Source organism: Ruegeria sp. CF5 (assembly GCF_056537325.1).
This window is the reverse complement of the sequence record NZ_JBQFRI010000001.1, coordinates 226936-284606: the sequence shown is the minus strand read 5'-3', so window position 1 is coordinate 284606 and position 57671 is coordinate 226936. Positions and strand designations below refer to the sequence as shown.

Below are 57671 nucleotides of genomic sequence, written 5' to 3'. Positions count from 1 at the left end.
GAGCCACAAGAAGGTCTGGCAGCAGGCAGTTGAGCAGGGTTTGCCCTCCATCGCGGTATTTGAGGACGACGTAGAATTTTCGCAACATTCTGCTGAGTGCATCCGGAATATTCTGGCCATGCCTCATGAATATGATCTGGTAAAATTTGACTATTCGCCGCGCGCACTTCGGTTTGGTCCTGAGCGCGATGTTAACGGTGTCAATGTTCGGCCTTTGCTTGAAATGGCACCTAGTGCGGCGGCCTATGCACTGTCTCTGGAAGGGTGCAGAAAGTTGCTTGCGTGGTCGGACAGGTATTCGGATCATCTTGACGATTTTGTACTCATGCCGCGATCCGGATGGAAAATGTATCAGTGTTTTCCAGCCGTCGGGGTTCAGGTGATCTGGTCCAAGTCGCAAGAGAATTCCGGGGCGTCTGTGAAAACAAGCGAACGGACGCAGGACAAAACGATCAATAGCGGCCTTGATAAAGGTCCGCTTTGGTTTCGCGCACGCCGCGAATTGATTGCAGCCGGGCGGAAACTGCGTTGGCGATCTGGTGGTGAGGCTGGCTTGATCAGGCAGGGTGGATTCAGTGGGTTTGTTCCGGTCGCTTCGGACCTGAACGTCTGAAAATTGCGCTAGAAAACACATCGAAAAATACTGAAGAGTTCTTACGGCCCCAGAGCCACTGCTGTTGATTTGTTCAAAAAAGTTAACAAACCGGGCATTATGATCTAACCTTTGACTATGATTGGCTAATGCAAAGGTAGTTTGTGGGTTATGAGCCAGACGATTTATGAAAAGTATGGCGGGTTTAAAACGATAAGTCGGATCGTCATGGCATTTTACGAAATGGCATTGGATTCTGATCAGATCGGCGAGTATTTCACGGACATCGACCTGCCGCGCCTGATCGACCACCAGACAAAATTTGTGTCATCATTGGTTGGCGGACCGGCCTCGTTCAGTGACGAGAGGATCGAAGCCGTCCACCGTCATCTGAATATCTCGCATGCCGATTTTGACGAAATGGCGGAACTGTTCGCAGAGGTTCTGTCAGGTCACGGTATGTCAGATGCAGATGTGAAGGTGGCGATGGCAGCGATCGAGGAAAAACGCTCGATCATCGTCGCCAGAGATGCGGCATGAGCATTTCTGCAATCAACGAGCACCTTTTGCGGGCCATTGGCGTCGGCGTTGCGGTGGTACGGGCGTCGGACTTCAGCTTTGTCTTTCACAACGAGCCATTTGGAGAGTGGTTTGGCGTGCCTGAAAGTGGTCAGACACTGAAAGACATATTGCCTGATCTGGACCCGGAAGAGTTGGACAAGGTTCGCGATGCGGGTCTGCGATACTCGGCTGAGCTGCATATCAAGCCAAAGCGGCGAACGTTGATCTTTGCCACGACAATTTCAATGGCGAACTCACTGGATGAGAAAATTCTGGTGGTTGAATGCCAGAACATCACGCGCATCCGCGAACTGGAAAGCATGATTGACAGCTATTCGACCATGGTCGAACGCAACACGCGGGAGTTGGAGCGTGAAAAGGAGAGGGTGGAGCGGCTGTTACTGAACCTGATGCCGCGGTCGGTATACGAGGAATTCAAGACATTCGGTGTCGTTACCCCCCAGTTGTATGAGCAGGTTTCGGTGGTCATGCTGGATTTCGTGAACTTCACCGACTTTGCCGCCCGGACGGACCCAACCATCACGCTGAGCGAGTTGAACGACATATTCACGGCCTTCGACCGCATCGTCGAGCAATTCGGTTGTGAACGGATCAAAACGATCGGTGACGCTTATCTGGCGGTATCGGGAATGCCCGATGCCACGCCTGATCACGCAACCGCTGTGGCGCATTGTGCTGTACGGTTCCTGCGATACCTTGAAAGACGCAACGAAAGCCATCCGAACAAATGGCAGGCCCGGATCGGGTTGGGGACGGGTGCGGCGGTCGGGTCGGTCGTTGGTATTCAGAAATACGTTTATGACGTTTTCGGACCAGCGGTAAATATGGCCTCACGTCTACAGGTCTTTGCCAACCCGATGAAAATCGTGGCTCCGGAAGAAATGAAGTTCGCCTTGATCGACGAATTTCAGGTGGCTGATCTGGGCGCGGTGGACATAAAGGGTATGGGTGAGATGGACCTGATCAGTGTCACGTCCAGTCTGCGATCCCCGCAGCCCAGCGGATGGATCTGATCGCTTAAATTTACTGTTTCATTCGTCGTGGGGTATTAGACCCAGACCGCGAAGATATATGCCGATGCCGGTCTCAAGCAGGTCTTCCGGAGGGAACGGGGAGCTGGCACCTGTATTGCGGGCATAAAGTTCCACAACACCGTGGCTCATCGCCCAGATATGTGCGCTGAACATTGAGGCCGGGGGGCGTTGTTCCGGTGGGATATGTTCAGAAAGATCAGCTGCCGCTTTCTCCAGAACACTCTTTGCCCTGTTGGCCGCCGCCGCCAGTTCGGGCGTTCGGTTGACCGATATGCCGCTTTCGAACATCGCGATATAGTGGCCCGGATGCTTGCGAGCAAAAGCCAGGTAGGCGCGGCCCGTCGCCTCGAATGCGGCCAGGGCTGACGGCTGGCCCTTGTCATAGGCGAACTGCATCAGATCAGCGAACATTTCGAACCCCTGTCGCGCCGCTTCGGCAATCAGGTCTTCGCGTCCGTGAAAATGCCGATAGACGGCTGCCGGTGTAACGCCGGCAGTTTTGGCCGCTTCGGACAGGGTGAAACCGGTTGGACCCTTTTCCTCGATCAGCCGTAACGCGGCGTCGATCAGGGCCTGTTTGAGGTTTCCGTGATGATAGCCGCGTTTAGGCATCCCAGATATCAGGGCCTCCGCAGATTTTGGTATCTGTCTTGCCCACGGCGTTTTCGTCTTTTTCGTCGTAGTCCAATGCGTTCAGTACGGTGCGGATCGCGGCCAGTCTGGCGCGTTTCTTGTCATCTGACCGAATGACCGTCCATGGGCAAACGTCGGAATGGGTTCTGGTCAGCGTCTCGGAAATCGACTGAGTGTATTCGTCCCACTTGCCCAATCCGGCAATGTCGATGGGGCTGAGTTTCCATTGTTTCAACGGGTCGGTTTCCCGTTTGAGAAAACGATTCAGCTGTTCGGCGCGACCCACGTTCAGCCAGAATTTGAACAGCTGGACGCCATCGTTTACCAATCCGGTCTCCAGGGGCATGACCTGCCGGAAAAAGCGTTCACGTTCCTCGGCTTCGCAAAAGCCAAAAACGTTTTCAACGACGCCGCGATTGTACCAACTGCGGTCAAAGAACACGAGCTCACCACCCGAGGGCAGGTGAGAGACATAGCGCTGAAAATACCATTGGCTCCGCTCGGCATCCGAGGGCTTGGCCAGTGCAACCACACGTGCGCCACGTGGATTCAGGTTTTCGCGGAACCTTTTGATTGTACCGCCTTTTCCGGCGGCGTCCCGGCCTTCAAAGACGATTGCGATGCGCTGGCCGGTCTCCTTCACCCATGATTGCAGTTTGACCAGTTCAATCTGCAGCGATTCCATCTGGTCGTCATACTCTTTGCCTTTCATCCGTTCGTCATACGGATAGGTGGGGTTGAGGATGTCGCCCTTATCCGAACCTTCAATGGCCGTGCGAATCTCTTTCGGTGCGTCTTTGGAGAAGTACTCCTGAATCGAACCTTTTTTTGATCGCGCCATATGATGCCTCGTAATGAATCCGGTACGTTACTATGGAATGTGAATCCCGTTAACGCAAACCCGCACGTTCTGCAGCGCGTTCGATTGCTGCGGCAACTTCGTCCGCCGCGACGACCTGAGGCATGTGGCCGATTCTGTCCAGCTGTATCAGTTCCGCGCCGGGAATTTCCTGGGCAAGCCGTTCCGAATGCCTTGCAACGCCGACGGTTTCGTCGGCCGTGCCGTGAACGATTTCCGTCGGCACGTTGATCTGGCCATAGAGCGGTTGCAACTCTTCAATTTCCTGTGCCAGATTCGCCCGTTGCAGAGCGTTGGAATGCATCGAGCCCCGGCGAAGCGTCAGACCTGGCCCGAAGTGATCGATATATCCTTCGGGCGTCTTCTGTGGGGCGAAAACTTCGTCCAGTGCGCTTTCGACAAACCAGTCGGGGACGAAGGCAGTAATCAGGGGAAGCGCGACGGCGCTGCCGACCGGATTTGACGCCATGCGATTGAAGTAATCCAGCGGTTCATCCCAAGGGTGTGAGGCTGGAGCGATGGGGACTAGCGCCGAAATGTGATCCGGCTGGCCGACAGCCCAAGCAAGCGCGACCGAACCACCATAGCTTTGCCCTGCAACGATCGGTTTGTCGGCACCGAGTTGCGCCGCTGCGCGTTGCAGGATTGCGGCCTGTTCCAATATGGATTCGCCGTTCGGGTCGAAACTTCCGGAATAGCCAAGCCCGGGGCGGTCGAAAACGATGACGCGGAAGTTCTCGGCCAGAATCGGCGCCAGGGCAAAGGTCATATCGCGCGTGTTGCCGCTGGAACCGTGGATCAGAACAACATCCGGACCTTCGCCCATCACCACCGCATGGACCGGTACGCCATCTACGTCCAGAATTTGCCCTTCCGGAGGAAACTGTGACTCTGCCGATGCCTCGTGCCGCGCCGCCTTCCAGGCGGTGAGCATTGCCAGGCCTACGATCAGCAGACCCAGAGTTATGAGAACTTTAGTGGCCAATTTTGCTCATATCGAATGGGGTGGTCTGATAGATTTCGTTGATCCAGTTTCCATATAGAAGGTGCGCGTGGCTGCGCCAGCGATTTTGCGGCGTGTTGCCGGGGTTGTCATCCGGATAATAGTTGATTGGCACGTTGATTGGCGTCCCATTGGCCACGTCGCGGTCATATTCCTGCTTCAGCGTATCACTGTCGTATTCGAAGTGGTTGAATATATAGAGCGCGCGATGGGTCTTGTCCTGCACAAGACACGGACCAACCTCTTCACTGCCAAGGAGTGTTTTGAGACCCGGCGCGACGTCAATCTCGGCCTGCTTCATCTCGGTCCAGCGGCTGACGGGAATAACACAGTCGTCAGAAAATCCACGCAGGAAAGGGGATGAGGGGGCAAGGTTCAAGTGCCGGAAGCAGCCAAAGGCCTTTGCATCCAGCATGTGTTTACGCACGCCGTGAAAGTGATTGATCATCGCCATTCCACCCCAGCACACACCGAATGTGGAATGGACGTTGGTTTGCGTCCAGTCAAATACCTGGCTGATTTCATCCCAATAGGTGACATCACCAAATTCAAGGTGCTCGATCGGGGCGCCGGTAATAATGAGACCGTCGAACTTTTCTTGCTTCACCTCCTGAAACGGGCGATAGAACTCTTCCATGTGTTCGGCGGCGGTATTTCTGGTCTGATGCTCGGTCATCCGGATCAGCGACAATTCGATCTGCAGAGGTGTCGCACCAATCAGACGGGCGAACTGGTTCTCCGTCTGAATTTTCTTGGGCATCAGATTCAAAAGGCCAATTCGCAGTGGCCGGATATCCTGCCGGGCGGCCTGATCGTCGGACATGACCATGACGCCTTCCTTTGTCAGGACGTCATAAGCGGGCAGGTCGGATGGGATTTTGATCGGCATTGGCTCGGGCTTTTGATGTAACGAATGAAATCGGGAACTTAGGGGCGGTCGGCTTGGGTCTCAAGTGTGCGTTCGATCAACTCATCGAAATCACCGGCATCGCGCACGTTGGAGATGTCATCGGCAGTCACCGTCACACCCCAGTTTTGCGCCATCGCCTCGTATCGTGGCTGACGGTGGGCCAGGGCGCGTGCATAGGTCCAGCGGATAAAGGCATCAGGGTCGACGTCTGCCTCGGCACAGCCCTGTTGATCCAGATAGTCGTTCCAGACCCGGCCCAAAAATTCGGATTGGTAGGACATAGGCTTGGGCGCCTTGTCGAACCGGCGGACAAGCTCTTCGGTATGGGCGTCGTCGCCCTTGATCCAGATCATCAGAGTCTGCCGTGAAAGTTCGGAAAGAACCTTGTCGTTGGGGTCATCGGGGTTGACCCATTCGCAGATCGAACCGCCGGTGTCACAGATGAAATGGGGATAGCCGTACAGACGTTCCGCGCGATCGACGAAGTACTCTGTGTCCAGCAGCGCGTGAATTTCGGCCAGTCGGAACTGTTCCTGCCTGCGGCTGTACTCGGTCATCTCAAGCCCGCCGAGGGCCGGGTTTCCCGGCTTTCCGAGATATGTGGAAACCGGCGTCAGGTTCTCAAACGATATGTTCGAGCCGATATAGATCGAGTCCGACAAAAGCAGATCGCGCAGAAACGGCACTTTCATGGCTTCGGCTTTGGCGTTGTCGGTGATGTATTCACCCATATAGCGCGTGCCGATCCGGTAATCGATCGAGTAGTGGAACCACTGGCCAGAGTCGCGCAGGATGTTCGAGACATAGGTTTTTCCCAGCCCGGACATGCCGAAGAAAAGCACTTTCTTCCGCGCCGCATTGCGCCATTCACCAGCCGAGCCGTAGATCATGTCCCGATGTCCCTTTTTCGCCCTTGCTAGAACGGGGACAAGGCGGCGTCAATTGCGCTGGCCCGATCTGTTCAGGATTACAAGGCCAACCGCAAGCAGCGCAAATCCTGCATAGGCCTGCGGCTGCAACGCTTCGTTCAGCATTACGGAACCAAGCAGAATTGCGACCGGCGGGATAATGAGCGTTACCAGCATCAGATTACCGCTGCCCGCCATCGCCAGAACCCGATAGTACAGCAGATAGGCACCTGCGGTTGCGAACAGCGAATAATAGGCAATCGCCCCCCATGTTTCGATGGGCAGGGCCAGTGTGGGCACGCCGTCAAAATAAATCGTGATTGGCAACAGACACAGCGTTGACGTCGTCAGCATCCCGGCAGCAGCAACTTGCGGAGAGAGGGAAGACAAGGTTTCGCGCGCCCAGGCCGCTGCAAGCGCGTAGGACACGGTGCCCGCGATCACCGCCATTTGGGCCGCGCTGCGCAGATCAAATTGAATCAAATTCCCAAGGCCGATGGCGGTTGCAACACCGAGAAAGCCCAGCCCGACACCCAGAACCCGCCCTTTGGTCAGTTTTTCATCGGGAAACCAGATGGCAGCGACGACGATTCCGAAGATTGCCGTCATGGCATTCAGAATCGAGGTAAGGCCGCTTTCGATATACAACTGACCCCATGCCATTAACGAAAACGGAATGACGTTGTTCAACAGCCCCATCACCAGAAACGCGCCCCAGATGCGGGGCGACAGGGGGACCTTCAACCGCATTACCCAGACTATCAGCCAAAGCGCCAGCATGGCCCAGAACGTTCGGTGCAAAACCGAGGTCATGACGGGAATGGTATCGAGTGCAATCCGGATTGCGACGAAAGATGCGCCCCAGATCACGCCTAACAGGATCAGTTCAAGCCATGCCTGCGATGAAAGTGTTTTTTGAGTAGTCATGATTACTTTTGTGCATTTTTCGTTTCAGGCATCGACCCGAAACATGCGCAAATCTCTGGCAGCGATGGAATTTCGGTTCAGGCGTCCTTTTGAGCCTGAACACGGCTTTCGGATCTCAGGTTCAATGTGATCCCTGCAAAAATAACGGCTGCTCCAAATATGGTCCAATAGTCTAGGGATTCGCCATAAAGCAGCATTCCGATGATCGCGATGGTCGGCAGGCGGGCAAAGTCAAAAGGTATGACAACCGTGGCCGGGGCAATCGCAAGGGCGTTGGTTATGCAATAATGGGCCAGCAATCCTGCACATCCGACAAGAGTGAGGAAAGGCAGGGTTGTCATCGTGGGCAAGGTGATCTCACCGTCCAGTCCCGACGCCGCAAGCCCAAGTATGGCCTGCATTCCGGTCAGCCAGAACATGATGCACCCGATCGAAGCGAACCGCGTCAGCTTTTTTGTCGAAATAGTCGTGAGGGCGAAAAATACTGCGGACAGCCCGGCAGCGATGACTCCCGGGTTCAATGTCGTTGCACCGGGGCGTGCAACGATCAGAATTCCGATGAAACCGATAACGGCGGCAGTGATGCGCACGGCTGTCAGGCGCTCTCCCAGCAAAAGCGGCGACAGAACGATCACCCAGAGCGGTTGGGTGAATTCCAAGGCAAAGACCTGAGCCAGAGGGACGGTTACGACGGCAAAGAACCAAAGGTTCTGACCAACGAAGTGCAGGCTGTTCCGGATCGCGTGCAAACCCAGATGGCGGGTAGAGACCTGATGCCATTGACCGCTGAACGACAGGACGATCCATACGATGACCGCACCGATTACACTGCGATACATCATGATTTCGAAGGTATCGTGCGTGACGCTCAGTTCCCGCCCGGCGATGGCCATGGCCGAGAACGAAGCGATGGCTCCGGTCATCCACAGTGCGGCCTTGCCGATTTGAGCCTTGCCCTGATCCATCCTTTCCCTCCTGCGGACACGAGGAACCGGAAAGGGCAGGGTGGTCAAGTGTAATCACAAAAAGATGGGAATTCTGCGACTGGAAATGGAAAGGCCGGGCAATTGCCCGGCCTTCTTTCAACTCATTCCCACTCGATCGTTCCGGGTGGTTTCGACGTGATGTCATAGGTGCAGCGATTGATGCCCTTGACCTCGTTGATGATGCGCGTTGCGGTCTCGCCGAGAAAATCGTGGCTGAATGGATAATAGTCAGCCGTCATCCCATCGACGGATGTCACCGCTCGCAAGGCACAGGCGTAGTCGTAGGTGCGCCCGTCGCCCATGACGCCCACTGTGCGGACGGGCAGAATGGCGACGAAAGCCTGCCAAATTTCATCGTAGAGGCCATGTTTGCGAATCTGGTCGATATAGATTGCATCGGCTTCACGCAGGATTTCCAGCTTTTCGCGTGTGATCTCTCCGGGGCAGCGGATGGCCAGGCCCGGGCCAGGGAAGGGGTGGCGACCAATAAAACTTTGCGGCAGGCCAAGTTCGCGTCCAAGGGCACGGACCTCGTCCTTGAAAAGTTCCCGGAGCGGTTCGACAAGCTTCAGACCCATCTTTTCCGGCAGACCGCCTACGTTGTGGTGCGACTTGATAGTGACCGACGGGCCGCCACTGAAAGACACGGATTCGATCACATCAGGATAGAGTGTGCCCTGAGCAAGGAATTCTGCGCCGTCAATCGTGTCGGCGTGTTTCTGGAACACGTCGATGAAAAGCTTGCCGATAATCTTGCGCTTGGTTTCCGGATCGCTTTGTCCGTCCAGCTCTCCCAGAAACAGCTCACTCTCATCCGCGTGAATGAGCTGGATATTGTAGTTGTCCCGGAACATCGAGACGACTTCCTGCGCCTCATTCTTGCGCAGCAGACCGTGGTCGACGAACACGCAGGTCAGTTGGTCACCGATGGCCTCGTGAATCAGGATCGCAGCCACCGAGCTGTCCACGCCGCCGGACAGACCGCAGATGACTTTCTTGTCGCCAACCTGTTCGCGGATCTTGCGGATCATCTCGTCGCGATAGGCGCCCACGGTCCAGTCGCCTGTAAAGCCCGCCAGCCTGACGAAGTTTTCGTACAGCTTTGCGCCCTTGGGCGTGTGGTGAACCTCGGGGTGGAATTGTACCGCGTAGAAGTGGCGGTTTGTGTCGGCGGTTATGGCGTAAGGTGCGTTAGGGGAGGTGCCGTAAACCTCAAAACCCGGAGCGATTTCGCTTACGTGATCGCCATGGCTCATCCAGACCTGCTCGTCCCCATCGGCGAACCAGCCGCCCAGCAAATCCAGATCACCTTTGGGGGTGACATAGGCGCGACCGAATTCCGCCGTACCATGTCCACTTTCAACTTTGCCGCCCAACTGATGCATCATCACCTGCTGACCGTAGCAGATACCTAAAATCGGAACGCCGTAGTCAAAGATTTCCTGCGGGGCGCGCGGTGAACCTTCGCGGGTAACGCTGTCGGGCCCGCCCGAGAAAATAACGGCCCTTGGTGCCATTTCTCGAACAACGTCCATTGTGACGTTCTGGTAGGGGTGAATTTCGCAATAGACGTTCAGTTCGCGCAGGCGGCGGGCGATCAGCTGCGTCACCTGGCTGCCGAAGTCGATGATCAGAAGGCGGTCATGGGATGTCTGGCTCATGACTGGCTCTTAGGTCGCAAGTCTTGCATGTGCAAGCAGAATAAGGTCGTTTGTGGCCACGTACCTGAAAGCAACAAGGATTCCGCACATCATGCCCGCGATGGAATTTCGAAAAGCAGTGCAGGAAGACGTTGAAGCGATCATCGCATGCATAAAAGCAGCCTATGCCGACGCTGTTAGCAAGATTTCTGATATTCCAGACGTGACGGATGGAATCGCCGAAGATGTAGAGGCAAACCGGGTCATTCTTGCCGAAGCAAACAACGCGCTTTTGGGTGTCGTTGTTTGGCTGCAGAAGGGTGAAACTGCCATGATTTTCAACCTTGCGGTCTGGCCAGACAAGCAGGGACAGGGCGTGGCGCGCAAGCTTCTGGAGCTGATCGCACAAAAGGCCAGGGCCAACGGGGCCAGCCGAATGGAGCTGAAGACCCACAGATTGATGCAGGAAACAAGATCAATGTATCGGCATCTGGGCTGGGTCGAAATCGATATCAACGAGAACAAGGTCACGATGTCCAAAGATCTTTGACCTCGGACCAACGCTGCGACCGGTATCTGGCTGGCGTCCGCAAGGTCAGTTTCCCAGATGGCCTGCCACAATGTGCTGTTAAAAGTGCCCGTCCAAGCGTAGATCGCCGCCAAACATCTGAAGAGAACAGTGTTGGGTATTCAGACACCGTGCCGATTTCGGTTGGGGCTGAGATATTCGGGATTTTTGTCCTATTTCATTAACATTCAAATGCGGGAGGAGCGTCAAAGACTTCCGAAAGCGGCGGTCATGTCGCTTTTCCCCCTATAGCGCCGCAATCCATGGTCTGAGGACTTTGGCCATCCTGTATCAAATTCTGCAAGTCAAACCACAACACGGGATTAACGCATGGCAGAGGCAAACACCCGGCGCAAAGGTCGCGGCGGCGGCGGTGCCGCCAGACGGGCCGAGCGCACCGCAGTCCGGATCGAGACTGCAAAATACATCGAACGCAACATTCCCAATTTCGAAATTCTCAATGACGAGGCGCTCGAAATCATCGAGGCCAACGCGGAAACGATTCTGGAAGAAGTTGGCGTCAATTTTGTTGACAATCCTGCCGCATTGGAGCGCTGGCGCGCTGCCGGGGCGGATGTCGACGGCGAGCGTGTTCGTATCCCTCGCGGACTTGCTCGCAAACTGTGCGAGACTGCGCCCAGCAGCTTTACCCAGCACGCCCGCAATCCGGAGAAATCCGTTGTCATCGGTGGGCGCAATCTGGTGCTGGCCCCGGTCTACGGTCCTCCGTTCGTTCGTGATCTGAATGGCGGACGTCGCTATGCCACGATGGACGACTTCAACAAGTTCGTGAAGCTCGCCTATATGTCCAAGTGGCTGCACCATTCGGGCGGGACTGTGTGCGAACCCACCGATATTCCGGTGAACAAGCGTCACCTCGACATGCTGATGGCGCACATGACTCTGTCGGACAAGCCGTTCATGGGTTCCGTTACCGATCCCAGCCGCGCGCAGGATTCGGTTGAGATGTGCGAGATTCTGTTTGGCAAGGAGTTTGTCCAGCAGAATACCGTGATGACATCGCTGACCAACATCAACTCGCCGATGACTTTCGACGACGTGATGATGGGAGCGCTGGAAGTTTATGCCAAGAACAACCAGGCTTGCATCGTTTCGCCGTTCATCGTTGGCGGTGCTATGGCGCCGGTTTCGGTAGCAGGAACGTTGACACAGGTTCTGGCCGAGGTTCTGGCCGGTATCGCCTACAGCCAGCTTGTTCGCGCAGGGGCACCTGTAATCTTTGGTGCGTTCGTGACTTCCATCGACATGAACTCGGGCGCGCCAACATTCGGCACCCCAGAGGCCGCGCACATCACATATGGTGCGGGTCAGTTGGCCCGTCGTCTGGGCGTTCCGTATCGTTCAGCCGGATCGTTCTGCGGTTCCAAATTGCCCGATGCTCAGGCAGCCTATGAGACTGCAAATTCGCTCAACATGGGTCTGATGGCCGGCGTGAACTTCATGTTGCATTCGTGTGGATGGCTCGAAGGCGGGCTGGTCGCCGATTTCGAGAAATTCGTCATGGATGCCGACCAGCTGGGTGTACTACACGGTCTGGCCAGGGGCGTTGCCTATGATGACAACGCGCAGGCAATGGACGCAATTCGCGAAGTGGGGCCGGGTGGCCACTATCTTGGCTGTGCCCACACGCAGGCGAACTTCAAGGATGCGTTCTGGAAAACCGATTTGCTGGACTACAAGCCGTTTGAAACCTGGGAAGAGGAAGGTGCGCGGGATACGCGGACACTGGCTTCATCACGGGTGGAGCACTTGCTGGCCAACTATCAGCAGCCGCAGATGAACCCCGATACCACCGCCGCACTGAACGAATATGTGGCGGAAAAGAAAGCGTCGATGCCCGACGCCTTCATGTAATCGGCGAAATTATCGATATTGTGAGGCGCGGCTGGCCTGAAACAGCTGCGCCTCACCCATCAGGGCGATCAACAGATCGAGATGCTGAACCAGAGAGTAGGCAGCATCGTTATCACGACGACTCATGTCGACCTCACGCTCCAGATCCATCAGACGCATAAGCGCCGAGCCTGGACCGGGTATCGCGCCATATCCCAGAATTCTTTGCAGATGCTGTTCCCGGCAATAGTCTTGCGCGCCTATTTTTGCGGCCCTGATCAACAGGCGGGGGCGGCGGAGTGTCGAGAGTTTTGACATGATGTCCTGCATGTTTGTTCCTGTCTGAGAGAGTTGCTTTGCGTCATGATTTGCACAACTCAAGCGGGTGTTGCCTGAGATTAAGAACTTGCGAACGATGGTTTCACGTCTGTTTATCTTTTTGAATCAATTCTAGTTCGCGCCATCAGGCATTAACGAGTAAGTAAGAAAAGCAACTCTAGGTAGATTTTGTTAACTCTGATGCCAATGGCGATTGGGATTTACTCTTTGTCGACGAGGGCTCACAAATATGAACAACAGCATGGCAATCACCGTTCCGGCATGGGTCCCCGAAGGCGCGCAACGTTACCTTGCTCATACAGAGGCTGGACGGTCGATCCGGGATTTGGCGAGATCGGCCGGATGCCACGCTTCGACCATCCTTCGTCAGATCAGACGTATCGAAACGCGCCGCGACGATCCGTTGGTTGATGCCGCTCTGCAATCTCTGGCAGAAATCCATTTTCCTTCGATCGGAGGCCTGATCGCTCCGGAAAAAGCTCCGGAAGCTGCCAATGATCAAAACCCGCTTTCCGCCAAGGAAGAAGAGTTCAATCGCGAGGCATTGCGCGTTTTGCGCCGTCTGTGTGAAACGGGATCGGTTCTTGCGGTTGCGGAAGATATGGACAAGGCGGTGGTCGTTAGAAACGTTGGGCAGGATTGCACGACCAAAACAGCTGTCGTTGACTGCCGGATTGCGCAGGGTCTGGCGCTGAAGGACTGGATTTCGTGCGAGAATCCGGGCCGGATATCGCGCTATCGTATTACGGCCGCTGGTCGGGGTGCTCTGGGCAGTTTGTTGGCCGAAGCTGAGAATAAGGCCCGCGCGAAGAACGAAATGGGGTTTTCGGACACTCAAGGGGCTTTTGCGCATGACCGCGAGGAACAGTCTGAACGTCCGCGGCGCATTCGTTACAGCGTTGCTGAAAGTCCGCTTGTTGCGCTGGCAAGGCGCAGGGACAGGGACGGTAACCCATTTCTTGATGAAACCCTGGTCCGCGCAGGTGAGCGTTTGCGCGAAGATTTCGAATTGTCCCAAGTCGGGCCGCAGGTCACGCAGAATTGGGACAGGTTCCTGACCGGATGCAACCGTGAGAGTTTTGGCGCGGGTGCGCACAGTGTCGGCGGTTCTTCAGAGGCCCGCGACCGGGTGGCCCGAGCATTGTCCGACCTCGGCCCGGGCCTCAGCGATGTTGCGCTGCGGTGTTGTTGTTATCTGGAGGGCTTGGAGTTGGCGGAACGCCACATGGGCTGGTCGGCCCGGTCGGGTAAAATCGTGCTGCGCATCGCTCTGCAGCGGCTCAAGCGCCATTATGAATCGAACTCGATGCAGGATCGAATGATCGGATAGACTGAAGCGCAATACTGGGGATAGAAATAGGTTGTGGTTTTGCGGGTTTTTGATAATCAGCGGTTATGAATTTCACTCTCAGACAACTGCAGTACTTCAGGGCTGTTGCCGAACAACGCAACTTTGGCAGGGCTGCGCAGGTGTGCCACGTTTCGCAGCCCGCTCTGTCGGTTCAGATCAAGGGACTTGAGGATTTGATGGGCGGGCCGCTGTTCGAACGGCGCGCCCGGGACATCCTGTTGACGCCGCTGGGGCGCGACGTGCTGGACTATGCCCGGCGCGTGCTTGCCGAGGCGGACCGTCTGGACCGATTTGCCCGGGATCATTCAGGTGGTCACAGGTCGCTGTCGCTAGGGCTGATCCCAACCATGGCGCCATATTTGCTGCCCGGCGTGTTGGCAGCTCTTCGGGCTGGGGATGTTTCATTGCGCGTCCAGATTCGCGAGGCCAGAACCGAACGGCTGCTGGGCATGCTAGGTGACGGGGAAATTGACGCTGCAGTTCTTGCGCTGCCGTCAGCAGTAGCCGGGATGCATGACGAGCCGTTGTTCGAAGATCGTTTTCTGTTGGCCGGGTGCGAGGCACGGCTCAGGCTTTTGACTTCCGGACCGGAAGCGTTACGACCGACCGATCTGAAATCGGCCCATTTGATGTTGCTGGAGGATGGTCATTGTCTGACCGATCAGGCCCTTGAGGTGTGCGGGCAGGATCGAACCAGCGCACGGATAAATATGGGAGCCTCATCGCTTGCCACCTTGTCCAGACTGGTTGCCGAGGGGTTTGGGATGACGCTGATTCCCGAACTGGCGGCGCAGGCCGAAACCAGCGCGGTCCCCGGCCTTCGATTGCTTCGTTTTGCTACGCCGCAACCCGCGCGTACGGTTGGTTTGGTGCGGCGGACCTCGACCACTGGCGAGGAATGGTTTGATGAACTTGCCGAGGTTATCCGCCGGGTCGGTCGACAGATCGTGGACGGGACACGAAACGAAAAAGGCCCGCCACTGGCGAGCCTTTGAATCAGTCTGACTGGTCGCTTCAGGCCAGCGCGGGCTCGAGCGCCTCATCAAGGTGCTTCATCAGGTTTTCCGGCGAAGAGACGCCATATGGATCTTCGGGGCAGTTATCCATCAGGCCGGGCTCTTCGAACCATGCCTCAACAACACCGTTGTTCACGATGGCTGCATAGCGCCACGAGCGCATGCCAAAGCCCAGATTGTCCTTGTCGACCAGCATACCCATTTTGCGGGTGAACTCACCCGATCCATCGGGGATGACTTTTACGTTCGACAGGTTCTGATCCTGTGCCCACTTGTTCATGACAAAGCTGTCATTGACGGACATACAGTAGATTTCGTCGACGCCTTTGGCCTTGAAGTCCTCATATCCCTTCTCAAAACCCGGCAATTGGTAGGTCGAGCAGGTCGGGGTGAATGCACCGGGCAGCGAGAACAGGATCACGCGCTTGCCTGCAAAGTAGTCTGCAGTGGTCTTGTCTTCCCAACGGAACGGGTTTGGGCCTTCGATCGACTCGTCACGCACCCGTGTGTGGAACGTCACGTTTGGCAAATTTGCGCCAGACTTCATATTCAAACTCCTGTGGTTCACCTGTGTTTGGCACCTGCCTTAAAATGATTCTAAGCGCGCTTCAACGACTGAAATTCAGTGATTGGCGAATGATGTGAATGTTGTGGAAATGTCTGCTCTTTAACGGAAAATTTGCCCTCCCGCGCGCAGGATATCGGCTGTGACAGAGTGTCGTTGCATAGCGGCCATGCGTCGCTGGTGTAACGGATCGTGTGAGTTTATGTTAACGGGTAGCCATATTGACCCAAAGTCAGGGAATACCACCGGTGCGTGATCTTAAAATCCCCGAGCAAAGACATCCTGAAAAAGCCCATCGTCAGGACAATGCCCAGCCAAAAAAACCCAGCTGGATTCGCGTAAAAGCGCCTGGCGGCAAGGGCTATGCCGACACGCACAAAATCATGCGTGACAACAACCTTGTGACCGTCTGCGAAGAGGCAGGTTGTCCCAATGTTGGCGAGTGCTGGAGCCAGGGTCATGCAACGATGATGATCATGGGCGAGATTTGCACGCGCGGATGCACCTTCTGCAACATCGCCACAGGCCGCCCCGATGCATTGGACGCTTTCGAACCGGGGCGTGTTGCGCATGCGGTGGAAAAACTGGGTTTGAACCACGTCGTTATTACGTCGGTTGACCGGGATGACCTGCAGGATGGCGGGGCCGAGCATTTCGCCCAAACCATTCGCGCGGTCCGGCACCGGTCTCCAAAAACGACCATTGAAATTCTGACGCCCGACTTTCTGAAATGCGACCCTGAAGTACTTGAAACGGTTGTCGAGGCCAAGCCGGACGTTTTCAACCACAATCTGGAAACGGTTCCCGGCCTGTATCTCGAGGTTCGCCCGGGCGCGCGTTACTTCCATTCCCTGCGCCTGTTGCAGCGGGTCAAGGAACTGGACCCGTCGATCTTTACCAAATCCGGCATCATGGTAGGACTGGGCGAGAATGAGCAGCAGGTCAGACAGGTTATGGACGACATGCGGGCGGCTGATATCGATTTCCTGACCATTGGTCAGTATCTGCAGCCGACACCCAAGCACCACGGTGTGGATCGTTTTGTAACGCCCGAAGAATTCGCCGCCTACGAAAAGGCGGCCTACGGCAAGGGATTCCTGATGGTATCCGCGACACCACTAACGCGATCCTCGTATCACGCTGGCGATGACTTTGCCCGCCTTCGTGATGCGCGTCAGAAAAAACTGGGTCAGGCATGACGCCAGAGGTGCATGCACAGCTGACTGCGCTGAGGCATGAATTGCACCAACATCCGGAGATTTCCGGAGAAGAGCAAAACACCGCGGCACGAATTGCGGAACTGCTCCGGCAGTTCTCTCCGGATGACCTGTTGACCGGTATCGGTGGACACGGGGTCGCTGCGATTTTTGACAGCGGGGTAAAGGGGCCTGATGTTGCTGTCCGATGTGAGCTGGACGGGTTGCCGATTCAGGAAGTGTCGGATGCTCCATATGCTTCGTTGATTTCCGGCAAAGGGCATCTTTGCGGGCATGACGGGCACATGGCTATGGTTCTGGGGGTGGCCGAGGAGTTGTCCAAAAACCGCCCAAAGCGTGGCCGGGTCATTCTGATTTTCCAGCCCGCCGAAGAAACCGGCAAAGGGGCGCAGTCATTTCGGGCCGATCCGGCATTTGGTCAGATCGCGCCGGATGTTGTCTTTTCTTTGCACAATCTGCCAGGTCTTCCGTTGGGAACGGTTGAACTGTGTCGTGGCCCTGCAAACTGCGCGTCGCGCGGAATGCGCATCGTTCTGACGGGAAAGACATCGCATGCCGCTGCACCGCAGGACGGTCTTTCCCCGGGTGCGGCCATGGCACGCCTTATGCCCGCGCTTGCAGGTCTGGGGCAGGGCGGAGCTTTGGATGCCGAGTTTGCACTGACGACGTTAACGCACGCGAATCTGGGTGAGCCGACATTCGGCGTCGCACCCGGACACGGAGAGCTTTGGGTCACGCTGCGCACGGTTTCGGACGCGCGTATGGCGAAACTCATCGAGGACGCCGAAGCCTTGGTCCGGCAAGAGTCCGCGGCCGAAGGTTTGTCAGCGGAGGTTTCATACGATGATGTGTTCGAAGCTTGTACCAATCACAGCGAAGCGGTCGATTATCTGACACGGGCCTGCCAGTCGGCGGGCATTCCGACACGTCTGAGCGATGCGCCGCAAAAATTCTCCGAGGATTTCGGACAATTTGGCAAAAGCGCGAAATCGGCCATGTTCTGGTTGGGTGCCGGTACGGATCATCCTCAGTTGCACAACCCTGACTACGACTTTCCCGATCAGTTGATTCCAACCGGCACCGGCATATTTTTGGCTGCAATTCGTGACGTCTGCGGGTGATCAGGCGATTTCGCTGACGATCCGATCAGTCCCCGGTAAACCTGACTTTTCCGATAAACGGCAGGTTCCTGTTTCGCTGTGCGTAGTCGATTCCATATCCGACAACAAACTCGTCGGGAATCTCGAACCCAATCCAATCTGACCGGAAATCGACTTCGCGGCGGCTTGGCTTGTCCAGCAGTGCGATGGATTTCAACCGCTTCGGCATACGGCTTTGCAGCAGATGGGTGACGTGGTTCAGCGTATGGCCGGTATCCACGATATCCTCGACAACCAGAACGTCGCGCCCTTCAATTGCGCCTCGCAAGTCTTTGAGGATACGCACTTCACGGCTGCTTTCCATAGAGTCCCCGTAAGATGAGGCTTCCAGAAAGTCCACTTCGATCGGCAAATCCAGTTCGCGCACCAGATCGGCGATGAAAACGAAACTGCCGCGCAACAAGCCGACGACAACCAGCTTGTCTGTATCGCCGAATTCCTCGGTGATCTTGCGGCACAGTTCCTCAATTCGGGCAGCAATCGCCTTGGCCGAGATCATCTCATCAATCACATATGCGCGGTCGCTCATCGCTGCCCCCTTGATCTTTGGCGCGCAACATACGACATGACGCGCCATTGTCATCTAGCAAATACCAGACCTCATGCCTATCCACTCGGAAACACGCCACCTGCCTTTTACCGCACAACAGATGTACGATCTGGTCGCGGACGTGGCCAAGTACCCTCAGTTTCTGCCGTGGTGCGCTGCGGCGCGCATTCGCAGGACTTTCGAGGTTGGCGAGGCAGAGGTTATGGAAGCCGACCTTGTGATCTCGTTCAAAGTTTTCAGGGAACGGTTCGGCAGCCGCGTGACGTTGTTTGCCAAAGACAAGAAGATCGATACGGAATACCTGGACGGACCATTCAAATACATGAAATCCGACTGGCATTTTGAAGAAGCGCCCGATGGCGGCTGCAACATCTCGTTTCATGTGGATTTTGAGTTCAAAAACGCCGTCCTTCAGGGAATTATCGGGGTTGTCTTCAACGAGGCCATGCACAGGATCGTACGCGCTTTCGAACAGCGGGCTTTGGAACTCTACGGCTGAGACTTTACCCGCCGGGATGGCGCGCTAAACTGCGCCCATGACCAATCTGACCACTGCCCTTTCCGAGTTTGCGACTGGCCCCATCTCAACCAGTTCCCAGGCGCGTATCGTCACATCCCTTTCGGCGCTGGACTGGCTGGCCGTGGGCCGGGCAGGGGCGGACGAGCCTGTTTCGAGAATCGTTCGCGACATGGTTCTGGACGAGAAAGGGGCCGAACAAGCGAAACTCTTTGGTGGCGCCGCCGCCCCACTTCGCGGAGCGGCTTTGGTCAACGGTACGATTTCGCATGCGCTTGACTATGACGACACCCATTTCGCTCATATCGGGCATCCGTCGGTTGCGGTGCTTCCGGCTGCCTTGGCAATGGCTGCCTGGCGCGATCATATGCTTGTGGACCTTCTCGAAGCCGCACTTGTGGGTATGGAGCTTTCGATCCGAATTGGTCTCTGGCTGGGACGCAGCCATTATCAGGCAGGCTTGCACCAGACAGCAACGGCGGGTGCATTCGGTGCGGCAGCTGCTGCTGGACGGTTGGCCGGTCTGAATGCCACCCAGATGCGGAAGGTTTTGGGGTTAACCGCTACACGGGCATCGGGGCTCAAGGCGCAGTTCGGCACGATGGGCAAACCCTACAATGCCGGTATCGCCGCCGCTTCGGGTATTGAGGCCGTGCTTCTGGTTCAGCGCGGCTTTGAGCCGAACGAGTATGCGCTCGAAGGTGAATTCGGCTTTGGTGCCACACATCATGGCGCCATGGATGACAGTGCCGCTTTGGAAGGGCTGGGGGCTGAATGGCTGTTTGAAACGGTCAGTCATAAATTTCACGCCTGCTGCCACGGATTGCATGCGGCATTGGAAGCAGCACTTGATCTGGACATCGCCGAGCCCGAAGTGCAGGAAATTAAAATCCGAACACATCCGCGCTGGATGAGCGTATGCAACGAACCGGCGCCATCCACCGGGTTGGGTGCCAAGTTCTCATACCGAACTGTCATCGCCATGCAGGCTTTGGGTCATGATACGGCGCGACTGGACAGTTATTCCGATATTGTGTGCGCCGATCCTCGTTTGATTTCGTTGCGCAATCGAATTTCTGTCGAAGCAGATCCGGATCTGTCGGAAACTCAGGCGCATCTATCCCTTCTGCGCCGCGACGGGATTCGGCGCGAAGCTTTTCATGACTTGTTGCAGCCTCAATCCCTTGCTGAACGAGAGCGCCGGGTTAGGGACAAGGCCGAAAAGCTCATCGGTGCCAGCAATGCGGACGAAATCTGGTCAATGTTGCGCACGGGCGGCCGGGCCTCTGATCTGGCCGAATACCTTAGTGCCGGTTGAAACAGTGTGTTCGCGCTGCGCGCGATACCTCCGGCAGGAGGAAATGGGGCCTGATGAAGAACGGGTCCCTTTTTCATCTGGCTGAAAATACTCCGGGCAGGTCGCCTGTGGCGCCGGGGGCAGAGCCCTTTTGAGATTGAAGCCAAAAAAAGCGGGTCCCCAAGAGACCCGCTTTGGCCCTTTCGGGCACTGAGCTGGCTGAGGTGGGCTCAGCTGCTCATGTCATAGGCGCGCTCTCCGTGTACCGAAAGGTCGAGCCCATTTGTTTCCGTCTCGGCATCTACGCGAAGCGGAGTGATCAGTGCAACCGCCTTGACCAGTGCAATTGTAATAACTGACGTAAAGACACCCACGATCACCAGCCCACCCAACTGCGCGGTCCAGCTTCCCAGGCCAAAGGCGGCAATCATAATGGTGCCGAAAATACCGCCAACACCGTGAACCGCAAAGACGTCCAGCGTATCGTCGATCTTGAGAACGTTGCGAACAACGTTGACCGCTTCCTGACACAGGACACCGGCGACGGCTCCGATGATCAGTGCCTGTACAGGATCGACGTAACCCGAGGCCGGAGTGATCGAGGCCAATCCGGCGATCGTACCGGTAACCAGACCGACCAAGGAGGCCTTACCGTATTTAATCCGCTCCCAAAGCGCCCAGGTCAGAGAGGCGGTAGCTGCGGATATATGTGTGACGGTCATCGCCATTGCGGCACCACCATCGGCAGCCAGCTGTGAACCGCCGTTGAAACCGAACCAACCGACCCACAGCATCGCGGCGCCTATCATGACAAAACCGGGGTTGTGCGGCGGCGTTGTACGATTGCGCCTCGGTCCCAAAAATACGGCAATGATCAGTGCAGCCAGACCGGCGGTTTCGTGCACCACGATGCCACCAGCAAAATCCCGGACACCGATTTCGCCCAGAATCCCACCATCTGTCAGGATGCCGCCACCCCAGATCCAGTGGACCACAGGTGCATAGCACAACAGCATCCACAGGCCGGAAAAGATCACGACAAAGCCGAAACCGACACGCTCGACATAGGCTCCGACGATGAGTGCCGGAGTGATGATGGCGAATGTCATCTGAAAGGCAAAGAACAAAACCTCGGGCAGGGTGCCCGACAGGCTGTCGGCGTCTACACCGTTCAGGAATGCCTTGCCCATTCCGCCCCACAGCCCCGATGTACCTTCGCCAAATGCGATGGAGTATCCAGCAATCAACCACAGAATGCTCATCAGACAGGCGATGGTGAAACAGTGCATGAAGACGCTCAGCACATTTCGCGCACGCACAAGGCCGCCATAAAAAAGGGCAAGGCCGGGAAGTGTCATGAAAAGGACCAGTGCCGTTGCGACGATGATCCAGGCTGTATCGGCTCCGTTCATGGGCCGCTCTCCTTTTTCCGCTTCTGATGAGCCGATCCGCTTAATTTCATTGCGGATCGATGCTGAGTGAGTGGTGGTGGAGAGTGTTGAAGCGAACGATGGGTGCGGGAAAAAGAGGCAACCCGCTATTTTTTCGCCAGTTTCCGCGCCCTTTTTGCAAGTGGCGCTTAATTTCGCAGCTAAAAGGGCGGTGTGCCTTATTTTTGTGCGGTGCGTGAAAGCGCTTGAGCCAGCAAACCAAGCGCGTGATCCCGCGCGGCAATGCGTACTGCGTCCCGACCTAGCGCGCCGAACTCGACTGTTTCAGTACGTGTCGGGTGATCGCTAGCTGCGAGGCCGAAACAGACGCGCCCCTCGGGTTTGAACTCTGATCCGCCGGGGCCGGCGATGCCAGTGATCGAAACAGCCAGTTGCGCATGCGAGTGTTTGATCGCGCCTTCGGCCATTTCAAGGGCCACCTGTTCGGATACCGCGCCATGGGTCTCCAATGTCTTCCGGCGCACACCCAGCATGTCCTGCTTGGCGCCGTTCGTGTAGGTCACGAAACCCCGGTCGACCACGGCAGAGCTTCCGGGAATGTCCGTCAGCGCGGCGACAACCATGCCACCGGTGCAGCTTTCTGCTGTTGCGATCATAACGTTCTGAGATTTGGCGCGTTCAAGCAGTTCGGCAACAGTCACAGGCCCAGAACCCCGTGTGAGATACCCGCCAGAATTACCACACCGATGGCGGCGAATACACCAGCGATCACATCGTCCAGCATGACGCCCAGCGGATCACCGCGTCGGTCGGCCCAACCTACAGGACCCGGTTTGGTGATGTCGAACAGCCGAAACAGGATGAAACCTGATACCCAACCCGGCCAAAGTGCTGTAATTTCGATCCCATGGGCCCAGGCGGGATAGGAAATGGCCCAAAGGGCGATGAACTGGCCTGCAACCTCATCGATCACAATTTCGGACGGGTCGTGATCAGTTTGTCCGGCTGTCATGATCCGGGTGGCCCAAAGGCCTCCGATGAAAACGACGCATGTCGCCAGTACAAGCAGGGGAAAGCCGCCAAGTTCATGCAATACCCAGACCATCGGCAAGGCCGCCAGCGATCCCCATGTCCCCGGTGCCGGACGTAAAAAGCCGACCCCGCAGACCGTTCCAATCAGCCGAGCAGCGTTCATGTCTTCACCAGACAGGCCGTGGCCAGCGAAGCAATGCCTTCGCTGCGGCCAGTAAAACCGAGACGTTCGGAAGTGGTTGCCTTTACAGAGACCTGATCAGCTCGCAATTGCATGATTTTGGCCATTTCTTCGCACATTTTCTGGGAGTGTGGGCCGATCTTTGGATACTCGCAAACCAGCGTGCAGTCGATGTTCGAGATCCGATATCCCATCTGCGCCGCCAGTTCGACCGCGTGGCGTAAAAATATCTCGCTGGCCGCGCCTTTCCATTGCGGGTCCGATGGGGGGAAGTGCTGTCCGATATCCCCCTGCGCCAATGCGCCATAGATCGCATCTGTTATAGCGTGCATTCCGACATCAGCGTCCGAATGACCCTGAAGGCCCCGGTCGTGCGGTACTTTTACGCCGCACAGGATCACATGATCACCGTCGCCAAACCGGTGTACGTCATAGCCGTTACCCAGCCTTACATCCATGTCCGTTCCCAATATCCGTTCCGCCCGAGTGAAATCTTCGGGTCGGGTTATTTTCAAGTTGTCTGCATCGCCGGGCACGATTGCGACATCAAGCCCCGCAGCGCGGGCGATTTCGACATCATCCGCCGCGCCGCCCGGATGTGCGGCATGGGCCTTTGTAATGACATCGTAATGGAACCCCTGGGGCGTTTGTGCAGCAAAAAGCCCGCTTCGGTCCTGTGTGCCGGTGACCTGCGACCCTTCTCCCGTCCACAATGCATCGGTGACGGGTATCCCCGGCGCGGCGCAAGAGTTGGTGTCAAGCGCCGCCAAAACGTCCCGGATAATCCGGCCGGAGACACAGGGGCGCGCAACATCGTGTATGAGCACTTTTGTTACTTTCCGATCATTCAGCGCCTGTAGCCCATTGAAAACGGATCCGGCGCGATTGTCGCCACCTGATGCAAGAATCACGTCTGTATCGCTAAACTCCGCCCAAGCAGAATCGTCGTGGGGCGAGAGAACCAGCACGATGAGATCGACCACGTCCCGGAACTTGTCGAGCGTCCAGTCCGCGACCCGTCGGCCCGCAAGAGGGCGCCATTGTTTGGGTACGCCGCCTCCGGCGCGCTGCCCCCGTCCGGCGGCGACAATAATGGCGGCGGTTGTCATAGGCCAAGCTCTCCTGCTGATGGTCCTTGTTTAGGGGGCGGTGAAAGCAGAGGCAATCACCCGCGTAAACTTGCCTAAAAAATAGGCGATCGCCAATTTTGCGGGCTTGTGACCCGCCGTTTTGTTGTTCATATGCGGCAAATTCGATATCAAACCCGCAACTGCTCAAGGATTAGGCACTTTGAAACTGCGTCTCGCCGACAAGGATCTGAACCCGCCCGTTTTGCTGGCACCCATGGCTGGAATCACCGACCGTCCCTTCCGCGATCTGGTGATGCGCTTTGGTGCGGGCATGGTTGTCAGTGAAATGGTGGCCAGTCAGGAGATGGTTCAGGCCAAACCCGGAGTGCGTGAGCGGGCAGAGTTGTCGGCTGATGTTGAAAACACGGCAGTGCAACTGGCAGGGCGTGAAGCGCATTGGATGGCGGAAGCCGCTCGTCAGGTAGCGGATCGTGGTGCCCGGGTCATCGATATCAATATGGGGTGCCCGGCCAAAAAGGTCACGAATGGGTACTCGGGCTCGGCCCTGCTGAAAACGCCTGACCATGCTTTGACCCTGATCGAGGCAGTCGTTAACGCTGTGGACATTCCGGTGACGCTGAAAACGCGTCTGGGATGGGACGATAGCCTGCTGAACGCACCCGAGGTTGCGCGCCGGGCGCAGGACGCGGGTATTCGCATGGTAACGATCCACGGCCGAACGCGATGCCAGTTTTACAAAGGTCGCGCCGACTGGCGGGCAATCAGGGCAGTGAAAAAGACTGTTTCAATACCGGTCATCGCGAACGGTGACATTACTGACACCCAAAGTGCGCGAACGGCGCTGGATCACTCTGGTTCGGATGGGGTCATGGTGGGGCGCGGCGCGCAAGGCAAACCCTGGCTGTTGGCGCAGATATGCCATGATTTGTACGGTGCCGGTGCACCACAAATTCCGCAAGGCCCGGATTTAATCGAGATGGTGCGTGAACACTATCAGGCGATGCTGGAGTTTTACGGCCCGGACCTTGGCTTGCGCGTCGCCCGTAAGCACTTGGGTTGGTACATGGATGGCGCGCAAACGCCAGCGCCATTGCGCCGCGTGGTTCTGACCTCGCGTGATTCCGGCGAGGTGATGCGCTTGCTGGGCGATGCGCTGGCTCCGGATGTAGGGCAGGCCGCATGACCTCGGATCAGGATATCTGGGCCTCACTACCGGTTCCGGCGTTCATCATTGATGCCGAAGATCGCATTGCGGATGTGAACTCTGCGGGTGAGGGGTTTCTGAATGCCTCGCGCAAGTCCGTTGTTGGGCATCCGGTCTGGGATCAGATTGCTGTGGATGCGCCGCTGGAGGAGGCCTTTCTGCGCGCCAGAGAACATGGGACCCCTTTGTTCGTCAATGATGTCGACGTTGGCTCAGGTAACCGTGCGCCGCTGCAATGTGCGCTGCAAATCGCACCGCTGGCCGGGCATCCCGGTGTAATGATCATGATCATTTCCCCGCGCGAACTGGCAGGGCGCATGACGCAAAGCCACACCGTCAAATCTGCTGCGCAATCGGCTATCGGCATGGCCGAAATGCTGGCGCATGAGATCAAGAATCCCTTGGCGGGGATCACCGGGGCGGCGCAGTTGCTTAGCATGAATATACCGCCGCAAGACCTTGAACTGACAGACCTTATTGTCGAAGAAAGTCGCCGGATCGTTAAGCTTCTGGAACAGGTCGAGCAATTCGGAAACCTGTGCGAGCCGGATTTCAAACCCGTCAATATTCACGATGTTCTGGACCGTGCGCGTCGCTCGGCTTTGCTGGGGTTTGGTGCGCATATGACAATTGTCGAGGATTACGATCCGTCGCTGCCGCTGGCCTTCGGCGATCCGGATCAGTTGTTACAGGTGGTGCTGAATCTGCTCAGAAACGCGTCCGAGGCCGCCGGAACCGATGGCGGCACGATCAGGTTGCGCACCTACTTTGAACATTCGTTCCGCCTGCGTCGCAGTGACGGAACCGGGCATTCGCTGCCTTTGCAGATAGAGATTTTGGATGACGGGCCGGGACTGCCGGAAGATATCCGCGGTGACATTTTCGATCCGTTCGTATCCGGACGGGAGAATGGCACAGGGCTGGGTCTGGCCTTGGTCAGCAAGATCGTTTCGGACCACAACGGCTGGATTTCGGTGGATTCGGTGCCCGGGCGCACCGTGTTCCGCCTGTCGCTACGTCGCGCGCCGCTGGAAAGACTGGATAAGGAGAACACCTGATGGATGGCACAGTTCTGGTTGCAGACGATGATCGTACGATCCGTACCGTACTGACACAGGCGTTGACCCGCGCAGGGTGCAAGGTACACGCCACATCCTCACTTACCACGCTGATGCGCTGGGTGGGTGAGGGCAAGGGGGATGTGGTGATCTCGGACGTGGTCATGCCAGACGGCAACGGCTTGGAGATGCTGCCCAAGATTGCGGAGGATCGCCCCGGGCTACCGGTTATCGTCATATCTGCCCAGAACACCATTATGACGGCGATTCAGGCGGCCGAGGCCGAGGCCTATGACTATCTGCCCAAACCGTTCGACCTGCCGGATCTGATGAAACGCACAGCGCGGGCGTTGGAGCAAAAACTGCGCGCGCAACCCGAGCCAGCAGAAGAACGCAGCGAGCGCCCCGAAGAATTGCCTCTGGTCGGTCGTACCCCGGTCATGCAGGCGCTTTATCGGTTGGTGGCGCGGGTCATGAATACCGATCTGTCCGTCATGATTTCGGGCGAAAGCGGCACCGGCAAGTCCCTGATTGCACGCGCTATCCACGACTTTTCCGACCGACGCACCTTGCCTTTCGTGACAGCCACCGCCACTGACCTGAGGGAATTGGAGGGCCCCGCGCGGATCATGGCGCGGGTACGAGGCGGGACTCTATTGATTGATGAGATCGGCGATATCGACGAGGAAATGCAGGCGCGGATTGTGCGCATGATGGATGCGCCCGGCGATCATGTCCCCCGTTTCATGGCGACAAGCCAATCGGATCTGACCGAAGCAATGGAGGATGGTCGGGTCAGGCAGGACCTGTACTACCGTTTGTGCGGCGCCACGATCCACGTGCCGGCCTTGCGTGAAAGAGTGGACGATATCCCCTTGCTGGCAGAACACTTTTTGGTTCGTGAAGAACGCGATGCTGGCACCATACGGCGGCTCAGCGCCGAAGCAGTCGAATTGATGCGCCGGTATTCGTGGCCCGGAAATGTACGGCAACTGGAAAATGCCATTCGCCGCCTGAGCCTTACCAGCCGCGCAGACGAAATCAGCCGGGCCGAGGTTGAGGCCGTGTTGGGCAGCCAACCCGAAGCCGAACCGATTCTGGGCGGTGGCGAACGCGAGAAATTATCTGCGTCTGTTGCGCGCCATCTGAGGCGATATTTCGATCTGCATGGCAACATTCTACCGCCGCCGGGGCTGTATCAGAGGATTTTGCGCGAAGTTGAGGCGCCCCTGATTGAAATTGCACTTGAGGCAACTGCCGGAAATCAGGCGAAATGTGCCGAGTTGCTCGGGATCAACAGAAATACGTTGCGCAAAAAAGTGACCGATCTCGATATTCAGGTGACACGCCGACGCAAACTGATGTAATATCGCCACACAAACCGTGGCATCCGGGTTCGCACCCGGCAAGGACCACGATATATGGCGGTACGTCGCTGCGGCGACACATCAGGATGAGGGCAGACGGTGGCAACCCGGGCACAGAACGGGCCGATCCTATCGATCAATCGGTGGCGCAAGTCCCGAAGGCTGAGGAATTTCGGCACCTTAGGGCTTGTTGTTCTTGGGCCGATTTTAACTCTGGCAACTTATCTGATCATCGGTCCTTTCGATCTGGGTGCGACGGCTCCGACACTCAGGCTGATTCTCCTTGCAGATCTGGTTTATGTGCTGGTTGTTGCGGCGCTTGTACTCAGCCAGTTGGCAAGTCTGGTCGCCGCGCGACGGGCAAAATCGGCTGGTTCGAGGCTGCATTTGCGCCTGATTGGCGCATTTACGCTGTTGGCGCTGGTTCCGACGGTGACGGTCGCGATCTTCGCTGGACTGACGGTGAACATCGGCCTCGAAGGGTGGTTTTCGGATCGTGTAAGGCAGGTCGTTGGTTCTTCGCTGACCGCGGCTGAAGCTTATGAACATGAGCACCGCCAAGGGCTGATGCAGGATGCAACGGTTCTGGCGCGCTTTTTGGACAATGCGCGGTCATTGAATTTTTACATCACGGATGCGGAACTGCGCGAAGTTCTGGCACAGGGACAGGGGCAGATTCAGCGCGGCCTGAGAGAGGCATATGTTATCGATGGCAGCGGTGAGATTCAGTCTCGTGGCGACCGGTCCTACTTGTTCAACTTTGAGCGTCCCACGCCACAACAGATCGTGGACGCCGAAGACGCCGGTATTCTGATCATTGACGACTGGGCGAACAGTGAATTTCGCGCTCTGGTACCGCTTAGGGCGTATTTGGACCGCTATCTGTATGTCAGCCGTGAAGTCGACGGAGAGCTTCTGACGCTGCTGGATGATACCAAGGAAACCGCTCAGTTCTATCAGCAGCTGGAAAGTGAACGGGGCAGGGTGCTGTTCGAGTTCGGCCTGCTATATCTGGGTTTTGCGGTCATTCTGATCCTGGCTGCCGTGTCGCTGGCGATGTGGTTTGCCGAGCGTCTGTCCCGTCCAGTCGGGCGTCTGACGACAGCGGCGCAGCGTGTTGGCGCGGGTGATCTGGATGTTCAGGTCATCGAAGAAGCCAGTGACGACGAGATCGCGATGCTGGGCCGCTATTTCAACCAGATGACCCGACAACTCAAAGGTCAAAGGGACACGCTGCTGGAAAATACGCGCCAGATCGAGCGACGCCGCCGTCTTTTTGATTCAGTGCTGAGTTCGGTAACTTCGGGCGTCGTCGGCGTCGATCCCGATGGGTGCGTCACGTTTGTGAACCGCTCGGCCGAGCGCCTGCTAGACTGGTCGGGAGGAGAGCAAAATCTGGCGCTTGGGATTGCCGTGCCCGAATTCCTGCCCCTGTTCGACAGCCTGATGGGAAGCAATCAGGAGGCCGTGCAGGGCGAGGTTAAAGTAACGCGCAAAGGGCAGCTGGAGAATCTGTTGGTGCGTATGGCCACACGTCGTGGCGAGGACGGCGGCCTTGAGGGGTACGTGGTGGCCTTCGACGACGTGACCGACCTTGTCAGTGCACAGCGCATGGCGGCATGGGGGGATGTCGCACGGCGTATTGCGCATGAGATCAAGAACCCGCTTACGCCTATCCAGCTGAGCGCAGAGAGGATCAAGCGCAAGTTTGCCAAGAAACTGGATGAGGCGGATTGCGATAGCCTTGAGTCGATGACGGATGTCATCGTGCGCCAGACGAATGATCTGCGCCGCATCGTTGACGAATTTTCCAAGTTCGCACGGATGCCCGAACCCGACCGTCATGAAGAAGATGTTGTCGAGTTGGTGCGCGAGGCCGTGTTGTTGCAGCAGGCCGGTCAGCCTGATGTTCAGATTGACGCATATCTGCCCGATCAGCCGATGCTGGGCGATCTGGATGCCACGATGCTGAATCAGGCGCTGACCAATCTTATCAAGAATGCTGGTGAAGCAATTGAAACACTAAAGAAAAAAGGGGCGCCGGAAAATCTGAAGCCCCGGATCGAAGTGCGGGTAATGGAAGAATCCGGTGATACGCTGATCACCATTGCAGATAACGGGGTCGGACTGCCGGAAGATCGTGCCCGGCTGTTTGAACCTTATGTCACCACACGCGACGAGGGCACCGGACTTGGGTTGCCGATTGTGAAGAAGATTATCGAAGAACATGGCGGTGCGTTGACGTTGGAGGACGCACCGGTATTTGACGGACAGATCCATTTTGGCGCAATGGCCGTGATCCGTTTGCCGGGGGTTAATTCGACCGCCGCTGAAGCGCCAGCAAAGCAGGCAATTAAAACCAAAATGAAAGCAGGCCCAACATGAGCGACATTCTGATCGTAGATGACGAGCGCGATATTCGTGAACTGGTGTCCGACATTCTTAAGGACGAAGGCTTTTCCACCCGGCTGGCCGGAAATTCCGACGATTGCATGGCCGCAATCAACGCCGAGCCGCCGGGATTGTTGATTCTGGACATCTGGCTGAAGGACAGCCGGATGGATGGCATCGATATTCTAAAGGCCGTCAAACGCGACAATCCGGACGTTCCGGTCGTTATCATTTCTGGTCACGGCAATATCGAGATCGCCGTGGCAGCCATCAAGCAGGGCGCCTACGACTTTATCGAAAAGCCGTTCAACATTGACCAGCTGATGGTTGTTATCAGGCGCGCGATGGAAACCTCGCGCCTGCGCCGCGAGAACGCCGCGCTCAAGCGCAAAGAGGTCAGCAGCTCGGACATGATCGGAAAATCTGCATCCTTCCGTGCGATGCAGGGCCAGTTGGACAAGGTCACCAAATCCAATGGCCGCGTCATGCTGCGCGGCCCCGCCGGATCGGGCAAGGAAATTGCGGCGCGTTACATCCACGCCCATTCCAACAGGGCCAATGCGCCCTTTGTTACTGTCAACTGTGCGGGTGTCGAGCCAGAGCGAATGGAAGAGGTTCTGTTCGGCAGGGAAACTACAGAACGGGGCGTCGAACCCGGCCTTTTGGAAGAGGCGCACGGCGGCATCGTCTTTTTTGACGAAGTTGCGGACATGCCGCTTGGAACGCAGTCCAAAATCCTGCGGGTGCTGGTGGACCAGCAGTTCCAAAGGGTTGGTGGCACGGACAAGGTCAGGGTGGACCTGCGCGTCATTTCTTCGACGAACAAGGATCTTGATGCTGAAATTGCAGCCGAGCGGTTCCGCGAGGAGCTGTATCATCGTTTGAACGTTGTTCCGATCCCGATCCCCTCTCTGGAGGAGCGGCGTGAAGACATTCCGGTTCTGGCTCAGCACTTCATTGAAATGCACAACGAAGCTCAGGGGCTGCCAGTGCGGGAATTGTCGGAGGAGGCGGTGGCACTTCTTCAGACCATGGCCTGGCCCGGCAACGTGCGTCAGTTGAAGAACCTGGTCGAACGCGTTCTGATCCTTGGTGAAAGTACGGGTCCCATTGAGGCCCGCGAATTGCCGAACGAAGAGGACAAAGCCGAAGAGGATGGCCGCGTTGTCCTGTCCGGTGCGCTGGCGACCCTGCCGTTGCGCGAAGCGCGGGAAGCCTTTGAGCGCGAATACCTGCTGACTCAGATCAATCGCTTTGGGGGCAACATCAGTCGAACCGCCAGTTTCGTCGGCATGGAGCGCAGCGCGCTGCATCGCAAGCTTAAGTCGCTGGGTGTTGTGACATCAAACAAATCTGGCGCACGTGTTGCGCATGTCGACGAGCATGAGCCGGCGGAATAATCCGCCGGACATCACCCCGCCTGTCCGGGGGTGACGATCTGGAATGAGCCATCGTCGAACTTCCTGAAACAGGACGCCCCACTCAGTGGCGGCAGGGTGGTGGTTCGGGCTGGTGCCACTTGTGCCTTCACGCTTTGTTTGCACGGTGGCAGTGTTACCGAGCGATAGCCTTTGCCGGCCATGCATTGTGCCTCAATCTGGTTGCGAAGGCTCTGATTTACATCGACTGAATAAATTCGCCCGGGTTGCCACCAGCCAGGTGTCGTATAGCAGCGCCCCTGACTGTCGCAACGCCTCGTCCCCGGCCAATAGACCGGTGCGGATTGGCGGATCTGGTTCGCCACCGGGGCCTCTTTCAAGGCCTTTACCTGGCAGGCAGTCGTTTCGGTTTGCATGCGCGAAACTGTTTGCCCCTCGCGGTAATAGAGGGAAAGCGAGCCGCAGGATGACAGCAAAACAACGGGCAGAATAAGACGAAGTATTGTTTTCATACAGTTATCTTGCCTCAGGCGGTTGGCCATGACAAATCAATTGACCGTCCTTAGGGCATCTGTCATTCAAAACTCTCAGGCAGAAGGGCCAGAAGCATGAAGGTCATCATTTGCGGCGCCGGTCAGGTTGGCTGGCAGATCGCGCGGCACCTGTCGGGTGAGCTGAACGACGTCACTGTGGTCGACAACAATCCGGACCTGGTGCGCCGGGCGACCGAGACTCTGGACGTTCAGGGGATTGCAGGTTTTGCCAGTTACCCGGATGTTCTGGATCGGGCAGGGGCGCGTGACGCGGATATGATCATCGCCGCGACCCATTCTGACGAAGTGAACATGGTTACCTGCCAAATGGCGCATTCGGTCTTTTCGATTCAGCGCAAGATTGCGCGTCTGCGTTCAAAGTCATACCTCGAAGCCATTCACTCGGACCTGTATCGACGCGACCATCTTCCGATTGATGTGGTGATCAGCCCCGAGCGCGAGGTGGCCGCCGCTGCGATGCGTCGCCTATCCGCCCCGTCTGCATTTGACACTGAGATTTTCATGGACGGGAAGGCGCAATTGCTTGGCATCCGCGTCGATGAGGAATGCCCTATCGTCAACACGCCCCTCAGGCAGTTGACGGACCTGTTTTCGACCCTCAGTTCCATCGTGGTAGGTGTGCGCCGCGAGGGGTCTCTGTTTGCCCCGGAACCGGATGATCAGTTGTTTGTCGGCGACGAATGCTACGTGTTCACCAACGTCAAAGATGTCGACCGAACCATGGAAGTATTCGGAAAGGCGCAAAAAAAGCAGGATCGGGTAGTCATCGTTGGTGGCGGCAATGTCGGTCTTGAAGTGGCAAAGACGCTGGAGGAACGCGAAAGCCGCGTGCGCGCCAAGGTCATCGAGCGCGACCGAGGATGCGCGGAAGTGGCCGCCGAAGCGTTGGAACGCACGATTGTGCTGAACGGTGACGGTCTGGATTCCGCGTTGCTGAGCGAAGCGGGGATTGAGCGGGCGGATGCAATGCTGGCGGTCACGGACGATGATCGCACCAACATGCTGGCGGCTGTACGGGCCAAGGCGGACGGTTGTGCGCTGGCGATTGCGCTGATTAATGATCCCAGCATGGTTGCTCTGATGGGGCCGCTGGGCATTGACGCCTATATCAATCCACGCGCCACGACTGTGAGTTCGATTTTACGGCACATCCGCCACGGTCGCGTGCGTCAGGTCTATTCCATTGGTGACGCCGAGGCCGAGGTTATCGAGGCCGAGGTTCTTTCCACCTCTCCCATGGCTGGTCAGAAACTGCGGGACATCGACTTTCCCGAGGGCGTATTGGTCGGCGCGGTTCGCAAGGGTGACGAGGTGGTTCGCCCCACCGGTAGCCTACGCATTGACGAAAAGGATGTGGTTGCGATCTTTGCGATGGCCGATGACGTTCCCGAGGTCGAGCGCTTGATGCAGGTTTCGATCGACTTTTTCTGATGAAACACACGCGGCAACAGGACCTTAGTGTATTCCGGCGGTTGCCGCTGTTTCTGTTGATTTGGGGGATCGTTTCCGTATCGATGTGGATTCCCGCCATCTACGCGCTGGCATTGGACGATCATCCGACATCACGCTCGTTTTTCTATTCCGGACTTTTGGGTCTGATTATCATGACGATGATCGCTTTGGCGTCCATGAACCGGCAACCAAAGCGGGGCACACTTGGCCAATTGGCGGTATTGCTGGGCGTGTTTTTGGCCTTGCCCTTGTTTCTGGCTATCCCGTTGCATGACGCGCTTGGAACCACGACATTTATTAATGCATATTTCGAAATGGTCAGTGCCCTGACCACCACAGGCGCCGACTTGTTCAACGATCCCGCGCGGCTGTCTTCGCCTTTGCATTTGTGGCGAGCTCAGGTCGGTTGGATGGGCGGTCTTTTGATGTGGGTTGCGGCCTCGGCCATTCTTGCCCCTCTGTCACTGGGTGGTTTCGAGGTAACTGCTCAGGGCGTACCCGGTCGGCCAGTTTCGGGCGTTGCTCAGAGCGAGAGGGTAGATCCGAGGGGGCGTTTGCTGCGGGTAACGCGAACTCTGGCGCCGGTTTATGTCGGGCTGACTGTCGTCATTTGGATCTTGCTTTTGATCGCCGGTGAGGAAGGGTTGACCGCCATTTGCCACGCGATGTCGGTCATGGCCACTTCGGGAATCTCGCCAGTTGGCGGGTTGGAGGGGTCGTCCGCAGGTTTCACGGGTGAGGCAATTCTGTTCCTGTTTTTGTTCTTTGCTTTGTCCCGTCTGACCTTCTCGGCGGACACCGCAACCAGGGGGTATTCGCGGCTGGACAAAGACCCCGAATTTCGCATTGGCCTGATGATCGTTCTGGTCGTTGCTATAATTCTGTCGTTCAGGATTTTGTTTGCAGCCAGCGAAATTGGTGTCGACCCCCAGCCGGAACAGGCGCTTTCCGTTTTCTGGGGTATGTTGTTGACCGCAATGTCCTTTCTGACAACAACAGGTTTCGAAAGCGCGCACTGGAATGATGCACAGCAATTGTCAGGCCTTGGTACGCCGGGGCTGATCCTGATGGGTCTGGCGCTGATAGGCGGTGGCGTTGCCACCACTGCGGGCGGGGTCAAGCTTTTGCGGGTCTTTGCGCTATACCTGAACGGCGCACGTGAGATCGGACGCCTTATCCATCCGTCATCAGTTGGTGGCTCTGGCGGGCACCGACGCATTCAGAAAAACGGCGCGTTTATCGCGTGGATATTTTTCATGTTGTTTGCCCTGTCGCTGGCGCTGTTCAACATTGTTTTGTCTGCTCAGGGTGTCGGATTCGAACAGGCGATGGTGCTGAGTGTTGCAAGCCTCAGTACCACAGGACCGCTGATCGAACTTGCAACAGACGTCCCAATCCGGCTGGCCGACCTCGGTGCCAGCACAAAACTGACACTGTGCGCAGCGATGGTAATCGGGCGTCTTGAAACCCTTGCAATCATCGCTTTGGCAACGCCTGCGTTGTGGCGGGGCTAGGACACCGGAAACAACAGCTTTCATCCATCTGTTTTTTCATCTGGAATATCTTGGCGCGCCACTCCATACTTGTCAGGAGGGAGCGCGTTGGTCCGCAGCGCGTAGCAAGAACAACGGCGAGATTATAAAAATATGGCTTCGGACAGACAGAATCTTCAGGACGCATTCCTGAACAATGTACGGAAAGCAAAAGTCCCGGTCACGATATTCCTGATCAACGGCGTGAAATTGCAGGGTGTAATCACTTGGTTCGACAATTTCTGTGTATTGTTGCGCCGCGACGGACAGTCGCAGCTGGTCTATAAGCACGCGATTTCAACCATCATGCCGTCACAGCCGATCAACCTGTATGAGGGCGAAGACGCCTCTTGATGGAACATGACAGGGTGCGCACCCGCGCCTGGGTGCTGCATCCCGAAATCAAGTCAGACGATACGCGCCGTGTTCCCGAACCAGCGCTGGAGGAAGCCGTCGCACTTGCGGCGGCGCTGCCCGATCTGGATGTGATCGGTTCCGAGATTGTGCGGTTGCAACGCGCGCAGCCGGGACATTTGTTTGGCACAGGAAAAATCGAGGAACTGCGAGAGAAGTTCCATGACAACAAGGTTGAACTGGTTCTGATTGACGGACCGGTTTCTCCGGTTCAGCAGCGCAATCTGGAAAAGGCATGGCAGGTCAAAATTCTTGACCGCACGGGATTGATCCTCGAGATTTTTTCGGATCGCGCCCGCACGCGCGAGGGTGTGTTGCAGGTTGAGATGGCCGCGCTCAGCTATCAGCGTACGCGGCTGGTTCGGGCTTGGACGCACCTGGAACGTCAAAGGGGCGGGTTGGGGTTCGTCGGCGGTCCCGGTGAAACCCAGATTGAGGCGGACCGTCGCGCGATCGACGAGCAGCTTGTGCGCCTCAGGCGACAACTGCAAAAGGTCGTCAAGACGCGGACGCTGCATCGCGCGGCGCGGGCCAAAATCCCATATCCGATTGTTGCGCTGGTCGGTTACACCAATGCCGGTAAATCCACGCTGTTCAATCGCCTGACCGGGGCAGAGGTCATGGCAAAAGACATGCTTTTTGCCACGCTGGACCCGACAATGCGGCGTGTTGAGTTGCCCGATGGACCCGAAGTGATCCTGTCTGACACGGTGGGGTTTATCTCGAACCTGCCGACGGAACTGGTGGCAGCGTTTCGCGCGACACTGGAAGAGGTTCTGGGGGCCGACCTCATCGTTCACGTCAGAGATATCAGTCACGAGGAAACCGAAGCGCAGGCTCAGGATGTCGAGGCTATCCTGACCTCATTGGGGGTAGGTGAAGATCGCGCCCGCCTTGAGGTATGGAACAAGACCGATTTGCTGGCGCCTGAAGAGCGCGAGGCCGCGCTGGCCCGCGCTGATCGCGATCCGTCGATCTTTGCGATTTCGGCAATCACCGGTGACGGCGTTGACCCCTTGTTGGCGGAAATTGCGGCCCAACTGCAGGGTGCCCGTCACGAAGCCACCTTGAATCTGGGGTTCGCCGAAGGGAACAAGCGGGCTTGGCTGTATCGTCAGGATGTCGTGCGATCCGAAGCCCAAACCGAAGACGGGTTCGAAATCACCGTTCGTTGGACCAACAAGCAGGAAGCGCAATATTACGCGCTTTAGCCTCAGCGACCTTCGATCTGGCGCTGGTATTCCTCAGCATCGTACCAATTTTGCGCAGATAGAATTTTGTTATCTGCGCCAAACTCCCAATCTTCCCAGCCGCGGCTCACAATGTGATTGTTCGTTTCGAAATGATGGCCCTCTAGGGTCCACACAAAAATTGCATGGTTGCCAGCCCATCGCAACATATCGCACCGAAGCTCAAGATCGGGAATTTCGGCATGAACGTCCCGCACCATTTTCGCTATGGCGGCACGCCCCTCCAGCGGGACACCACGGTTGACGGATACGCTTCCGTTCAACTCAAAAAACTCAGAGACGATCTCTCCGTTCCCCGTACTCCACGCGATTGCGTAGTCGCGCGCCAGATTGTTAAGAGTATCTCGAACGCTCCCCATCTGTACCCCCAATTTGGTGCGCCGTTCCCGGAAAGGTACGCGAAAATCGGGCGGAAGGTCCACGCCGTGCCGCAAAAGGGGCGGGGATTTGCCTAAATGGGCGAAAGCAGTAGACCTGTATCAGCGGGGAACCAGATGGGTCGTTCCCACGGCAGCCGCCCTTGCGAGATTTGCATCCAGCGACATGGGCAGATACTCGCCGCGCCGCCAGAGTTGCGCCTGATCGTCATAATAACGGGAAAGGAAATGCCCGGATTGGCCGGTAGCGGTGATAAACACCGAACTGTCGGGATCGGCAAAGTCATAAACGCCGCGGTAACCTGCACCATGCACATTCTGGAACGGGTCCGGCCCTTCACCTGATGTACGCCCGCGAAGCAGGGTGTTGTCGCCGCCGCTGGTCGATTGCCGGATATTCACAAAGTACCGAAGCAGCGGCACAGAACCCAGAACCGGATGGTCATGCGTGGCCTGATGCGCATCGCCCCAGCGAAGCGACTCCAGCGCACTTCCGTATCTTTCGGTAATCCAGATCAGTGCATCGTCCAGTGCAAGCCGGGCCATGTCCGTACAAGTTTCCTGCGGGGCGCTTTGAATGACATCGCACCAGACCGAAGCACCATCAATATCCCGGTAGACCCGTTCGATGAACAGCGGTTCGACATGCTTGTATTCACTGGCAAGCGGCCCCAGCTCGTCCACAATCAGTCGGTTTTGCAATGCCCGAAGCCACGCTGCGTAGATCAGTGGTTCCGGCAAATGCTCGTTCATTTCGCCGTTCCACTCGGCCAAAAGCGCCAATGCAATCTGCCGTTGACGTTCGGGGGTACCTTCCGGTGCGGATTCCCCGGTAAACCATAAATCTGCCCCCACCAATGGCAGCAGGGAGCGGGCGGTGAAGCTGACCGTATCCAATTGAGCTTCGATAAAGCTGTCACGGGTGTGAACTTCGCGCGATTGCATCAGTTTTTCCCACCGCTCAACGCGCTGGGTATCGCCCCAATGAAACGAGACATGATCGGGAAATGGGCGATCGACGATCTTGTTGTTGGTATTGCCCAAAAGCCCTCCCACTGGCGCTACGAACTCGGGGTTTTTGGAATAAGGCAGGCGACCCTGCCACAGATTCTCCTGCAACCAGCCGGGGCTGGGGATGCGGCCCTTGCTTTGATGGCGAGGGTTTCTGCTGGGCATCGCGCCGATCAGCTTCATCCCGATGGTTGTCTTGTCCACGAGGGACAGATTTTGAGATGGCGCCAGAAAACCTTCGGCTCCGCGAATGGCCTGACGAACATTGTCCGCGTTCATCAGGGCCATAGCCGCAGTCATGGATGTGTCCTTTGGGCTGAGTGCAGTCCATGACAGTGAAGCGACGTGGCCGGGTGGCGTTATGGTTTCAAGATTATAGTGGCTGCCGGGCAGAACCGGCCCGTTTTCGGTCCAACGCAGGGTCAGCGTGATTGGCGGCGCATCCTTGATCTCAATGATCGATGGGCGGGACCTGAATTTTTTGAAACCATCCGGAGACAGATATTCTTCGGGGTTATCCGGATTCAACTGTTCGATATGAACGTCCTGATCGTCGAGATAGGATGAGGTCACGCCCCAGCCCAACCGATCACTGCGCCCGGTCAGGATCACCGGAATACCAGGAATTGACGCGCCGATAACGCCACCCTTGTCCAATTCAAGCCGCGCCAGATACCAAGTGCCGGGGGCGGTGAAACCCAAGTGCGGGTCATTTGCCAGCAGCGTGCCACCGCTTGCAGAACGTGACGGCGCAGCTGACCATGCGTTAGAGGCACCGGCCAGACCGCGTTGAGGGAAGGGTGCAATTGGGCTGTCCGCGGCAGGAGTGCCTTGGGCAAAGCGAGGCAAATTTGGAAACAGAGCTGAGTATTCCGGAAGGGCGGCAATACCGGCTCCGGGTACATCGGGCAGAACATCGGCCAGACGGGCAGGGTTGTCCAGCATCAGCGATGTACGCGCGCGCAGAACCTCCTCCTGAAGATGCCCGGATAGCTGAAGCCCCATCAGCTTGATTATCGCGATGCTGTCCGCAGGCTGCCACGGGGCGACCGGCGCATTGAACAGAAACATTTCAGGGGCACCGCGTCCCAGTGCTTTTTCATTGATTTCAGTCAGCCTGGCATTGACGCCCGCCGCGTACCCTTCAAGCGCGGCAAGCGTGTAATCATCCTGAACTTCTGTTGATTGCCGGGCCAGACCGTACAGATCCAGACGACGCAACAGCTTGTCGACAGAAACGGTGCGGGTTCCGAACACTTCAGACAAACGCCCCTGAACCGTGCGCCGCATTACCGTCATTTGCCAAAGACGGTCCTGCGCGTGGGCATACCCCAACCCGAAAAAGACATCCGGATCGGATTCACCAAAAATATGGGGCACATTAGCGTTGTCCCGAACGACTTCGACCGGCGCGGATATCCCCTCGACCTGGAGGGTCTGGTTGTACTCGGGCAGGGATTGGCCAGCGAGGAAATAGATCAGCACAATAGCGGCGACAACCAGTGCGACCAGACCTGCAGCTAACCGCACAAGCCAGCGAAAGATAAGACCCATCTGTTCTCCGGTGTCATCAGGATATTTGTTATGCAAAGATTAGTTGAAGGCGCGGGAAACCGAAAGGGAAACAGGCCGGGAACCTTGGGAAAACTGCCTTAAAACATAAACCCCGCCAAGGTGAGATACCGTTGGCGGGGTTGCCGAGAGGGGGGTGGTGAATAACGGTTTAGGGGATGATGCGGGTATACTTCGTGCCGTCCAATGTCGCACCGATCTGCAGCCCAGCCTGACCGAATATGGCCGCCAGAACGGGCGAGCGCAGGGTCGTGGTGTCGGTGGACAGGGAATCACCCTGATCGCTGACGACATAGCCGATATCCGCACCGGCGGTCCAACCGCTGGACCGGCGGAAATCATTCAGTGCGTCCTGAGTCATAAAGAACAGGACGTGCGCATATTGCTGGGCACCGATCTGCAATCCGGCGCTGCCTTTCAGGGCGGAGTAGTAGTCTACCGTGACACCCTGAATGCGGAGTGCGCCGCGCCCGTAGCCCGCGCCAAACACAAATCCCGCCTCGGTGACCAACGGCATCACCAGCAGACCGGTTGCCTTTTCAGAGATTTCAATCGTGTTCGGATAACGGCTGTACATTTCGTTCAGTGTCGCATCCACGCGCGCGTCGATCGTGGCTGCGTTCGAGTTGCCAACGCCGTTGCCGCAGGCGGCCGTCAGCGTCAGTCCGGCCATGCCAAAAGCAAAGCCGCGACGGGTCAGTCGTGGAGATTGGGAACTGCTCATTTTTCTTTCTCTGTCGATACGCCTGATTAAGCCGGGTTGGCCCGGTCTTGGGCGCAAGAATACGCCGATTAGGTGGCGCTGTCACGGGAAAGCTGCCAGTCACCGTTCCTAAATAGGCGAAAAATTGCGTGAAATTGGAGTTTTAGCCGTTCAGCATACGAGCAACTGCGGGGGCGAAATACGTCAGAACTCCGTCACAGCCAGCCCGTTTGAAAGCCAGCAGGCTTTCGAACATCGCCTTTTCACCATCGATCCAGCCATTCTGCGCCGCAGCTTTGATCATCGCGTATTCACCCGAGACCTGATAGGCGTATGTCGGGGCTCCGAACGTGTCCTTAACCCGGCGACAGATATCGAGATAGGGCATCCCCGGTTTGATCATCACCATATCGGCGCCTTCGCTCAGGTCGCGCTCGATCAGGCGCAGGGCTTCGTTCGAATTGGCCGGATCCATCTGATAGGTCTTCTTGTCGCCCGTCAGCGCGCCGGATGCGCCCACGGCATCGCGAAACGGTCCGTAGAAAGCACTGGCGTATTTCGCGGCATAGCTGAGGATCATGACATTGTGGTGCCCCGCACCTTCCAGCGCCTTGCGCATTTCACCAATCCGCCCATCCATCATGTCTGAGGGGCCAATGATGTCCGCACCTGCCTCGGCCTGTGCCAATGTCATTTTGACCAAGGCCTCGATCGTGGCATCGTTTACGATTTCCCCGTCAACAACATAGCCGTCGTGACCATTGATATTGTACGGGTCCAGCGCGACATCGGTCATGATTGCAATATCGGGTGCCGCAGCCTTGATCGCCCGAATGGCACGATTTGACAGGTTGTCGGGGCTCCAGGCCTCGGCGCAGTCCTCGGTTTTCAGGGACGGATCGGTGTAGGGAAACAGGCATACCGCGGGAATCCCAAGGGCCTGTGCCTCAATCGCGGCTTTCGCGATCAGATCAACAGAGCGGCGCATAACGCCCGGCATCGAAGGCACGGGTTCTTCGATCCCTTCGCCGTCGCGCACGAAAACAGGCCAGATCAGATCGTTCACTGACAATTGGGTCTCGCGTACCAGCCCCCGAACCGCCTCGGATTGGCGCGCGCGGCGGAACCGGGCGAGAGGATACGGGGCGACGGTGGGTTTCATGGCACGCTCTCCTTGCACTATCGCGCATTGGGTGGCATGAATTCATCCAGTTCTCAAGGGTACCATTGGCCGCGTTTGCGCGATAGAACCCCCTAAAGACGTTTAAGAAAAGGGCAGGGGCTTGGACTGGTATTCCACGATTCTCGAACTCATAGACATGCGGAGTTTCTCGAATCTGTGGTTCTGGATCGCTTTGGCCGTGGTCTGGTCCTCTGCAAGTCATTGGATCATGGGCGTCCCGTATGACATGATCATGCGCGCCCGGCGCGTCGGCGGTCAGGCCGAAGCGGACCTTCTGGACATAGTGAGGATCAACAGGAACAGGATCCTGTACATTGTCGAAGTGTCCGGTTTCATGATTTTCCTGATGGGAAGTTTTCTGTTTACCGGACTGGCAATGCTCGGATTTTATTATGGCGTCGAATTTGCTCAGGCTGTGTTTCTGCTGATCTTCCCGATGAGCTTCGTCGCAATGCTCAATTTTCGGTTGGCCCGCAAACTGGGCAGCCAGGAGATGACGCTGGAACTGGTGTCAAAAGGATTGCTGCGGTGCCGGTTGTATTCTCAGCTAATTGGCATGGTTGCGATACTGGTGACTTCGCTTTGGGGGATGTATCAGAACATCGGGATCAGTGTTCTGTACTAACAACAATGCAAGGGCAACCGATGAAGGCTCTGAACTGTGTAACAGTTGGCGGCGCGCCCGAAGGCTTTGACGCGCAACTTGTTCTGAACGAGGTCGCGCGTTCGGGTGGACCGGTCTGTCACGTTGCCCGTGACGACAAGCGGATGGAGGCGATGCGCGCGGCGCTGGCCTTCTTTGCCCCCGACATGCCGGTCTTCTTTTTTCCTGGCTGGGATTGCCTGCCATATGATCGGGTTTCACCTAACCCGGATATCGCTGCTGCTCGGGTGGCGACGCTGGCCGCGCTGGTGCATCAGATGCCCCGGCAATTTGTGCTGCTGACGACCCTGAACGCCGCAACCCAGCGGGTTCCGGCACGAGAGGTGTTACGCGAGGCTGCCTTTACAGCGCGGGTCGGAAACCGCATTGACGAAAATGCGTTGCGGAACTTTCTGGTTCGTATGGGGTTCACGCAAAGCCCAACGGTAATGGAGCCCGGTGACTATGCCATTCGGGGTGGCATTATCGACATATTCCCACCCGGAGAAACCGGCCCGGTGCGGCTGGATCTGTTCGGTGATGTTCTGGATGGTGCCCGCCGGTTCGACCCGGTGTCGCAGCGTACGACCGAAAAACTGGAAGTGGTGGAACTTTCCCCGGTGTCCGAAGTCATACTGGACGATGCCGCAATAACCCGGTTCCGCCAGAATTACCGGATCGAGTTCGGTGCCGCCGGAACTGATGACCCGCTATACGAAGCGGTTAGCGCAGGGCGCAAGCATCAGGGGATGGAACACTGGCTGCCGTTTTTTCACGACAAGCTCGAGACTCTTTTCGACTATCTTCCCGAAGCAACCGTCACACTGGATGATCAGGTAACCCCTGCGCGGCTGGCGCGTTGGGAGAGTATCGAGGACCAGTATGAAACAAGGCGTCTGGCGCTGGAAAACCGGTCGCGCATGGACACGGTGTACAAACCCACTCCGCCCGGTTTGCTTTATCTGGATGACGCTGCATGGGACCAGACTATCGGTGATCGTCGCGTGTTGCAGTTCAATCCGCTGCCGCAGGCTAGTGGTCCGGGTGTGATTGATGCCGGGGGGAGGATCGGGCGCAATTTCGCCCCTGAACGGCAGCAGGAAAGCATTAGTCTGTTTGGCGCGTTGGCAAGCCACATCAAAGACAAACTGGACAAGGGGCCGGTTCTTATCGCTTCGTATTCCGAAGGTGCGCGGGAGCGTTTGACCGGGTTGATCGAGGATGAGGGGCTTGCCGAAGCCATTCCGGTGACCGACGGCAGCCGCATTGGTAAACGCGGTTTGCATCTGTCCGTCTGGGCGTTGGAGCATGGGTTTGAAACGCCCGGTCTGACGGTTATCGCGGAACAGGATGTGTTGGGCGATCGCCTGATCCGCCAGCCAAAAAAGCGCCGCAAGGCCGAGAATTTCCTGACCGAAACCCAGTCACTCAGCCCCGGCGATCTGGTGGTGCATGTGGATCACGGGATTGGGCGCTATAGAGGGATGGAGGTCGTGACGGCAGCCGGCGCGGCGCATGAATGCCTGCTGCTGGAATATGCTGAACAGTCCAAGCTGTACTTGCCGGTTGAAAACATAGAACTGTTGTCGAAATACGGTCATGACGAGGGGCTGCTGGACAGACTGGGCGGCGGCGCATGGCAGGCCAAGAAAGCCAAACTGAAAGAGCGCATCCGCGAGATGGCGGACAAGCTGATCCGCATCGCCGCCGAGCGCGCCTTGCGCAAAGCTCCGGTCATGGACCCGCCACCCCACGCGTGGGAGGAATTCAGCGCCCGCTTCCCGTATCAGGAAACCGACGACCAACTGCGCGCCATATCGGAAGTGATGGAGGACATGCACTCGGGCGCGCCGATGGATCGTCTGATCTGCGGTGATGTCGGGTTCGGCAAGACCGAGGTCGCCATGCGCGCAGCTTTTGTGGCTGCGATGTCAGGGGTTCAGGTGGCTGTCGTTGCCCCGACCACTTTGTTGGCGCGGCAGCACGCGGCCTCTTTCAAAGAACGCTTCCGGGGGTTCCCGCTGGAGGTCCGGCAACTGTCACGCTTCGTCTCGGCCAAAGAGGCGCAGCAGACCCGTGACGGGCTTGCGCGCGGAACAGTTGATATTGTGATCGGTACTCATGCCCTGTTGGCCAAGGGGATACGGTTCAACAACCTGGGTCTGTTGATCATCGACGAAGAACAGCATTTCGGTGTTGGTCACAAAGAGCGCCTGAAACAGCTGCGCAGTGACATCCACGTGCTGACCCTGACCGCGACTCCTATTCCGCGAACGCTGCAACTGTCGCTGACCGGTGTGCGTGATCTGTCGATCATCGGCACGCCGCCCATCGACCGTCTGGCCATTCGCACTTACGTCAGCGAGTTTGACGCGGTCACAATTCGCGAGGCGCTATTGCGCGAACATTATCGCGGCGGGCAGAGTTTTTACGTGGTGCCGCGCATCTCTGACCTGCCGGACATCGAACAATTTCTGAAGGACCAACTGCCGGAACTCACCTACGTCGTGGCCCACGGGCAAATGGCGGCAGGTGAACTGGACGATCGGATGAACGCGTTCTACGACGGTAAGTATGATGTGCTGCTGGCCACGACGATTGTGGAAAGCGGTCTGGACATTCCCACCGCGAACACGATGGTCGTGCATCGGGCGGATATGTTCGGTCTGTCGCAGCTTTATCAAATCAGGGGCCGGGTGGGGCGGTCAAAGACACGCGCCTATGCCTATCTAACTACGAAACCGCGCCAAAAACTGACCGCAACAGCCGAGAAACGGCTGCGTGTTCTGGGGTCGCTCGACACGCTGGGGGCCGGGTTCACGTTGGCCTCTCAAGACCTCGACATTCGCGGTGCGGGCAACCTGCTGGGCGAGGAACAGTCGGGTCAGATGCGCGATGTGGGCTACGAACTCTATCAGTCGATGCTGGAAGAGGCGATTGCCAAGATCAAGGCAGGTGAGATGGAGGGGCTGTCGGATGCCGACGACCAATGGGCGCCGCAGATCAATCTGGGTGTCCCGGTCCTGATCCCCGAAGACTACGTGCCCGATCTGGACGTTCGTCTTGGTCTGTATCGTCGCCTGTCATCCCTGTCGACCAAGGTTGAACTGGAAGGTTTTGCGGCCGAACTGATCGACCGGTTTGGGGCGTTGCCGAAAGAGGTGAACACCCTGATGCTGGTCGTCCGCATCAAGGCGATGTGCAAGCGGGCGGGCATTGCCAAGCTCGATGGTGGTCCCAAGGGCGCGACGATTCAGTTCCACAACGACAAATTCGCCTCGCCTCAGGGGTTGGTCGAGTTCATCCAGAACCAGCGTGGGCTGGCCAAGGTCAAGGACAACAAGATCGTTGTGCGCCGCGACTGGAAGAAGGACAGCGACAAGATCAAGGGTGCTTTTGCGATAGCGCGCGATCTGGCCGAGAAGCTGATCGCCGAAATGAAAAAGGCCCGCGCCTAAGTCAATCACCGGCAACGAACGTGCACAACTGCCACTGGCCCGCGTCGGATTTCACCAGCGCCGCACGGTATCCAACCATGGACCAAAGGAAGTCGCTGTGCATAAACCCGGTGATGCCGTCGGTCAGGCGGACCCGTTGGTATTCGGCGGCCGGCTGAAAATCAGGAACGATTACGACCTCGTGGCTGATTGCGTCGAGGATCGGCGCGTCTCGGGATGGCTCTTTGCGCAGTGACACGCGGTTGCCCGTCACGAAATAGGCGGTGAAGGGATCAAGTGCGGCGGGCAGTGTGATCTGCCATTGATGCGGCATCCAGAATTCGCCCAGATCGTCGAAGTAACCCGGTTGCGACAGCGTTTCCTGTAACGCATCCCAATAAAGGTCGGTTTGCCCAATTGTGCCGTCCGACGAAGAATTCGAAGTTTCGGTCAGGTTCGCGCGCAACTCCAGCGGTCCGCCGGTCCCGCCGTGACTGAGGTAGATATCCGGGCAGGCCAGATCAACGACCGCCTCAATGTCGCGAGACGCGATCTTTTCCAGCAGTTCGTTCCGGAACACGACCAGCGTGTTATCATCGGCGGCCTGATCGACAGGAGGAAAGGACAGGCGTTCAGCAGTTACCGGGCTGCCAATGAAAGCAACGGACAGCAGCATGGAAAAGTACTTCATTCAGCGGCCCTCATCGCAGCTTGCGCACAGAAACAGGACGCGCCGACTGCACGGTCGGCACGGGCAAGAGCAAGGTCCAGACGTTGTTTGATCTGAAGGATTTCAACAGTTTCCCCGCGTGCCTTCAGACAATCGTGCAGTCCCTTGAGGCTCCAGACATTGTCCGGGTGAATCGATGCGCGGCTAAGACTGCCCCCCAAACCCAGATCCTCGCGATAGACCGCTTCTGCTTCGGCCGCATGCCCCTGTTCGAACAGCAATGCGCCCAAGGCATGTCGCGTGGGTTGCATCCAACCCCACGGCTCATCATAGGGCAGGGTGTCGTCCAGTTCGACGGACCTGCGCAAATGTGCATAGGCGAGTTCGTGGTTTCCCTTTCGGTACTCAATCTCACCACGCAACATTTCACCGGCAATCTCAAGCAGGTCAACAACGCGGTTGTTGTGCAGAAGACGCGTCTCGGGAACCCGCTCTTTGGCCGCAAGAAACGCCTGTTCTTCTGCTTCCGCATCAGGGACCTGATCCGTTGCGGCGAAGGCTATCGCGCGTGCATAATGCGTGGTTGCGGTCAGGGTTCGATAGAGATCGGGGTCGGAAGGTAGCTCTAATGCCTTTGCTTTTTCCCACTGACCAAAGCGGATCAGAATATGCGGCCCCATCGCCATGTAACTTTCAAAGTAATCAGCCATGGGCGGGCTCTCTATGCGCAGCATGTCCTCGGGTGTTGTGTCCCAAAGGCCCTGATTGGCGCGCAGGGCGGGTTCCATCTGACCCAGAAACAACGCGCCGTAGATTGCAAAGTGATAATTGTGCTGGCGATAGCCTGTATAGATATTAAACGCCCCTTCGCGTTCGTAGTATTTGAGGTCGGCAACACTGGCTTGTTGGTTCCAGTGGACAACGTTTTGATAGTGACCGCATAGAACGTCGATATGGGTTGGCATGTGCACAAGATGGCCCGCATCGGGGACCAGTGTACGCAACACATCACCGGCCTTGAGCGCCTTTTCGGGTGTCGGCGACATTTCCATCAGGTGCACATAAAGATGCAGAATGCCGGGATGCGTCATGGCCGCAGGGTTTTCGGCCATGGCCCTTTCCAAGGCATCCCGAGCTTCGGTTGTCTTTGCACCCTTCGCTGGTTGGCCCGTGTAAAGATCCCACATTTTCCAGGGCGTCAGGTTCAGCAGTGCCTCGACATAGATCGTGCGCACTTCCAGATTATCGGGTGCGGTTGCAAAACCCGCGCGCATCGCATCGGCAAAATCATGGTCCCAGATATGCATGTCATCTATCGGATCACGCTGCGGATAGCGGGCGGGCAGGGCGCCAATTAGCGCCTGCTCGACAGGTGTGCAGTATTCGGACAGTTCCAGTGCCTTTTGCGTGGCGTCATAGGCACAGGCCAGTGCCTTGGCGCGTCCGGCGTCGTCGCGTAAAGCCCAGGGCAGGTTGTAGTTCGGGCCAGCAGCATAGGCGACCCCCCAATGGGCCATTGCGCAGTGGGGATCATGTTCAAGTGCACGTTCGAAGCAGACGATGGCCTCTTCGTGATTGTATCCATAGGTCCAGTTCAAGCCCCGGTCGAACCACAGCTGGGCCTCAGCCGACGAAGTGGATACAGGGCAGGAATAACTGCCTAAATCATAGTAGTCGCTCATCAAAACCTCCCCACGCTTTGCGGAAAGGTTAGCGCGTTTCATTTGCTCTGCACAGGTCAGGCAGGCAGTCTTTCCTCAATCCTGCCCATGTGGACCATCAACCCGAAAGCGACCACGCACATCGTCAGGATACCCGTTGTCAACGGAGTGATTGAGCCGTTGAAAAGCAACCCGATCGGCGCGGCGATTGCTGCAGCAAGAACCGTTGAGATTGCGCCGATAACAGACGCTGCCATTCCGGCGATATGGCCCATCGGCTCCATCGCGATGGCGTTCAGGTTGCCAAGGGTGGTTCCCGCCATAAAGAAGATGGATGTTTGCCATGCAACAAATAGTGCAAATGACGCATTGGGTGACAGGTCAAGATTGCTCAGAAGGATGACCCCCGATGTCAGAAATATCTGCGCCCCCAACGTCCATGTCACCATCTTGCGCATTCCCACGCGGACTACGACGGCTGCGTTCAGCAGGCTGGCCGAACCTGAGATGAGTGCGACAAATCCGAACCAGAAGGGAAAGCTGTCTGCCCGGTCATGGATGATGTCATAAACCGGCTGCACCATGGTGAGCATGGTAAAGAGCGTACCCATGCACAATGTCTGAACCAAGATTGACAGGCGCACTGACGGATGGGCGAACATCTCTTGCGCCGCGGCGATCATCAGTGGCAGCCGGAATGGGCGGCGATTTTCGCGTGCAAGTGACTCGGGCAGGCGCAGGCCCATCCAGATGATTGTAATCAGCGAGAACAGGATGAATGATATGAATATACCGCGCCAGCCCGTGATGGCGATGACGCCTGCGCCCAGCATCGGCGCGATGGCGGGTACAAGGGTGAATATCATCATGGCGATCGAAATAATCCGCGCCATTTCCCGGCCCGAGTAAAGATCACGTACAATCGCCATGGCAACGACACGCGGCCCGGCCGCGCCCAGACCCTGCGCCACCCGCGCTGCCAGCACCAGTTCAAGCGAGGAACTGGCCCAGGCGACGGCTGAGGCAATGATGTAAAGGCAGGCACCGCCATAAATCACTGGTTTCCGCCCGAATGCGTCAGACAGCGGACCCGTGAAAAAGGTGCCAATCCCCATACCCAACACAAATGATGTCAGGATCAATTGTGCCTTGTTCACGTCATCTGGGCTAAGCTGCATGCCGATTTCGGGTAGGGCGGGCAGCATCGAGTCTATCGAAAACGCAATAGTGGCGAACATCATCGCGATAAGCGCGATGAACTCGCCCTTGGACATACGGTCAGCCATGTGGGACTCCTTACCCGTTCGCGCTATCACGCGGGATCAGGCGGCGCTAGGGATGAAAAATGCACAGACCTCTGTGCTATTATGCAGATGAAGGCTCGGATTGAGACATAATTTCACCAATCACCTTTTCCCAAAGATCAGGCGCCTGAGCTCCAGGAACGGCATGTTGATTGGCGATGATATAGGTCGGAACCGAGTTCAAGCCCATTTTCCGAGAGTGGGTGTCACGATTGCGGATATCCTCGCGGTCGGCATCCGATTTCAGCAGCTTTCGCACCACTGAGGCGTCCATGCCTGCGGCGTCGGCTATGTCGGCAAGAACATCGTGCTCACCAATGTCCCGACCTTCCACGAAATACGCAGTGAACAGGGCATCGACGACCTCGTTCTGTTTACCTTCGATCCCGGCCCAGTGGATCAGACGGTGTGCATCCAGCGTGTTGGGCGTTCTCCGCATGCTTTCAAAGTTGATGTTCAGACCGGCCTTTTCAGCATGTTCGACAACCGGAGTATAGGCGCGCACAGCGCCTTTTTGGCCGCCGAATTTCCGCTCAAGATATTCGCGTCGATCCATCCCACCCTCGGGCATTTCCGGGTTGAGCTGAAAGGGATGCCACTCAATGACGAACGGATGATCGGGTATCGCCGCCAATGCCTTGTCCAGATGTGTCTTGCCGATGTAGCACCAAGGGCAAATCGGATCGGACAGAATATCGAGCTTGACGGTTTGTGTCATTTGGACTGAGCCTTGAAATAGGCCGGCAAAGCGCGGCGCAGAAGTTTGCCGTTGCCTCCGACGGGCAGGGCGGGAAGGTGGACGAAGGCGCGCGGTTGCTTGTAGCGCGCCAGGTTGGCCTCCACATAGGACTGTAACGCGGCCTCGTCCAGTCTTGCCGGCCCGGTATAGAATACTGCGATGACAAAGGTATCTTGTTTCACCTCGACCGAGGCCGCGCCAACTTGGGTAATTCCGGGGTATCTGCTCAGGACGGATTCGACTTCGACGGGTGAAACGCGATATCCGCCCGCATTCATCATGTCATCGTCACGGCCGAGATAAGTGATCTGGCCGTCCTCGGCCATTGCTCCCTGGTCGCCGGTCAGAAACCACTCATCCTGCATACGCGCCTCTGCCTCGTCCGGGGCATTCAGGTAGGTAAGCATCAGACCGGGGTCCGAGCGGTGAACGGCTATGGTACCCTCTTGTCCTGCCGCGACCGGGCCGTCCGGGCCAAGGATGGCCACACGGCGGCCTGATTGCGGTCGCCCCAAAGTCTCACCCTGCGCGGGATATGTTGGGCTGGACGAGATGAAGGTCGAACACTCGGACATTCCGTAGGCCTCGTACAGTTCGGTTTTGGTGACGTTGGACCAATGTTCGTGCAAGTGACGCGACAGTTTTTCGCCCGCACAAAGGCCGTGGCGAAGATGGGGCAGATCAAACTCATCGATGCTTTGCAGCATCTTGCGGTAGACGCCGGGCGCGGCGGCGAAAATCGTTGCCTCGTGGGTCTTCAACAGCTTGGGTAAGGATGACGGGTCCGTTCCGGCTTCGGGGATCAGAGCGGTCGCACCTGCCGTCCATGGGTCCATCAGACCTGTGCCCAGTGTGTAGGTCCAGTTGAACGCGCCGGCGTGGCACAGCCGGTCAGCTTCGGTCAGACCGTACCACCCATCCACCATCATTTGACGCGCCCAGATGGCCCGATGTGCATGTGCAACGGCGCGCGGTTTCCCCGAGGTGCCAGAGGTGTAAACGACATAGGCCAGACGATCCGGATCCCCCATATCGTAATCAGCTGGCGGCAGGTTCCGCATGGACGCAAGGTCGTGCAGTTCGATCTGGTGGGGATGCACTGCGCAGGTGACCTTGGGGTCTCGAAAAATTGCTGCTGGTAACAGCTCGTCAATCATTTTGGCCGTTTCCGGCTCGGTCAGTTGCGATGACGTCGGCACCGGAACAATTCCTGCAGAAATTGCACCCAGATAGGCGATGGGAAAATCAACCGTATTACCCAGCCGCATCAGGACGATATCACCGGCTTTTAAGCCCGCTTTCAATAATCCGGCACCGGTGCCCAGAATGGCGGCCTCAAGCTGAGCATAGGTCCAGTCCTCGGACCCGTTTTCATAAAGGACGGAAAGCGCCGTCTTGTCTGCCAGATCCCCGGCACGGCGCATGACATGTGCTGCAAGGTTGAAGGGGGCCGGGCAGGGTGGCGGTGGGCCTTGATCGAATATCGACAACATGATCGATGGCTACCGCGCCGTCTGTCGCGTTGCAAGCGCCGGGCGCTAGCCCTATAGAAAGGCCCATGACCAACCGCGACCCCAAGTCCATCATCCGTATCGCCCGCGACAATGGCGCCGAGACCGAAGTCGAACCGCTTGATCTGGGCGCCCGGGTGCGCGAGTTGCGCAAGGCCCGGAACTGGACCCTCGAACAGGCGGCCACACAGGCAGGTCTTGCTCGGTCCACGTTGAGCAAGATTGAAAACGGTCAGATGTCACCGACATATGATGCCCTCAAGAAGCTGGCGACCGGGTTGCAGATTTCTGTACCGCAGTTGTTCACCGCACCGCAGCGCGAACAGGTGATCGGGCGGATGGCGATTACCAAATCCGGGGCCGGAACCGCTCATGCCACTGTGACATACGAGCATGAGTTATTGGCCGAGGCTTTGACCAAAAAGCAGATGCTGCCGTATCGCGCGCGGGTCCGGGCACGTTCCATGGACGAATTCGATGGATGGGTGCGCCACGATGGCGAAGAGTTTCTGTATGTTCTGACGGGTGTGGTCCGGCTGTACACCGAATTTTACGAACCGGTTGAGATGCGACGTGGTGACAGCGCCTATTACGATGGCAGCATGGGCCACAACGTAATTTCAGTCAGTGATGAAGATGCATTGATCCTTTGGGTAACGTCACTCGCGTAGCGAGTGGTCGAATTCCCTGTTCAAACCTTCGGTAAACAGAAAGTCCTCAAGTTCTTCGTGAGCTTCGTTAACCGTCAGATGATGGCGTTCGGCCAGATAAGCCTCGAACTGTTTGCGATCTTGTTTCACAAAAGCCATGTCTTTGTCGCGCAGGTTCGGAAATCGCTTTTTTGCACGCGCAAACGAAGCGCTCCAGTCTTGCGTGAGATCGGCCCAGTTTAACATATGTGAGCTTTCCATTCTTTGTGGTTTCAGGATCGCTCTCCCCTCGAATAGGTTACGGACGTTCAGGCGGTTTGATAGACAGGGCAAAGTGTCGCACCCCTCTTGAGCGCTGAAAGTCGAAAAAACCCGCTTCGGAAAGGCGCAACAGGATGAACTGACCTACATTTGAGTGCGTGGCGACCGGTCCAGTTGTTCCCCGTCTGTGAACAGCCAGTTCAGCACTATGTGGCCGATGAACACTGCAAGAATCTGCGTCAGGGTGAACATGGGTCTGTGCCAGAGTATATACCTGCAAAGGTATCGGTGAGCCCTCTTGCGATTGTCTCGGTCGGGTTCGCAAAACTTGTGGAGGGCGTGTACCAATAGGTGCCGGTGATATAGAGGCCCACAAGGGGTGGTACCGCGTACGACTTGTGCCGAATTCCGCCGAAGATCAACAACAGCAGGCTCAGGGTTGCAGTGATTTCCGAAAACCACTGATGCGACTCTGTTCGATGCATCGTTGTCGACGTTTGGAGAATCAACAGATCAAACGTGTAATGTGGTCCACACGTCGAAGAATCCGCCTGCGATCTGGCAGGCCACATAGGGGGCGTCACCGTCTCAGGGGTGTTCTTGGCGCATGGCAAAAGTCAGTGTTACTGCTGGATCGAAATGGGCACCCGATACCGGACCGAGCGTCGTGATAATCGCATAGAGAATGCATCCCGTCGCGATCGCGTTCTGCAGCTACTAATTCATCGACGGATTTCGAGCGCGGCATCAAGGCGTCGTAGCCCTTTTGCGGCAGCAGTTTCTACACTTCGGTGAGCTGACCTGCGGGAACGAAATCCGGATACCGCCACATCAACAGCCGAAAAAACACTCCGCTTGGAATGCGCCAGAGTTCCGGGTTTCTCATGAACCTATTTTTCCATATCCAATGAAATATGGAAGTGGTCACTCCTCATACCACCAGACATCGGGCATATATTGCGGCCCGTCGCCGTAAATCGGCAGAGTGTCAGGATACTTCAGTTCGGCAGCATGGGCGATACGGCCCACATCGAAGCTCCAGATGGGAATGACATAGCGTCCAGCCGTCAGAACACGGTCCAGCGCGCGGGTGGCGGCGACGAAATCCTCGCGTGATTCCGACGCCAGCATAGCGTCGATCATGCCATCAACAGCCGGAGAGGCGACACCCATCAGATTGCGGGTGCCCGGAGTATTCGCGCCGTCGCTTCCCCAATAAAGCCTTTGTTCGTTGCCCGGAGACAGGGAAAGTGCCCGACGGAAAGGCGTCATGTCAAAATCAAGCTCCGCAATCCGACCCGCATATTGTGCGCTGTCGACCTTTTCAGCGGTTAATCCGATGCCAAGACGTTCCAGCGCACGGGCATAGATTTCGACAACAGTTTCCATTCCGGAATCGCCCTGTTGCAACAGGATGGTCAAATTGAACGTTTCTCCCTGCGGATTTCTGAGTTGCCCGTCCTGTACTGACCACCCCGCGTCAGACAACAGCCCGGCGGCCTTGCGCAGATTTCTGCGATTGCGGGCAGAGCCATCACCTTCGGGCAGATCGTAACCTTCCAGTGCACCGGGCGGCAGATCCCGGGTGTAAGGCATCAGCAGTTCTTTGACGCGCCCGGTTGCCGGGCCGGTTTGCATGGCCAGATCAGAGCCTGAGAAATAGGAGGCGATCCGGGGTTGTGCGCCGCCAGTGACGGTGTCGTTGATGTACTCAAAGTTGAAGGCAAGCATCAGCGCCTCACGAACGCGCCAATCGTCAAGCGGCGGCTTTCGTGTGTTCATGACGATGCCCGTCATGCCCGAGGGTTTGGCGTGCGGTATCTCGGTCTTTAGGACGTCACCGCGCTGGACCGCGGGAAAATTGTACTGATTATCCCATTTCTCGGCATTGAACTCTCGCACAGCCGTCAATTCCCCGGCCTTGAACGCTTCGAACAGGACAGTCTGATCGCCGTAGAATTCGATCCGCATTTCACCGAAATTCATTGTGCCCCGGCGAAAGGGAATATCCGCTCCCCAATATTCAGGGTTCCTTCGAAGGGTCACATCGCGCCCCGCTTCGTAGTCCTCGACTACATACGGGCCAGAGCCGACCGGTACATCGTGAAGCTGTGCATCGGCAAAATTTTTACCTTCCCACTGGGCCTTCTGCAGGATGGGGCGCAATCCGGCGATCAGTGCCAGTTCCCGGTCAGCCTCGGAAAACGTGATGCGAACAGAGCGGGGACCGGTTTGTTCGATACTGTCGATCTTGGACCAAAGCCCCCGGTACCGCAGATGGCCTTCGGTTCCCAGGGTCTCATACGACCAGATCACGTCATCGACCGTGACGGGGCTGTTATCCGAGAATCGGGCATCCTCCCGCAGGGTGAATTCGACCCAGGAACGGTCCGGTGCGGTTTCGACCGATTCGGCTAAGAGACCGTAAAGAGTGAAAGGTTCGTCCCAGGAACGGCCCATCAGGCTTTCGTGAGTCCAAAATCGCAACTGCCAGGGCGACGTGCCTTTTTGCGTGAACGGGTTGAGGCTGTCGAACCCGCCGGTATTGCCAAAAACGACTCGGCCACCTTTCGGTGCATCCGGGTTTGCGTAGGGCAAGGACACAAAATCCGGTGGCAGTGCGGGGTCTCCATACATAGCTATGCCATGAACCGATTCTGCCTGAGCGATTGACACAGACAAAAGGGTGGTGAATCCCGCGATCAAATGACGGATCGGGAGTGGATAAACTGGTCGCACTTTGGCAACAATCCTGCTCTGGCCTTATTTTCTTGGGATTCACCGTAGCGATGATTTTTCATATTTTCAAACTTTTAGCTTGGATGATGGCACGGAATTGCTTATAAAGGTTCCACTGCTCGATAGGTTTCTTGCCTGTATGAAACCTGCCTCAATAACTTAACGCCCGCTTCGTGCGGGCGTTTTTTTTGACCCCGTAATCACGGGGAAGTGATCATATCAGTTACAAAGTATGAGGTGAGGCAAACGACGTTTCCCCGTTTTATTTGCAAGTGCAGCATGGCAGTGTGGCCCCAATTAAATCATTCATTGGGAGAGCCGCCATGAGCTTGTCGGGTAAAACAGCGATCATCACGGGATCGAATTCGGGGATTGGCTTGGGCGTCGCGTGGGAACTGGCTAGGGCCGGGGCCGATGTGGTGCTGAATTCATTCACAGACCGGGACGAGGACCATGCGCTTGCCGCGCAGATCTCTCAGGAGACGGGAACAAACGCCCGGTATATCAAGGCTGACATGTCCAGCGGCGACGAATGCCGTGCATTGATCGAGCAGGCGGGTGCTTGTGATATTCTGGTCAACAACGCCGGTATTCAGCACGTATCGCCCATAGATATTTTTCCGGTAGAAAAATGGGATGCGATTATCGCGATCAACCTGAACTCGGTTTTTCACACGACGGCTGCGGCTTTGCCGATGATGCGTAACGCGGGTTGGGGTCGTGTCATCAATATCGCGTCAGCACACGGTCTTACCGCGTCGCCTTACAAGGCGGCGTATGTCGCCGCCAAACACGGCGTTGTAGGTATGTCAAAGACCATCGCGTTGGAGACTGCCCAAGAGCCGATTACCTGTAACGCGATCTGTCCGGGTTACGTTCTGACCCCGCTGGTCGAGGCGCAGATCCCCGACACCATGAAGGAATACAACATGAGTCGTGAAGACGTGATAAAGAACGTCATGCTTGAACGGCAACCATCGAAAGAGTTTGCAACCGTGGAACAGTTGGGCGGCACTGCAGTGTTCCTGTGTTCCGATGCGGCGGCGCAGATTACTGGTACGACGATCTCGGTCGATGGGGGCTGGACGGCCCTTTGATCTCTCGTGGGGGTTATACCCCCACATCCCCGAGGCGTTGCTAAGCAGAAGAAGGGGCGAGGTTTGAAACAGATCAATCTGGCTTTGCAGGGTGGCGGGGCGCATGGCGCCTTTACCTGGGGCGTGTTGGACAGGCTTCTGGACGAAGAAGATATTGAGGTGGCGGCAATCACCGGCACGTCTGCCGGGGCGCTGAACGGCGCCGCCTTCAAGTCCGGAATGGTCAAGGCGGGTCGGGCCGGGGCACGGGAATGTCTGAATGATTTGTGGAAGCGTATGGGGGCTGTCGGCGATATGCGGATTGCGCATTGGATGCGCGGGCTGGAACCATCACAGATCGCACAGGCCATAGAATATTCGGTTCCCTTTTCGGTGGCGGATGCCTGGTCGCGTATGGTGTCGCCTTATGCATATGGTCCGTTTTACCGCAATCCGCTTGCATCTGTCGTGGACAGATTTGATTTCCATGAAATCTGCGCTGATGAAGGTCCTGACCTGTTTGTCTGCGCAACCTGCGTGCGTAGCGGCAAGATCAGGGTTTTCACAGGTGGTGAAATATCGACGGATGCCATTCTGGCCTCGGCTTGTTTGCCAAACCTGTTTCAGGCGGTCGAGATTTATGATCCGAAATCGGATCGCACCGAAGCCTATTGGGACGGGGGGTATACCGGCAACCCCGCCCTTTACCAATTGTTCAATGATGTACTGCCAGACGACGTCGTGATCGTTAACATCAACCCGCTGGAGCGGGACGAGGTTCCCAAGACACCGCAGCAGATTCAGAACCGGATCAACGAGATCAGCTTTAATTCATCGCTCTTGCGCGAGCTGAGGGCGATTAATTTCGTTCAACGGCTGCTGGCAGACGGTAAGCTGAAGGCCGGCGAGATGAACCGCGTTCTGGTTCACATGATCGCGGATGACGAATTGATGAACAGCTTGTCGGTTGCGACCAAAACGGTTCCGACCCCTGTCATTCTGCACAAGTTGAAACATGCAGGGCGCGCAGCGGCTGAACGTTTCCTTCAGGATCACAAATCGGATATCGGTGAACGCAGTACAGTAGACCTGCCGATGATGTTCAGTTGATCATTCCGGCGGCTGCGTCGGGTCTTTTTCGTTTGGATAGACAAGACCGGCCGAGATCACGAGTTTCGCCGCATCCTCGATCGTCATGTCCAGAAGAATGACGTCTTCGGCAGGGAAGAATAGCAGAAAACCCGAAGTTGGGTTGGGCGTGGTCGGAACGAATACGCTATATAACTCGCCAGCGGTCTCGGCCCTTTGGCTGATTTCACCTCTGGCTGTT

Annotated in this window: 54 protein-coding genes (2 of these 54 only partly in view); 25 read left to right on the top strand and 29 right to left on the bottom strand. The window is 56.9% G+C overall.

Translation table 11 applies throughout. The annotated features are described in order from the left end of the window. The 3 genes from ACR0NW_RS01355 to ACR0NW_RS01345 all read left to right on the top strand — a co-directional run. Positions 1-613, top strand: the 3' portion of a protein-coding gene (locus tag ACR0NW_RS01355; protein WP_480449291.1) for a glycosyltransferase family 25 protein. The gene continues 206 nt to the left of window position 1, outside the view; only the last 613 of its 819 coding nucleotides appear in the window; its start codon lies off the left edge, out of view; its stop codon occupies positions 611-613. 150 nt (positions 614-763) lie between these two features. Further along, entirely contained in the window at positions 764-1132 is a 369-nt protein-coding gene (locus ACR0NW_RS01350; RefSeq protein ID WP_170650205.1) for a group I truncated hemoglobin, read from the top strand. After that, positions 1129-2187, top strand: a complete 1059-nt coding sequence (locus ACR0NW_RS01345) for an adenylate/guanylate cyclase domain-containing protein (RefSeq protein ID WP_480449293.1) — start codon at positions 1129-1131, stop codon at positions 2185-2187. Before ACR0NW_RS01350 ends, ACR0NW_RS01345 begins: the two co-directional genes overlap by 4 nt. A gap of 18 nt (positions 2188-2205) precedes the next feature. On the opposite strand, the gene ACR0NW_RS01340 is transcribed toward ACR0NW_RS01345, so the two are convergent. From ACR0NW_RS01340 to guaA, 8 genes are all read right to left on the bottom strand, one after another. Then, complete coding sequence (locus ACR0NW_RS01340; RefSeq protein ID WP_170650202.1) at positions 2206-2820, bottom strand: TetR/AcrR family transcriptional regulator; 615 nt, start codon at positions 2818-2820, stop codon at positions 2206-2208. Next, entirely contained in the window at positions 2813-3682 is an 870-nt protein-coding gene (gene ppk2, locus ACR0NW_RS01335) for a polyphosphate kinase 2 (protein ID WP_480449295.1), read from the bottom strand. Before ppk2 ends, ACR0NW_RS01340 begins: the two co-directional genes overlap by 8 nt. Before the next feature lie 49 nt (positions 3683-3731). After that, entirely contained in the window at positions 3732-4685 is a 954-nt protein-coding gene (locus ACR0NW_RS01330) for an alpha/beta fold hydrolase (protein ID WP_480449297.1), read from the bottom strand. After that, positions 4675-5592, bottom strand: coding sequence for a homoserine O-acetyltransferase MetA (metA, locus tag ACR0NW_RS01325; protein ID WP_480449299.1), 918 nt, complete (start codon positions 5590-5592; stop codon positions 4675-4677). The genes ACR0NW_RS01330 and metA overlap by 11 nt, the downstream gene beginning before the upstream one ends. A gap of 38 nt (positions 5593-5630) precedes the next feature. Continuing rightward, entirely contained in the window at positions 5631-6503 is an 873-nt protein-coding gene (locus ACR0NW_RS01320) for an ATPase (protein WP_480449301.1), read from the bottom strand. Between the two features lie 48 nt (positions 6504-6551). Next, entirely contained in the window at positions 6552-7448 is an 897-nt protein-coding gene (locus ACR0NW_RS01315) for a DMT family transporter (RefSeq protein WP_480449302.1), read from the bottom strand. Between the two features lie 77 nt (positions 7449-7525). Next, positions 7526-8413, bottom strand: coding sequence for a DMT family transporter (locus ACR0NW_RS01310; protein WP_480449304.1), 888 nt, complete (start codon positions 8411-8413; stop codon positions 7526-7528). A 122-nt stretch (positions 8414-8535) separates the two neighbouring features. Further along, a complete protein-coding gene (gene guaA / locus ACR0NW_RS01305) occupies positions 8536-10095 on the bottom strand; it encodes a glutamine-hydrolyzing GMP synthase (RefSeq protein ID WP_480449306.1) in 1560 nt (519 codons plus the stop codon). Between the two features lie 91 nt (positions 10096-10186). On the opposite strand from guaA, the gene ACR0NW_RS01300 reads away from it, so the two are divergent. Both ACR0NW_RS01300 and ACR0NW_RS01295 read left to right on the top strand, forming a co-directional pair. Then, positions 10187-10624 carry a GNAT family N-acetyltransferase gene (locus ACR0NW_RS01300; protein ID WP_480449308.1) on the top strand — a complete coding sequence of 146 codons (438 nt, stop codon included), beginning with the start codon at positions 10187-10189 and terminating at the stop codon, positions 10622-10624. A gap of 348 nt (positions 10625-10972) precedes the next feature. Next, positions 10973-12517, top strand: a complete 1545-nt coding sequence (locus ACR0NW_RS01295; protein ID WP_480449310.1) for a trimethylamine methyltransferase family protein — start codon at positions 10973-10975, stop codon at positions 12515-12517. 9 nt (positions 12518-12526) lie between these two features. Here ACR0NW_RS01295 and ACR0NW_RS01290 read toward each other — a convergent pair whose 3' ends face one another. Continuing rightward, on the bottom strand, positions 12527-12826 hold the full coding sequence (locus ACR0NW_RS01290; RefSeq protein WP_480449312.1) for a DUF6477 family protein: 300 nt from the start codon (positions 12824-12826) through the stop codon (positions 12527-12529). Positions 12827-13064: 238 nt separating this feature from the next. Between ACR0NW_RS01290 and ACR0NW_RS01285 the strand changes: the two genes are divergently transcribed. After that, on the top strand, positions 13065-14165 hold the full coding sequence (locus ACR0NW_RS01285; RefSeq protein ID WP_480449314.1) for a DUF6456 domain-containing protein: 1101 nt from the start codon (positions 13065-13067) through the stop codon (positions 14163-14165). Positions 14166-14230: 65 nt separating this feature from the next. Beyond that, positions 14231-15181 (top strand): hydrogen peroxide-inducible genes activator, encoded by a 951-nt coding sequence (locus tag ACR0NW_RS01280; protein WP_480449316.1) that lies wholly within the window; start codon positions 14231-14233, stop codon positions 15179-15181. Positions 15182-15200: 19 nt separating this feature from the next. On the opposite strand, the gene ACR0NW_RS01275 is transcribed toward ACR0NW_RS01280, so the two are convergent. Then, the gene (locus tag ACR0NW_RS01275) at positions 15201-15749 is read right to left on the bottom strand and encodes a redoxin family protein (RefSeq protein WP_480449318.1); all 549 of its coding nucleotides are present in this window, start codon (positions 15747-15749) and stop codon (positions 15201-15203) included. A 266-nt stretch (positions 15750-16015) separates the two neighbouring features. Here ACR0NW_RS01275 and lipA point away from each other — a divergent pair, with 266 nt between their 5' ends. Together lipA and ACR0NW_RS01265 are read left to right on the top strand one after the other, a co-directional pair. Continuing rightward, positions 16016-16966, top strand: coding sequence for a lipoyl synthase (gene lipA, locus ACR0NW_RS01270; RefSeq protein WP_170650175.1), 951 nt, complete (start codon positions 16016-16018; stop codon positions 16964-16966). After that, complete coding sequence (locus tag ACR0NW_RS01265) at positions 16963-18105, top strand: amidohydrolase (protein ID WP_480449320.1); 1143 nt, start codon at positions 16963-16965, stop codon at positions 18103-18105. The genes lipA and ACR0NW_RS01265 overlap by 4 nt, the downstream gene beginning before the upstream one ends. 25 nt (positions 18106-18130) lie before the next feature. Here ACR0NW_RS01265 and hpt read toward each other — a convergent pair whose 3' ends face one another. Then, a complete protein-coding gene (gene hpt, locus ACR0NW_RS01260) occupies positions 18131-18673 on the bottom strand; it encodes a hypoxanthine phosphoribosyltransferase (protein ID WP_480449322.1) in 543 nt (180 codons plus the stop codon). 73 nt (positions 18674-18746) lie between these two features. Between hpt and ACR0NW_RS01255 the strand changes: the two genes are divergently transcribed. Beyond that, positions 18747-19193 carry a type II toxin-antitoxin system RatA family toxin gene (locus tag ACR0NW_RS01255; protein ID WP_170650167.1) on the top strand — a complete coding sequence of 149 codons (447 nt, stop codon included), beginning with the start codon at positions 18747-18749 and terminating at the stop codon, positions 19191-19193. Between the two features lie 37 nt (positions 19194-19230). Further along, positions 19231-20529, top strand: coding sequence for an MmgE/PrpD family protein (locus tag ACR0NW_RS01250; RefSeq protein WP_480449324.1), 1299 nt, complete (start codon positions 19231-19233; stop codon positions 20527-20529). A gap of 209 nt (positions 20530-20738) precedes the next feature. Here the strand turns inward: ACR0NW_RS01250 and ACR0NW_RS01245 are convergent, their stop codons facing one another. The 4 genes from ACR0NW_RS01245 to ACR0NW_RS01230 form a co-directional block, all read right to left on the bottom strand. Beyond that, entirely contained in the window at positions 20739-21920 is a 1182-nt protein-coding gene (locus ACR0NW_RS01245; protein ID WP_480449325.1) for an ammonium transporter, read from the bottom strand. A 197-nt stretch (positions 21921-22117) separates the two neighbouring features. Further along, positions 22118-22600 (bottom strand): CinA family protein, encoded by a 483-nt coding sequence (locus ACR0NW_RS01240; RefSeq protein WP_480449327.1) that lies wholly within the window; start codon positions 22598-22600, stop codon positions 22118-22120. After that, positions 22597-23094, bottom strand: a complete 498-nt coding sequence (locus tag ACR0NW_RS01235; protein WP_480449329.1) for a phosphatidylglycerophosphatase A family protein — start codon at positions 23092-23094, stop codon at positions 22597-22599. Before ACR0NW_RS01235 ends, ACR0NW_RS01240 begins: the two co-directional genes overlap by 4 nt. Continuing rightward, positions 23091-24221 (bottom strand): bifunctional 2-C-methyl-D-erythritol 4-phosphate cytidylyltransferase/2-C-methyl-D-erythritol 2,4-cyclodiphosphate synthase, encoded by a 1131-nt coding sequence (locus ACR0NW_RS01230; protein ID WP_480449331.1) that lies wholly within the window; start codon positions 24219-24221, stop codon positions 23091-23093. The genes ACR0NW_RS01235 and ACR0NW_RS01230 overlap by 4 nt, the downstream gene beginning before the upstream one ends. 181 nt (positions 24222-24402) lie before the next feature. Between ACR0NW_RS01230 and dusB the strand changes: the two genes are divergently transcribed. The 5 genes from dusB (at position 24403) to ntrX (ending at position 31623) form a co-directional block, all read left to right on the top strand. Continuing rightward, positions 24403-25386, top strand: a complete 984-nt coding sequence (gene dusB, locus ACR0NW_RS01225) for a tRNA dihydrouridine synthase DusB (protein ID WP_480449333.1) — start codon at positions 24403-24405, stop codon at positions 25384-25386. Continuing rightward, positions 25383-26465, top strand: coding sequence for a two-component system sensor histidine kinase NtrB (locus tag ACR0NW_RS01220; protein WP_480791497.1), 1083 nt, complete (start codon positions 25383-25385; stop codon positions 26463-26465). The genes dusB and ACR0NW_RS01220 overlap by 4 nt, the downstream gene beginning before the upstream one ends. Continuing rightward, a complete protein-coding gene (locus tag ACR0NW_RS01215; protein ID WP_480449337.1) occupies positions 26465-27832 on the top strand; it encodes a response regulator in 1368 nt (455 codons plus the stop codon). The genes ACR0NW_RS01220 and ACR0NW_RS01215 overlap by 1 nt, the downstream gene beginning before the upstream one ends. 99 nt (positions 27833-27931) lie before the next feature. After that, positions 27932-30217 (top strand): sensor histidine kinase NtrY-like, encoded by a 2286-nt coding sequence (locus ACR0NW_RS01210; protein ID WP_480449339.1) that lies wholly within the window; start codon positions 27932-27934, stop codon positions 30215-30217. After that, on the top strand, positions 30214-31623 hold the full coding sequence (gene ntrX, locus ACR0NW_RS01205; RefSeq protein WP_170650147.1) for a nitrogen assimilation response regulator NtrX: 1410 nt from the start codon (positions 30214-30216) through the stop codon (positions 31621-31623). Before ACR0NW_RS01210 ends, ntrX begins: the two co-directional genes overlap by 4 nt. A gap of 11 nt (positions 31624-31634) precedes the next feature. Here ntrX and ACR0NW_RS01200 read toward each other — a convergent pair whose 3' ends face one another. Further along, complete coding sequence (locus ACR0NW_RS01200) at positions 31635-32114, bottom strand: hypothetical protein (protein ID WP_480449341.1); 480 nt, start codon at positions 32112-32114, stop codon at positions 31635-31637. Between the two features lie 96 nt (positions 32115-32210). On the opposite strand from ACR0NW_RS01200, the gene trkA reads away from it, so the two are divergent. The 4 genes from trkA (at position 32211) to hflX (ending at position 36765) form a co-directional block, all read left to right on the top strand. After that, complete coding sequence (gene trkA / locus ACR0NW_RS01195) at positions 32211-33587, top strand: Trk system potassium transporter TrkA (protein WP_170650143.1); 1377 nt, start codon at positions 32211-32213, stop codon at positions 33585-33587. Beyond that, on the top strand, positions 33587-35122 hold the full coding sequence (locus tag ACR0NW_RS01190) for a TrkH family potassium uptake protein (protein ID WP_480449343.1): 1536 nt from the start codon (positions 33587-33589) through the stop codon (positions 35120-35122). The genes trkA and ACR0NW_RS01190 overlap by 1 nt, the downstream gene beginning before the upstream one ends. A gap of 132 nt (positions 35123-35254) precedes the next feature. Next, positions 35255-35494 carry an RNA chaperone Hfq gene (hfq, locus tag ACR0NW_RS01185; RefSeq protein WP_005982826.1) on the top strand — a complete coding sequence of 80 codons (240 nt, stop codon included), beginning with the start codon at positions 35255-35257 and terminating at the stop codon, positions 35492-35494. Then, positions 35494-36765, top strand: a complete 1272-nt coding sequence (gene hflX / locus ACR0NW_RS01180; RefSeq protein ID WP_480449345.1) for a GTPase HflX — start codon at positions 35494-35496, stop codon at positions 36763-36765. Before hfq ends, hflX begins: the two co-directional genes overlap by 1 nt. 2 nt (positions 36766-36767) lie before the next feature. On the opposite strand, the gene ACR0NW_RS01175 is transcribed toward hflX, so the two are convergent. The 4 genes from ACR0NW_RS01175 to hemB all read right to left on the bottom strand — a co-directional run bounded on the left by ACR0NW_RS01175 (position 36768) and on the right by hemB (position 41629). Next, the gene (locus tag ACR0NW_RS01175; protein ID WP_480449347.1) at positions 36768-37226 is read right to left on the bottom strand and encodes a nuclear transport factor 2 family protein; all 459 of its coding nucleotides are present in this window, start codon (positions 37224-37226) and stop codon (positions 36768-36770) included. Between the two features lie 57 nt (positions 37227-37283). Continuing rightward, positions 37284-39746 carry a penicillin acylase family protein gene (locus tag ACR0NW_RS01170; RefSeq protein WP_480449349.1) on the bottom strand — a complete coding sequence of 821 codons (2463 nt, stop codon included), beginning with the start codon at positions 39744-39746 and terminating at the stop codon, positions 37284-37286. 169 nt (positions 39747-39915) lie between these two features. Next, the gene (locus tag ACR0NW_RS01165) at positions 39916-40488 is read right to left on the bottom strand and encodes a YSC84-related protein (RefSeq protein ID WP_170650133.1); all 573 of its coding nucleotides are present in this window, start codon (positions 40486-40488) and stop codon (positions 39916-39918) included. Between the two features lie 142 nt (positions 40489-40630). Next, the gene (gene hemB, locus ACR0NW_RS01160; RefSeq protein ID WP_480449351.1) at positions 40631-41629 is read right to left on the bottom strand and encodes a porphobilinogen synthase; all 999 of its coding nucleotides are present in this window, start codon (positions 41627-41629) and stop codon (positions 40631-40633) included. Positions 41630-41750: 121 nt separating this feature from the next. On the opposite strand from hemB, the gene ACR0NW_RS01155 reads away from it, so the two are divergent. Together ACR0NW_RS01155 and mfd are read left to right on the top strand one after the other, a co-directional pair. Continuing rightward, the gene (locus ACR0NW_RS01155; protein ID WP_170650129.1) at positions 41751-42275 is read left to right on the top strand and encodes a component of SufBCD complex; all 525 of its coding nucleotides are present in this window, start codon (positions 41751-41753) and stop codon (positions 42273-42275) included. Positions 42276-42295: 20 nt separating this feature from the next. Next, entirely contained in the window at positions 42296-45751 is a 3456-nt protein-coding gene (mfd, locus tag ACR0NW_RS01150; protein WP_480449353.1) for a transcription-repair coupling factor, read from the top strand. A gap of 1 nt (position 45752) precedes the next feature. Here mfd and ACR0NW_RS01145 read toward each other — a convergent pair whose 3' ends face one another. From ACR0NW_RS01145 to ACR0NW_RS01125, 5 genes are all read right to left on the bottom strand, one after another. Further along, complete coding sequence (locus ACR0NW_RS01145) at positions 45753-46421, bottom strand: SH3 domain-containing protein (RefSeq protein WP_480449354.1); 669 nt, start codon at positions 46419-46421, stop codon at positions 45753-45755. Continuing rightward, the gene (locus ACR0NW_RS01140) at positions 46418-48082 is read right to left on the bottom strand and encodes a tetratricopeptide repeat protein (protein ID WP_480449356.1); all 1665 of its coding nucleotides are present in this window, start codon (positions 48080-48082) and stop codon (positions 46418-46420) included. Before ACR0NW_RS01140 ends, ACR0NW_RS01145 begins: the two co-directional genes overlap by 4 nt. A 56-nt stretch (positions 48083-48138) precedes the next feature. Continuing rightward, entirely contained in the window at positions 48139-49347 is a 1209-nt protein-coding gene (locus ACR0NW_RS01135; RefSeq protein WP_480449358.1) for a multidrug effflux MFS transporter, read from the bottom strand. Positions 49348-49426: 79 nt separating this feature from the next. Continuing rightward, positions 49427-50083, bottom strand: coding sequence for a DsbA family oxidoreductase (locus tag ACR0NW_RS01130; protein ID WP_480449360.1), 657 nt, complete (start codon positions 50081-50083; stop codon positions 49427-49429). Next, on the bottom strand, positions 50080-51597 hold the full coding sequence (locus tag ACR0NW_RS01125; protein WP_480449362.1) for a class I adenylate-forming enzyme family protein: 1518 nt from the start codon (positions 51595-51597) through the stop codon (positions 50080-50082). The genes ACR0NW_RS01130 and ACR0NW_RS01125 overlap by 4 nt, the downstream gene beginning before the upstream one ends. A gap of 65 nt (positions 51598-51662) precedes the next feature. Here ACR0NW_RS01125 and ACR0NW_RS01120 point away from each other — a divergent pair, with 65 nt between their 5' ends. After that, positions 51663-52286 carry an XRE family transcriptional regulator gene (locus ACR0NW_RS01120; RefSeq protein WP_170650115.1) on the top strand — a complete coding sequence of 208 codons (624 nt, stop codon included), beginning with the start codon at positions 51663-51665 and terminating at the stop codon, positions 52284-52286. On the opposite strand, the gene ACR0NW_RS01115 is transcribed toward ACR0NW_RS01120, so the two are convergent. From ACR0NW_RS01115 to ACR0NW_RS01105, 3 genes are all read right to left on the bottom strand, one after another. Beyond that, positions 52275-52511 (bottom strand): hypothetical protein, encoded by a 237-nt coding sequence (locus ACR0NW_RS01115; protein WP_170651250.1) that lies wholly within the window; start codon positions 52509-52511, stop codon positions 52275-52277. The two genes, ACR0NW_RS01120 and ACR0NW_RS01115, sit on opposite strands and share 12 nt — an antisense overlap. Positions 52512-53114: 603 nt before the next feature. Further along, positions 53115-53228, bottom strand: coding sequence for an aquaporin (locus tag ACR0NW_RS01110; protein ID WP_480791514.1), 114 nt, complete (start codon positions 53226-53228; stop codon positions 53115-53117). A 222-nt stretch (positions 53229-53450) separates the two neighbouring features. After that, positions 53451-55265: an extracellular solute-binding protein gene (locus ACR0NW_RS01105; protein WP_480449364.1), complete on the bottom strand. Its 1815-nt coding sequence runs from the start codon at positions 55263-55265 to the stop codon at positions 53451-53453. A 323-nt stretch (positions 55266-55588) separates the two neighbouring features. On the opposite strand from ACR0NW_RS01105, the gene ACR0NW_RS01100 reads away from it, so the two are divergent. Then, the gene (locus ACR0NW_RS01100) at positions 55589-56362 is read left to right on the top strand and encodes a 3-hydroxybutyrate dehydrogenase (protein ID WP_170650113.1); all 774 of its coding nucleotides are present in this window, start codon (positions 55589-55591) and stop codon (positions 56360-56362) included. Between the two features lie 63 nt (positions 56363-56425). Then, complete coding sequence (locus tag ACR0NW_RS01095) at positions 56426-57451, top strand: patatin-like phospholipase family protein (RefSeq protein WP_480449365.1); 1026 nt, start codon at positions 56426-56428, stop codon at positions 57449-57451. Here the strand turns inward: ACR0NW_RS01095 and ACR0NW_RS01090 are convergent, their stop codons facing one another. Next, positions 57452-57671, bottom strand: the end of a protein-coding gene (locus tag ACR0NW_RS01090) for a DUF502 domain-containing protein (protein WP_170650111.1). It continues 458 nt past the right edge of the window; only the last 220 of its 678 coding nucleotides appear in the window; the start codon falls outside the window, past its right edge; its stop codon occupies positions 57452-57454.

Excerpts from the sequence above, each read along its gene's own strand:
- ppk2 (WP_480449295.1), bottom strand. The coding sequence starts at position 3,682 with ATGGCGCGATCAAAAAAAGGTTCGATTCAGGAGTACTTCTCCAAAGAC.
- ACR0NW_RS01215 (WP_480449337.1), top strand. The coding sequence starts at position 26,465 with ATGGATGGCACAGTTCTGGTTGCAGACGATGATCGTACGATCCGTACC.
- ACR0NW_RS01250 (WP_480449324.1), top strand. The coding sequence starts at position 19,231 with ATGACCAATCTGACCACTGCCCTTTCCGAGTTTGCGACTGGCCCCATC.
- ACR0NW_RS01285 (WP_480449314.1), top strand. The coding sequence starts at position 13,065 with ATGAACAACAGCATGGCAATCACCGTTCCGGCATGGGTCCCCGAAGGC.
- ACR0NW_RS01230 (WP_480449331.1), bottom strand. The coding sequence starts at position 24,221 with ATGACAACCGCCGCCATTATTGTCGCCGCCGGACGGGGGCAGCGCGCC.
- ACR0NW_RS01280 (WP_480449316.1), top strand. The coding sequence starts at position 14,231 with ATGAATTTCACTCTCAGACAACTGCAGTACTTCAGGGCTGTTGCCGAA.
- ACR0NW_RS01190 (WP_480449343.1), top strand. The coding sequence starts at position 33,587 with ATGAAACACACGCGGCAACAGGACCTTAGTGTATTCCGGCGGTTGCCG.
- ntrX (WP_170650147.1), top strand. The coding sequence starts at position 30,214 with ATGAGCGACATTCTGATCGTAGATGACGAGCGCGATATTCGTGAACTG.
- ACR0NW_RS01320 (WP_480449301.1), bottom strand. The coding sequence starts at position 6,503 with ATGATCTACGGCTCGGCTGGTGAATGGCGCAATGCGGCGCGGAAGAAA.
- hpt (WP_480449322.1), bottom strand. The coding sequence starts at position 18,673 with ATGAGCGACCGCGCATATGTGATTGATGAGATGATCTCGGCCAAGGCG.
- ACR0NW_RS01350 (WP_170650205.1), top strand. The coding sequence starts at position 764 with ATGAGCCAGACGATTTATGAAAAGTATGGCGGGTTTAAAACGATAAGT.
- ACR0NW_RS01295 (WP_480449310.1), top strand. The coding sequence starts at position 10,973 with ATGGCAGAGGCAAACACCCGGCGCAAAGGTCGCGGCGGCGGCGGTGCC.
- ACR0NW_RS01140 (WP_480449356.1), bottom strand. The coding sequence starts at position 48,082 with ATGAGCGACTACTATGATTTAGGCAGTTATTCCTGCCCTGTATCCACT.
- ACR0NW_RS01265 (WP_480449320.1), top strand. The coding sequence starts at position 16,963 with ATGACGCCAGAGGTGCATGCACAGCTGACTGCGCTGAGGCATGAATTG.
- mfd (WP_480449353.1), top strand. The coding sequence starts at position 42,296 with ATGAAGGCTCTGAACTGTGTAACAGTTGGCGGCGCGCCCGAAGGCTTT.
- ACR0NW_RS01170 (WP_480449349.1), bottom strand. The coding sequence starts at position 39,746 with ATGGGTCTTATCTTTCGCTGGCTTGTGCGGTTAGCTGCAGGTCTGGTC.
- ACR0NW_RS01310 (WP_480449304.1), bottom strand. The coding sequence starts at position 8,413 with ATGGATCAGGGCAAGGCTCAAATCGGCAAGGCCGCACTGTGGATGACC.
- ACR0NW_RS01115 (WP_170651250.1), bottom strand. The coding sequence starts at position 52,511 with ATGTTAAACTGGGCCGATCTCACGCAAGACTGGAGCGCTTCGTTTGCG.
- ACR0NW_RS01165 (WP_170650133.1), bottom strand. The coding sequence starts at position 40,488 with ATGAGCAGTTCCCAATCTCCACGACTGACCCGTCGCGGCTTTGCTTTT.
- ACR0NW_RS01345 (WP_480449293.1), top strand. The coding sequence starts at position 1,129 with ATGAGCATTTCTGCAATCAACGAGCACCTTTTGCGGGCCATTGGCGTC.
- ACR0NW_RS01235 (WP_480449329.1), bottom strand. The coding sequence starts at position 23,094 with ATGAACGCTGCTCGGCTGATTGGAACGGTCTGCGGGGTCGGCTTTTTA.
- ACR0NW_RS01290 (WP_480449312.1), bottom strand. The coding sequence starts at position 12,826 with ATGCAGGACATCATGTCAAAACTCTCGACACTCCGCCGCCCCCGCCTG.
- ACR0NW_RS01220 (WP_480791497.1), top strand. The coding sequence starts at position 25,383 with ATGACCTCGGATCAGGATATCTGGGCCTCACTACCGGTTCCGGCGTTC.
- ACR0NW_RS01145 (WP_480449354.1), bottom strand. The coding sequence starts at position 46,421 with ATGAAGTACTTTTCCATGCTGCTGTCCGTTGCTTTCATTGGCAGCCCG.
- ACR0NW_RS01245 (WP_480449325.1), bottom strand. The coding sequence starts at position 21,920 with ATGAACGGAGCCGATACAGCCTGGATCATCGTCGCAACGGCACTGGTC.
- ACR0NW_RS01130 (WP_480449360.1), bottom strand. The coding sequence starts at position 50,083 with ATGACACAAACCGTCAAGCTCGATATTCTGTCCGATCCGATTTGCCCT.
- ACR0NW_RS01125 (WP_480449362.1), bottom strand. The coding sequence starts at position 51,597 with ATGTTGTCGATATTCGATCAAGGCCCACCGCCACCCTGCCCGGCCCCC.
- guaA (WP_480449306.1), bottom strand. The coding sequence starts at position 10,095 with ATGAGCCAGACATCCCATGACCGCCTTCTGATCATCGACTTCGGCAGC.
- ACR0NW_RS01340 (WP_170650202.1), bottom strand. The coding sequence starts at position 2,820 with ATGCCTAAACGCGGCTATCATCACGGAAACCTCAAACAGGCCCTGATC.
- ACR0NW_RS01300 (WP_480449308.1), top strand. The coding sequence starts at position 10,187 with ATGCCCGCGATGGAATTTCGAAAAGCAGTGCAGGAAGACGTTGAAGCG.
- hemB (WP_480449351.1), bottom strand. The coding sequence starts at position 41,629 with ATGAAACCCACCGTCGCCCCGTATCCTCTCGCCCGGTTCCGCCGCGCG.
- trkA (WP_170650143.1), top strand. The coding sequence starts at position 32,211 with ATGAAGGTCATCATTTGCGGCGCCGGTCAGGTTGGCTGGCAGATCGCG.
- ACR0NW_RS01100 (WP_170650113.1), top strand. The coding sequence starts at position 55,589 with ATGAGCTTGTCGGGTAAAACAGCGATCATCACGGGATCGAATTCGGGG.
- metA (WP_480449299.1), bottom strand. The coding sequence starts at position 5,592 with ATGCCGATCAAAATCCCATCCGACCTGCCCGCTTATGACGTCCTGACA.
- ACR0NW_RS01275 (WP_480449318.1), bottom strand. The coding sequence starts at position 15,749 with ATGAAGTCTGGCGCAAATTTGCCAAACGTGACGTTCCACACACGGGTG.
- ACR0NW_RS01120 (WP_170650115.1), top strand. The coding sequence starts at position 51,663 with ATGACCAACCGCGACCCCAAGTCCATCATCCGTATCGCCCGCGACAAT.
- hfq (WP_005982826.1), top strand. The coding sequence starts at position 35,255 with ATGGCTTCGGACAGACAGAATCTTCAGGACGCATTCCTGAACAATGTA.
- ACR0NW_RS01255 (WP_170650167.1), top strand. The coding sequence starts at position 18,747 with ATGCCTATCCACTCGGAAACACGCCACCTGCCTTTTACCGCACAACAG.
- ACR0NW_RS01135 (WP_480449358.1), bottom strand. The coding sequence starts at position 49,347 with ATGGCTGACCGTATGTCCAAGGGCGAGTTCATCGCGCTTATCGCGATG.
- hflX (WP_480449345.1), top strand. The coding sequence starts at position 35,494 with ATGGAACATGACAGGGTGCGCACCCGCGCCTGGGTGCTGCATCCCGAA.
- ACR0NW_RS01200 (WP_480449341.1), bottom strand. The coding sequence starts at position 32,114 with ATGAAAACAATACTTCGTCTTATTCTGCCCGTTGTTTTGCTGTCATCC.
- ACR0NW_RS01315 (WP_480449302.1), bottom strand. The coding sequence starts at position 7,448 with ATGACTACTCAAAAAACACTTTCATCGCAGGCATGGCTTGAACTGATC.